This is a genomic window from Clostridium formicaceticum, assembly GCF_001854185.1.
Lineage (GTDB): Bacteria > Bacillota > Clostridia > Peptostreptococcales > Natronincolaceae > Andreesenella > Andreesenella formicacetica.
The window spans coordinates 57672-115342 of the sequence record NZ_CP017603.1; the positions used below are offsets into that span (position 1 = coordinate 57672).

Genomic DNA, 57671 nt, shown 5'->3' on the forward strand with positions numbered 1-57671 from the left:
GTGTCCCTCTTTTTAGGTCAGGTTATAGAGGCGATTGCACTAGGCAGCATTGTGTTTTTTCAAGTGGCACTTGGAGCTATACAAAAATCAAAATCAGAAACCTCTTTAAATGCTTTACAAAATATGCTGATACAAAAAGCAAAAGTCATAAGAGACGGCAAAAATCTAGAAATCGATTCAAAGCAGCTTGTCCCTGGAGATATTATTCTATTGGAGTCTGGTGACAAGGTACCTGCCGATGCAAGAATTATCTCCTGTGAAGATTTAAAAGTCAATGAATCCTCCTTAACAGGAGAATCTATTGGTGTCTCAAAATCTGCTAAAATGTGTCCTCTGCATGCAGAGATGAGCAATAGGCATAATATGCTTTATATGGGTACCAATGTATTAGCTGGTATAGGAAAAGCTGTAGTTGTCTCCACCGGTAAAAATACTGAAATTGGTAAAATAGCCACCCTGCTGGAGGAAATTGCAGAAGAAACAACCCCGCTGGAAAATAAAGCCGAAGGATTCATCAGTACCCTCATTAAGATCTATATTGCAACCTTTTCAGTAATAGGCAGTATTGCCCTCCTGGCTGGTATGAGTTTTGCTCAGGTATTGATGATGGGAGTTACCTTTTTCTTAGGGGCTATTCCAGAAGGTCTCCCTATAACCGTCACCACCTGTATGGTTTTAAGTGTTCGCCGGATGGCTAAGAAAAACGCTGTTGTTCGCCATCTGAAGGCTGTGGAAAACTTAGGAGCAGTAGATGTTGTATGCTGTGATAAAACCGGTACCCTCACCTTAAATGAGATGACAGTCCGTAAAATCTATACAGACGGATGCTTCTATAATGTGTCAGGTGTAGGCTATAGTCCTCTTGGAGAAATAACCCCTTCTGAAGGAGAGTCGATGAAGAAACACGCCCTTGAGGAGCTGCTTAAAGCAGGGGTGCTCTGTAATAATGCTTCTTTAGTACAGGTAGAAAACAAGTGGGAGGTTCAAGGAGATCCTACAGAAGGTGCTCTTATTGCAGCTGCTGGTAAAATAAATCTTGATACCAATGCCTTAAAAACAACCTATATATGCCTTAAGGAGGTTCCCTTTGACAGCCAGCGGCGGTATATGTTATCTATTTTAGAAACAAAGGAAAAGGAAACTTACGCCTATTGCAAAGGGGCATTAGACACTGTTTTAGAAAAATGCAGTTATATTTATGAAAATGGTAAAGAACGCCTGCTTACCAATGCCGATAGAAAAAAAATCCAATTTCATTGCAATACAATGGCAGAGGAAGCTTTAAGAACGCTAGCATTTTCTTATAAGAAATTACAACATCAGCAGGAGGATATTGAAAAAGGATTTGTGTTTTTAGGTTTTGTTGGTATGGAGGACCCACCTAGAGAAGGGGTGAAGGAATCCATAAAAAAATGTTTAAAGGCAGGAATTAAAGTGGTTATGATTACAGGAGACCATATGAAAACCGCCAGTGCCATCGGCAGGCAATTGGGTCTGTTGACGGAGGGACTCGTCGTATGCGGCAGTGATTTGGATAAGATGAATGACAAAGAGCTTGATAATATTATTAGCAAAATTCAGGTTTTTGCCAGAACTACCCCAGAACAAAAATATCGTATTGTAAAAGCACTAAAGCGTCAGGGACATATTGTTGCTATGACGGGAGATGGCGTCAATGACGCTCCTGCTATTAAGGAAGCCCATATAGGTATTGCTATGGGTTTGAAGGGTAGCGATGTGGCAAGAGATGCTGCCTGTATCACCTTGGTAGATGATGATTTCTCTACCATTGTAGCTGCTATTGAGGAGGGTAGAGGTGTTGTCAAGAATATAAAAAGTACAATGAAGTACTTATTTGCTGGAGCTATCGGTGAAATGCTGGCGATCCTTCTATCCTTTATTTCTGGGTCACCAGTGCCCTTCTTGGCAATCCAAATGATATGGATTAATCTCGTTTCCGAAACATTGCTTGGTTCCACACTGGCAGTGGAACCACCTTCCGAAGAAGTAATGTTGGAATCCGCAAACAATAAGCCTCCTGTACTAATTGATAGACCTTTGAAAAATAGTATTATTAGAAGAGGTTTGGCTATAGGGATCAGCACCTTCGCTTTATTTAAAGGCTCTTTATTACTGGGAGCTAGTCTAGCCAAGGCACAGACCTTAGCTTTTACTAACTTTATCTGCTGTCAAATTGTCAACCTTTATGATAGTAGAAGCAATAAATCAGGCCATACCAACCTATATATGCATATCATGACGGGGCTATCGGCAGTATTACTTATAGGCATACTCTACCTGCCATCTTTAAATGCTTTATTCGGTACGGTACCGCTAGATCCCCTGAGCCTATTAGGATTAGCAGGGGGAGTTTTCATTAGCAGAGGTTAAGAATAAAAACAATATACCCATCAAAGAGGAAAATTGCTACATGTCCACCTTGATGGGTATATTCATTAATCGTCCTTATTTAACAATTTTTTTCACAGTTTCAATAAAACAGTCCATTTCTTCATCTGTTCCTATCGTTACTCGTAAAAAATTATCTATTTTAGGCTGCTTGAAGTAACGAACCAAAACCCCCTGCTCTTTTAATTGATGGAATAAATCCTCGGCTGGTATTCTTGGGGGCGAATAAAAATAAAATTAGCTTTTGAATCTATGACATGAAACCCAACTTTTCCTAATGCTTCTGCTACAACTTCTCTCGTCTTCATAATCTTAAGTCTTGTTCCCTGAAAATATTCTTCATCCTTCATTGCTTCTATGGCTCCTGCTAGTGCAATTCGATCTAAAGTATAAGAATTAAATGAATTTTTTATTCTTTCCAAGCCTTCTATTAAGTGCTCTTGGCCAAAAGCAAATCCTACTCTTAGCCCTGCTAAAGAACGTGATTTAGAAAGGGTCTGCACCACTAATAGATTAGGATATTTGTCGATAAGCTTCACTGCTGATTCTCCACCAAAATCAATATAAGCTTCATCTATAATCACAACCTCCTCCATATTGTTCTGTAAAATTTCTTCTATAGAGGCAAGGGATGTATATTTTCCAGTAGGTGCATTGGGATTAGGGAAAATAACACCTCCATTTGATTTGAAAAACTTATCCACAGGTAGCGAAAAGTCATCCTCTACATTCACAAGATCATAATTTATATGAAATACATCGGCATACACAGGATAAAAACTGTAGGTGATATCAGGAAAAAGTATCGACTTATCTGTATCAAAAAAGGTCATAAATGAAAAAGCCAGCACTTCATCAGAACCATTTCCCACAAAAACTTGATTTTGCTTTAAGCCATAATAATCTGCTAGAGTTGCTTTCAGCTTTTCACAGGTTGGATCTGGATATAGTTTCAAGTTTTCATCTGCCGCCTGTTTGATGGCTTCAATCACCCTTGGAGATGGAGGGTAGGGGTTCTCGTTTGTATTTAACTTAATATATTTCTTATCTTTTGGTTGTTCTCCTGGGATATATGGTTTTACTTTTTTAGTAAGCTTACTCCAATATTTGCTCATGCGCAACGCTCCTTTTTATAAATTTTATAAGAATATTCCTTCTATTTTACCACTTTTAACAGAAGAAAAAAATACCTAGAAGTGGGCGTCTTAGCAATATATCGAAGGATAAATTAAACTTCTAGTCACCTGCCTTTCTTCTATTAAATCGATCCGCAAAGTACAAAAAACAATTAATGCTAAAAAAAGGTATTTTAAGAAAAATGTTGAAATATTTATCTAGTTACTTTTGTGCAATCCATCAGTATCGTATAACTTTTGTTTTAGAATTACTTGAGGAGGAATGGCAGAATGAACATTATAAAAAATTCAATCCAATTTTTAAAAGTATCAACAAAAGAAATATTCGTGCTTATTTTATTATTAATGGGATTAGCTTACTTGAGTTTTAAAAATTTTTTGCTATTTCACACCATCTCTGAAATTATTCCTATCACGATCTCAATGATTATTACACTTATCGCTGTAAATACTTACAAGTTTAAAGGTAATAATAGCTTATCTTTCTTAGGAATGGCCTACTTCTTTGTAGGTTCGTTTGACCTTATACATACACTTACCTATAAGGGAATGGGGTTTTCCCTCATTATGACGCCAATGTTCCAACCCAACTATGGGTTATGGCGAGATATATGGAAAGTACATCTCTATTGATTATGGCGTCAGCTTTAAAGAAGAAACTAAACATTCCTATTTTAACGCTTATTTATAGTGCAGTTTCATTGTTTTTATTATTATCCCTTTTTTATTGGAGGTTTTTTCCTGATTGTTTTATCGAAGGCATGGGGCTGACGTTATTTAAAAAAACAAGTGAATATATCATCTGTGCGATTTTATTTATTAGCCTCCAATTTTTAATAAAAAACCGAGACACGCTGCCCGCAAAAGTATTTAATTTTATGTTATTTTCCTTTGTTTTCACGATTGTTTCAGAATTGTCATTTGTATTTTATGTTGATGTGTATGGGTTATCTAATATGATAGGTCATCTGTTTAAATTAATATCCTTTTATTTAGTGTATAAAGCAATTATTGAGACAAATTTAAAAATTCCCTATGATCTTCTTAAAAGTACAAATGAAATATTATATCAAAGAAGAGAAGAACTTAAGCATATAAACCAACAGCTACAAAAAGAAAATGAAAACCGCAGTCATGTTGAGAAAGAATTAATCAAGAAAAATCAACTTCTTGAAGCAATATTAGCAACCAGTAATGAAGGAATCCTTGTCACAGATGCTGACAATACTATCCTCATGTCAAATCGTCACTTTAAGCAAATGTGGGGTATTCCTCAAAACTTCGTGTTTGAAAAGTATGATGATAAGTTTGTCAGTTATATAAAAGAAAAAACACTTGATGCTAATGAATATATCTCAGTAGTGAAGGAATTAGATAACTACTATCATAAAAACATAGACTACATCTATCTGAAAAACAAAAAAATATTAACCTGTCAACATAAACATTTTGCAGTCAATGGTTCTGATGCTGGACAAGTAATCAGCTATAGGGATGTGACTGAGCGAATAAACGCCAAAAGTTTTCAGGAAAAGTTTGAAAAAGAAGAAAGATTATTAAAAGAAGTTCGAGAATATGATAGACTTAAAACTGAGTTTTTTCTCCAATGTCTCCCATGAGCTCAAAACACCTTTAAATATCATTCTAGGAACAGTACAGCTACTAAATACAATTCACCAGGAACAAGAACCGCTGTCCTGCCAACATTATCATTCAGTTGAAAAGTATATCTACATGTTAAAACAAAACTGCTATAGATTATTAAGACTGATTGATAACCTTATTGATATTACACGAATAGATACTGGATTTCTGAAGGTTAATTTAAAAAATCAAAATATCGTTAGTGTTATTGAAGACATTACACTGTCTGTAAGTGAATATATCAAGGACAGAGGCCTCAATCTCATTTTTGATACAGAGATTGAAGAGAAAATACTGGCTTGTGATTCAGATAAAATCGAGAGAATCATGCTAAATTTACTCTCCAATGCTATTAAATTTACAAATCCAAATGGCCTCATTAAAGTTCATCTATATGATGGTGTAGACTATATTAAAATTACAGTTAAAGACAATGGAGTAGGTATTCCAGCGGACATGAAAGAAAAATATTTCGACGTTTTAGACAAGTAGATGCTTTGCTAAGTAGAAAAGCAGAAGGAAGCGGTATAGGCCTATCTCTAGTAAAATCTTTAGTAGAAGCTCATAGAGGAAAAATATGGGTAGAAAGTCAATGGGGTTGTGGTAGTGAATTTTTTATTGAATTACCAGTTAAGCTAGTCCAAGATACAGATGCTAAAGTATTCGATGAATCAACAGTATCTTTTAAAAGTAACATTGAAAAAATTAGCATTGAATTTTCAGATATATATAATAACATATAAAATTCTAAACCCCTCAAGTGACTTACTCGAGGGGTTGCATATTCATCTGTCTACTTAACTATATCTAATTTTTGGAGTTTTTATACATAAATCATTTTCTTTGTCATGCCCCCATCTATCACGATATTTTCTCCAGTGATAAAGTCATTTTCCTCGTTGCTTAGGAATAAACAAGCTCTAGCAATATCCTCAGGCTTACCTACCCTTTTAGATGGATGCTGATTATGGTCTTCTTCACTTAAATCCTCATAGTGATGGTTTTCTATCCACCCAGGGCTGATACAATTGACAGTAATGTTATAGTCAGAAAGGCTTATAGCTAAGGCATGGGTAATAGAAACAATGCCACCCTTTGAAGCACTATAACTTTCAGTATTTTTCTCACTCATCAGGTGTCTGGTGGAGGCTATGTTAATGATTCGACCATATTTTTCTTTGTTTTCTTGTCTGTGTTTTGCAAACTCTCTAGATGTAATAAAGACACTGGTCAAGTTGGTATTCAACACCCTCAAGAAATCTTCCGTTTTTGTTTCTAACAAGTTTCTATTTTGTCCTATCCCCACATTATTCACTACTATATCGATATCCTGAAATTTTTCAAAAACCTTCTTCATAAGCAGTTCAACTTCCTTTACCTCTGCGAAGTTAACCTCATAAAAGTAATCTCCATAATTAGACTTTACGATATCAGCTACAATCACATAGCATCCTTCTGCTTGATAGGCTTTCCCAATGGCTTCTCCAATTCCTTTTGACCCGCCAGTTACTAAAACTTTTTTAACCTTTTTCATATACAAATCCTTCCTTTAATAGGTAAATCACGAATATCTATTCTATTCATTCCTACACCTCCATTTCATACGAACTATAGTATACCAAATTTTAGTTGCTTATTAAAGCTTTTGATACGTTTCTTCCTAATAGAAATAACATAAGAGACCTCCTTTGGGAGGTCTCTTATGTTGAAGGCGTTTACCGAATAATTCTATTATTTCTAAATTCATTCCATACTGTCTCAAACCAACTGTCTTCCTTAGGTAAGGGGGTAACATCTCGCCAGTTACAGGTTACTTCACCATTAGCATAAGCGATCTCCTGAACTTTACTGCTTAGATCACTATTTTCTAATGAAAAGCTCAACTGCTGATCTAAAAAGTCTATCCTCAATTCTCCCTGTTCCTCTGCTATCAAATAAGAGCCTCGGCTTTTTCCATTCTGTTTCATATAATCTTCAATTCCTGAAAGATATACCAATTGTGTAATTAACAGATCACGATTTTGATAAGCGTAAGGTAACTCTTCTATTGATTTCATTTTTGTTTGAGATACTAAAGTCTTCAAAGCTTCTTTAACTTCTTCAATCGCCTCTTCTACATTTTCTTGTGTTCTTATAATGCCACCATATTTTGTCATAAGAGATGCATAGCATTTTCTTATCTCCAGTACATTGCTGCTGTCTCCTATAGTAGATATAAACTGATGACCAATTTCTAATAGCTTTTGAATTTGGTCAGCGGTAAGCTTTATAAATTCTTCTAACAATAACGGTTCTTCTTTACGGCAGGCGGTAATATACTGTGCAGCTCTTAGGCCCCCTACCTGTCCTGCGTTCAACGCACTACCTCCTGGACGATAGACGCCGTGACTGCCATTTACCTCTCCTACAGGAAAAAATCCTTCTACATTACTTTCCCACCATATATTTCCTGATAACCCACCATTGTTATGCTGCGCACATACTGCTATTTCAAGATACTCCTTTTCTAAATCAATACCATGGCTCTTGTAAAGATCAATCGCCGGTTGATTCATATGAGCAAGACGGTCAATAGGCTTTCCAAAAAGTGCTTTAGAATTATATAAGTAAGTATAGCTTTCTTCACCAAGAAGCTTAAAATTCATTTCTCCCTTATCCATGGCACAGGAGGGATTATTCATAAAATCCAGATAGACCCTCCTTCCTTTACTGTTTTTTCATGATACACCAGTAAATCTATGAGGGAAGAACCTTCATTTTCCACCTTGCGTGGATCAAAGGGCCATTGATACCCCTTCAGAAAAATTGCATCCAGCATTTTTCCCGTATTTGAAAAATATTCATCTAAAAATTCCTTTTCGTCACTTCCATCCTGATTGGTAGAGATATATCTTGGTAGTACCTGTTGATAGGTGCCGGATAAATTCCATCTGAATTTTATTGAGGCAATACCAAACTGAGACTCTGTCACATTTTTACCTTTTACCCCAGCTTCATAAGCAATACCGCTGGCTCCTGTTTGACTTTCAGGATAAACAGAGTCTTGATAGATGGCTGCCGGACCTCCAGTTGCATAAACTATATTTCTACAGTTAAACAGTGTATATCGTTTTTCTTCCTCATGTAAATGATGAAGATTCAAAGTTAGTAGACCTGTAACACTATTTTTTTCTTGGTTTGTTAAAATTCCTATGACTTGATAGCCATCAAAAATCTTGATTCTCCTAGAAACAACTTGTTCCTCTAGCTTTTCTGTCATTATTTTCGATGTCAAGGGTCCAACAGAGGTGGCTCGTTGTCCCGGATCATGGTCGGTTTTGTAGCCTATATACTCACCATACTTGTTATGCGGAAAGGGCACACCAATATCTACTAAACGGTAAAAACATTTGGGGGATAATGCAGCCTCTACCAAAGAAACATCCCCATCCATACTTCCTCCATCAAACAAAGTTTTAGCCATATCATATATGGAATCTTTTTTATCACCAGCAAGCGTCAATTTATAATAGGTTTGTTTGTCGGAGCCAGTATTACGGGAAGTGCCCATATTCATGCCTTCAGTTACTAAAACAACATCCTTTTGCCCAAAGGAATGGATACGATCGACAGCATTAAACCCTGCTGCCCCTGATCCTACCACTACTGTATTTACTGAGTAAATTTCTATATTCTTATTCATAAACTGTGTGCTTTGACATAACATAAGCTTCGCCTCCTTTACATTCATGCCAATCATCTTCTATGTGTCTAGTATAGACTTGCTTATATCCTGATTTTACAACATTAACCTCTATTTGGTATCAATACCGCCTTCAATGCTTCCCTAGCGTTCATAGACGCAATAGCTTGATTCGCTTCTTCAAGAGAAAAACGGTGGGAAATAAGCTTTGCAAAATGTTCTTTGTTTTTCATAACAATATCTATGGCCATCTTTGTATGCTTTGTATCGCTAACCCATACACCATGAACCGTAATGTTTTTGCTAACAATATCACGATAAAAATCAATAGATTCTTCTCCAGCGGGTTGTGCATAGCCTGTGGAAAGATAAGTTCCACCAGACCTCAGCAACTTTAATCCCTCTTCTGCCACACCTCTGGTTCCTACTGCCTCAACCACTAAATCCGCACCAATTCCTCGGGTCTTTTCCATAATCATTTGATTTCTTTCTTGAATATTCGTTTCGTGCCGATCTAACACTAAAGTAGCGCCGAAATAAGTGCATAAATCCAACCTTTCTTTAGAGCCTCCGATGACGATAATTTCTGAAGCCCCCATACTTTTAGCAAAAGCAACAGCATAAACCCCGAGGGGGCCCGGTCCTTGAATTACTACTGTATCACCTAAAACACTTGATATCATGTCAAAAGCATGAGCAATGGTAGCCCCTGAACATGAAGCAGATACTAATAACGCTGGATCTACCGTATCTTCAACTTTAAAAATATCTGTATTGCTATTTAAAATGATATATTCAGAATAACAGCCATTTAAATAGGGAAAAACGGCGCTAGACTGATTAATGCCATAAACCTTTCTGTTTTTACATAGAGAAGGATCTTTTAATATCTTGCAGGCAAAACACTGTCCACAGGTAACACCTCTGTTCCAAATCACTAGATCTCCTACCTGTAAGTCTTCACCATAAACCGTTTGCTTTTTTCCTTTAATCTCCTGAATCCTCCCAACACCTTCATGTCCTAGGATAATTGGTAATGGTGTTCTAGGGTCCTCGCCCTTCCACATATGCACATCGGAACCGCAAACGCCAGCGGCTTCAATTTTTATGAGAACCTCTCCTGCTTCTAGAGGTGCAATTTCAAATTCTTCCATTTCTAATGGCTTCATAAATTCTTTTAATACCATTGCTTTACTTTTCATTTATCCACCCACCTTATCAACAATCTATTTTCTAAATCACTTCATTTTTACTATATATCCTAGTGCTTATCTTCCATAAACCATTTCTGGTAAAAATAATGATAATTGCGGTACAAAGGTAATAACTAATAATGCTGCAATCAGTACAAAGATAAAGGGTAGCGCTCCTTTTGTTACCTCCGTCATAGACATGTTGCTGATTCCTGAGGCGACAAATAAGTTTAACCCGAAGGGAGGTGTCAACATTCCTATAGCTAAATTAACAATCATAATAACGCCAAAGTGAACAGGACTTATACCAACTTCCACTAAAACAGGTAAAAATATAGGTACCAAAATTAGTACAGCCGCACTTGGATCCAAAAACATGCCAACAAAAAGTAGCAGAATATTAATAGAAATCAAGATAAGGAATGGCGTTGTGGCAAAACCTAATACATGTTGTGCTACTATTGTTGGAATCCGTTGAAAAGTTAAATACCAGCTAAATATCTTTGCTGTTGATATAACAAACATTACCATTGATGAAATAACCACTGATTTTTTTGCAACAACAAATAATTTCTTGACATCTATCTCCTTATAGATAAACATACTAACAAATATGCTATAGACAATGGCAACTGCGGCAGCTTCTGTTGGGGTGAAAACCCCCAATAAATACCACCTAATACGATGATAGGCATCATGATGCCCCAGATAGCTTCCCTGGTAGCTGTGATAATCTCTTTCCAGGTAGCTTTTTCCCCTGGCTGATGTCCTTGTTTTTTTGCAATAATATAGCTAGTAACAATCAAAACAAGACCTATAAACACACCTGGTAGCGCCCCTGCTAAAAATAGCTTACTAATAGATTCTTCAGAAATAACACCATATACCAACATCGTGATACTAGGAGGAATAATAATGCCCAAAGACCCAGCAGCACACATTAAACCAACAGAAAATTTCGGTTTATACTTGGCTTCATTTAGCGAAGGAATCATAACCCCACCAATAGCAGCCACAGTAGCTGGTCCAGACCCAGATAAAGCAGCAAAGAACATAGAAGATAAAACCCCAGCTATCGGTAAACCACCGGTTGTCCATCCAACCCATTTGTTTACCATATTAATGAGTCTTTTTGAAGTACCTCCTACCAACATTAAATCACCAGCAAAAATGAAAAATGGGATAGCCATTAGGGAAAAGGAATCTACGCCAGCAAACATCTTTTGTGCTGCCACAGTCAAAGAAATATTATCAAGTTGCATGGCAATAATCGTCGTCAAACCTGTGGCAACTGCAATGGGTGCACTGACTGCAAGCAGTAATAAGAAAATAACTACAATAACCATAATACGTTTATCTCCCTTCTTCTGCCGAATGGCTTATAAGTTTTTTTATATTGCCCCATAATTCTTGGATAAATCGAATCATCATCAAAAAAGAACCTACAGGTATCGCTAAATAGGGGTAAAGCAATGGCATCCTTAAGGAAGCACTTACAGCATCAAACTTCAAAGCATTTAAGATCATTCCCCATCCTGCTATTATGATCATTATTGAAAAAACAATAGAAATCACAGAGGATAAGACAGCAAAAACCTTTTTTAACCTCTCAGGCAAGTAAGTAACTACTGCATCCACGGAAACATGCGCTTTTTCCCTTACAGCAATGCTACTACCGATAAAGATAAACCATACAATCAAATATCTAGCGACTTCTTCTGACCAATAAATAGAATAATTGAACTGATAACGAAATAACACCTGCGCAAAAACTAAGAAAGAAGTGAAGATCAGCAAGGAAGAAGCTATATACTCTTCTATGTGATTCAATACATGGTTAAGTTTATTCAAGTGTGTCCCTCCTTATTTAAAATGAAAACGGCCTAACAAGGCCGTTCTTTCCTTATTATAGATGCGCGCTTCTAAAGTTAAATTTTAATATATACGGTCTACCGTTTCGCCTCAAAACTGTGGGCTGCAAATGTAGCCCTTAGTATATTAAAATTTAAGGACGCACATCTATACTAATATCCACGAATATCTTGTAATATTTCTAATAACGCTTCTCCACCTGACGTCTGTTTAAATTCTTCATATACACTTTCAGTAGCTTTAATAAAAGCTTCTTTATTTTCTGGTGTTAGTTCTGTAATCTGTATACCAGATTCCTCTAAAGTTTTCAAATAACCTTGTTCTTCTTCTGCAGCTTTTTCCCACTGCCATCGACTTACTTCATTGGCCACTTCCTCCACCAGCTGCTGCAAATCAACAGGTAAGCTTTCATAGAAATCATTACTAATCACAAGTGCATATCCTAAATAACCATGGTTACTTAAAGTTAAGTAATCCTGAACTTCATAAAATCTTCTTGAGGCAATATTTGATAAAGGATTTTCTTGACCATCTACTGTTTTATTTTGTAAAGCTGTATATAATTCAGCAAAGGGAATTGAAATACCCCCTGCATTTAAGGCTCTAAACTGAGAGATTAATAATGGACTCTGTGAAGCACGCATCTTTAAGCCACTAATATCCTCTGGGGTTTCAATAGGTCTTACTGAGTTGGTAAAGTGTTTAAATCCCCCATCCCAATAGCCTAAACCTCTAAGTCCGGCTGCGATAAGATATTCATTTAACTTTTCTCCCAAGGCACCATTCATTGCCTTATAGGCTATGTCAGTATCTGGGAATATAAAAGGCAAGTCAAAAACTTGAAACTGTGGTACAAAAGGAGCAAGCACTGCTGTAAAAGGAGCATTCATTTGAATTGTTCCCAATTGCATTTGCTCTGTTATTTCTTGATCAGTTCCTAGCTGAGAATCAGGATATACTTCTACTTTGATTTTTCCTCCAGACCTTTCTTCTATTAACTCAGCAAACCTATCAGCAGCCATTCCTTTGGCTGTTGTGGGTCTAACAACATGACCAAACTTAATCACATAACTATCTTGATTATTATTTCCTGCACTGGATTCTGATTTGCTACAACCAGCAAGCAGTGATACCAGCAATACGAAAATCATTGTCCCTATTAGAAACTTATTTCTTTTAAACATTATTTATTTCCCCCTTAGTGTTCTTTTTATGATCAACTACAAAACTTTAACATGATAAATCATCTGTAGTTTTCTAACATACGCTAATTTTCACCTGCGTTTTTTTATAAAATCCAGATATTCCACACAATCGTTTGCATGAACTCCAAACCTTATCTGCTACTTTAAATGGTAGAATTTCTTATGACTAATTCTGATTTAACAACATCGATCTGAGGCTTTTTCTTTCTTTTGCTTTTTTCATTAATAATTTTTATTAATTTTTCTACAGCCAGTTTGCCCATATCATACAGTGGCTGCGCTACGGTTGTGAGCTGGGGATCTAATAGTGCACTGATCTGTATATCATCAAAACCAATGACAGAAATGTCTGTCGGAACCCGTAAGCCAACATCTTTTATAGCTCTAATCGCTTCTATCGCCTTTGAATCATTGGTAGCAAAAACCCCATCAACATCTCTGTGGGTAGAAAAATAGTTCTTTACAACCTCATAACAATTGCCATTAGCCATAGAGCAGTTAAAACAGATTTCCTCTGAAAAATCAATACCGTGATCTTCTAGTGCCTTTTTATATCCTTCATATCGTTCCCTATATAAGCTAAGGCTTAAACGACCATTAATAATGGCTATTTTCTTCAAGCCTCTATCAATAAGGTATTTAACGGCATTATAAGATGCTTCAAAGTTATTTGTTACAACAGCATCAAAAGATTCTTCAATATTTCGAACCATTAATACAACAGGAATATTTTCCTCTCGCAATTGATGAATATGCTGGCAATCCAATGATGCGGTTGCAAAAATAAATCCATCTACCCACCTGTTTTTTAGCATATTAACAGAATTAATTTCATTTTCAATGTTTTCATCGCTGTTGGAAAAGATTACATTGAATCCATTACTTCTAGCAGTGTCCTCCACCCCTCTCGCCAAAGCAGGAAAGATAGGATTTCGAATATCAGGAATAATCAATCCAATAGCGTTAGAGCGTCCCTCCTTCAAACCTTTTGCTAAAAAGTTTGGTTTATAGTTCAGCTGTTTTACTGCATCGAGGACACGTTTTTTGGTATCATCATTCACTGGAATATTTCCACTCAATGCTCTTGAAACCGTACTGGTAGATACACCTGCTATTTTTGCCACATCTTTAATGGTATGCATAACCAACTTTCCTTTCATCATTTTCTTTTATTTCTTCATCATAAAACCAACGAAACTATATATGATCTGCTTCATGGGTTCCTACTAGTGATGGTTTACCATCTCTACCTGCTAAATAAATTTCCTTGTACACCTCTTGATCATATATCACACAACCTGTCCTACCGCCATCCCGCATAATTTCAGTACATTTACTACAGGCAATACAACACTTTTTCTTATCAAATTCGCCTTTTTCAAGGATATCCCTCGGAAAATCAGGATACGCGAAGGCTTGTCTTCCAAAACCAACAAGTTTGAAGTAACCATTTTTAATGCCACCAGCTGCTACATGAGGACCAAGATTTCTCAACCAGCTAAAACCCGTTCCAATAATCATCATTTCATGAACCTGCTGTTGAATAAGTTTTGCCAGTTCCATGAGCCTATGAATACCTTCTAGAGGATGCTCTTTAGGTACATAAGACCCTAGATCATAAGCTCTACCGATATGTGGATTATAGTAAGGATTACCTGCTGAAACATTTAAAATCTCTACACCTCTTTTAGACAACGCTTTGACTAGCTGAATAGGTTCTTCTAAATCATATTGATCTGGAGAATTTTTATCAACGCCCCAGCCGTAGGGATAGGGAATAGCATCAAATATATTTAGCCTAACAGTAATATCAATAGAATCTCCCATTCTATTTCTTATTTTATCAATGATATTTAGTAAAAATCTAGTCCTATTTTCAAAAGAGCCACCATACTGCCCCTCTCTCGTATGAGCAGAAAGCAATTCAGAACATAAATATCTGTGACAACACTTAATATCTACCGCATCAAATCCTGCTTTTTTTGCCAATTCTGCCGCCTCTACAAAAGCATCTTCTAATGCCATTAACTCTTCATCAGTAATAATATGATACTGCTGAATATCCTTTTTATCTAAATAAGGATTATTTACTGCAATAATAGGGGCTGGAGCATTAACCGGTCTACTATACCGCCCTGAGTGGGTCAATTGAAGGACCGTATAGGGTTTATACTTATCTCCATTTACTTTTTTACCTTCTTCAAGAGATACATCTAACAGTCTTTTAAAAACTGCTACGTTCTCCTTATTTATGTACAAATGTCTTGGATTTGCCCTGCCTTCTGGAACTACTGCAGTTGCTTCAAACCATAAGAGTCCAGCACCACCCCTAGCAAATCTTTGATACCTGCGAAAAGTTAATTCTCCAGGGCTGCCATCTAGCTCACCGTCACAACCCTCCATAGGATGCACGATCATCCTATTTTGAAGTTCTCTTTTACTAAGTTGACAACTCGTTTTGAGAATATCTAATTCTTCGGAAATCGGCACATCTAATTTCATTTCATCAATCTTCTCAACTAATTCTTCTAATTTCTTAAAGCGGTACTTTTCGTGTGAATACATATGAGACCTCCTTGTGCAGTAACTATTTTTAAATACTATCTTATGCAAACGATTGTGCATTTGGGTTAAAAGATGCAAACGATTGTGTAATATAGTTAAAAGAATGCAAACGATTGTGTGCATCAACTATGTCACTGGAAACGTTTGTACCTAGATTATACTATAGGCATAGCATTGATGCAATATTTTTTTTCTATTATTTCTATTTTATTTACCATAAGTGTTAAAAAACATAGAAGGAAACTTAATTCAAGAGGAGTTTTTACTCCCCTTAAATGCAGCCGAATTTACTCCTCTTCCAAAAACGCTACAATATCTTTTGCCTTTGGAGGACATCCTCCAACACTTCTAGCAAATTTGCTGGTACATAAACCGATGCCGATTCCTTCAGAAGCTTGACCTCTATATCCTTGGCCGATGTAAATTTTTTCCCCTAACACATCTAGTTTTCCTTTATCCTTTAACCGTTGTAGGGCATGAATCAAAGTGCCATAACAAGCAGAGCAAGCATCTTGGTCGATGATATATTTTGCAAGTCTAGCTACTTCGGAGGATGCTTTCATGGTGTTAATATTTTTATTGTCGATATCATATTCAGTAACAACAGCATCCCTTAAGTTTGTGCTTCCTATACCTAACTCAGCAGAAATAGGTATATATGGGATATCTTCTATGTTATAACCCATTAGCTCTGCTATATAGCTATCTATCAATACAGGATCTCTTCCAACAATGATACGATCCATTTCTACCGGTGTGCCACCCTCTTCAAAGTTTAAATCTCCCATCATGCCATCTACAATCACTACATCTTGCTTAAGTGCTTTATTCAAATAGGCGATGGGCTTATGCAATCCCAAGGTATGGTATCTTCTCTTCTCATCGTCAGGAATACATCCCTTCATATTTTTCAGCGCACAGGTCATCTTTGTTTGACAGTGACCCTTTAAAACTGGAAGGTTAATGAAAACATCTACATCATATACAGATGCACACACCTTTAAGTCTAGGTCCTTTATCTTTACGGTCTTCGTTGCATCCTTTTTTAAATCTAGAAGAGGTACTTGGTATTTTTTTGAGATTTCTTCGTAACCACATACCTTAAATGCCTTGGTTGTACTATCACCAATCCAGGAACTCTCCATAATCGTAAGATTTTTAAATCCCTGCTGTTGCAAGTACACGATAACACCCTCTACCATTTCTGGGGATGTGGTGGCGCCGCTGGAGGCCTTTTTTGATACAACCAAATTAGGCTTTAAAGCAATGGTTGCCTCCTTCTTCCATCCACTTCCTAAGTTGATATTTTCTAACAGTCTTTTTACCATCTCTTTTGGATTTTTTCCATAAATAACAGCGATTTCATTGTTATGCATTTTATTCCCCTCCATCACTTTTTCGTTGCCATTACAGAAAAGCTTTTTACCTAATGATCATATTCTCTAGTTCATTTAACCAAATTTCATAGGAAGCATCGCTGGGCATTCTCCAATCACCTCTAGGAGACAAACAAATAGAACCTACTTTGGGCCCATCGGGAAGGCAACTTCGTTTAAATTGTTGGGTAAAAAACCTTTTATAGAAAATCTTTAACCAATGCAAAATTTCTTCTTCCCTCCATTTCCCCCTGAAGGCAATGGTGGCTAAAAGAAAGATTTTTGAAGGACTAAACCCATGGCGTAGCATATTAAAGAGGAAAAAATCATGTAGATCATAGGAACCAATAATTTCTTCTGTTTTCTGTTCTATCTTTCCTTCCTTATCCGGCGGCAATAGTTCAGGACTTACGGGGGTATTAGAAATATCATTTAATATCTTGGCCATCAATGTATCTCCTGCTGTATCGGCATACCATTGTACTAAATATCGTACTAATGTTTTGGGAATACTGACATTGACACCGTACATACTCATATGATCTCCATTATAGGTGCACCATCCTAGCGCCAGCTCCGATAAGTCGCCTGTCCCCACCACTAAACCACTTTCTTTGTTAGCAATATCCATCAGAATTTGTGTCCGTTCCCTGGCCTGCACGTTTTCATAGGTGACATCCTTCACTGACATATCATGTCCAATATCATTGAAGTGTTGAATACAGGCATCCTCTATGGCTATTTCCTTCACAGTAATTCCTAATTCCTTCATTAGCAACAATGCATTATTGTAGGTTCTTCCTGTTGTTCCAAATCCAGGCATCGTAATACCGATGATATTTTTTCTTGAAATCTTCAAGCGATCAAAGGCTTCTACACATACCAATAGCGCTAAGGTAGAATCTAACCCCCCTGAAATTCCAACCACCACCGTATCAATCCCTGTTTTTAATAACCTTTCTGCCAAGCCTATAGATTGTATGGTGAAGATTTCTTTGCATTTTTCTGTTCTCTTCTCCTTAGAGGCAGGAACAAAAGGAGCGGGATCTATTTCTCTCTTTATATCCCCTATCTCTATATCTGTAAAGGTAAAGGATATTTTTTCATAGGAAACCCCTTCTGTGAATTTTCCCATGAAACTATTATTTTTGCGTCTATCATTCATAAGTTTTTCAATATCAATATCGTAGAATATAAAGGTGGCTTCCTCAGCAAACCTTGTCTCTTCTAAAATTCTTCCATTTTCTGCAATCATTCCATGTCCACTGAAAACAACATCTGTTGTAGACTCACTTTGTCCGGCGGATACATATAAATAACTTGCTATGCATCTGGCAGATTGCTGTTTCACTAACGCCTGTCTATATTCATGCTTACCTACGATTTCATTACTTGCAGATGGATTTAAGATCAAGTTGGCGCCGTACATAGCATGTCTGCTACTGGGGGGAATCGGCGTCCATAGATCCTCGCAAATCTCTGCTGCAATACATAGTTCCGAAGTAGTATCTTGAAAGAGTAGATTTTCCCCAAAGGCTACCCTCTGTCCACATAAGTCAATCCACTCACTTATTCTATCTTTTGAAGAAGCAAACCATCTTTTTTCGTAGTACTCATTATAATTTGGGACAAAGGTTTTAGGAACAACCCCTAAAATCTCCCCTCTATGAAACAAGACGCCACAATTAAACAACTGATTATCAGCTTTGATAGGCATACCTACTGCAATCAGCATATCTAATGTCTTCGTGCCTTGAAGGAGTGTTTCCAATGCATCTTCACAGCTTTTTAGTAATACCCTCTGGTGAAATAAATCTCCACAGGTGTATCCTGAAATACTTAGCTCTGGAAATACCAAAACCTTGACTTTATGTTTTGATGAAGCCATCGCAGCAATTCTTTGAATCTCTTTTCCGTTGAAGATTGGATTTCCTACCTTTAACGATGGTACTGCTACCCCCGCCCTTAAAAATCCATATATATTCTTATAAGCCATAACTTCCATTCCTCCCCACTACGCTATATAAAAAACTTTTCCTTTTTTATAGTTTATCATTTTCTTTCCGTTTGTAAAAATAAAATAAGATTTAATTAGGGGAGTTTTTACTTCTCTTGCATTGTAGACGAATTTACTTCGAGGATATAGTTCTTTACATTCTTTTCCTCTTATGTTAAATTATAGATAACAGAAACGGTTGCATTCGCAACTAATTATTTAAGGAGGGACAAAATGGATCCTTTAATGAAATATATCAGCCGCACCTCTCGGTGTGCCGCCCTTTACCGCAGCGATGTATTAGAAGCCTATGGCCTGAATGGTTACCAACATTCCTACATTTTAAACATTTGTCAACATCCAGGAATTTCTCAAGACCAGCTGGCAAGGATAATTTATGTGAATAAAAGCAATGTGACAAGGCAATTGGCACTGTTGGAGGACAACGGATTTATCACTCGTACTCCGTGTGAAAATGATCGACGTCAAAGACAGGTATACCCTACTGAAAAAGCGATGCAGGTGTATCCAAAGGTACGGGAGGCTCTATATCAACTAAATGCTTATTTGTTGGAGGATTTTTCAGAAGAAGAGAAAGAACTACTGATGATTATGATGAAAAAAGTCATGCATAAGGCCGCTAAGTTGGTGGAAAAAAACCTAGAAGGATCTAGTGAAAAGCGATGAAAAAGCTTATTCCTTATTTAAAACCCTACATAGCCAGCATCTCGCTGGGATTATTCATCAAATTTATGGGAACCATAACCGACTTGCTTTTGCCTTGGATTTTGGCCCACATGATTGACCATATTGTTCCACAGAGCAGCATTCGTCTTATTTTACTTTGGGGTCTAATGATGGTATTTTGCTCTATCTTTGCAATTAGCGCCAACATTACTGCCAATCATATGGCCTCCAGAGTAGCCCGTGATACCACCAAGCAAATTCGGCATGACTTATTTAAAAAAATTTCTTATCTTTCATGCAGCCAAGTAGATGACTTTACCATGCCCTCGCTGATTTCTAGATTGACTTCAGATACTTATCATGTCCACAACATGATTGGAATGATGCAGCGTATGGGGGTTCGCGCACCTATTTTAATTTTAGGTGGCATTTTGGTTACCTTAACCTTAGACTTTTATTTAACCTTAGTGCTTCTAGCAGTTTTGCCTTTTATTATTATCTTGGTTTATTTTATTTCTAAGAAAAGCATTCCTTTGTACGATAAACTACAGCAATCAGTAGATAAAATGGTACGTACCCTCCGAGAAAACATTACAGGCATCCGTGTTATTAAGGCATTATCGAAAACCGACTATGAGAAAAATCGTTTTTCAAAAATAAATACAGAAGTTGTAGAGGATGAAAAAAAGGCCGCGATGACGATGGCTATTACCAGCCCTATGATGAATTTATTTTTAAATTTGGGCCTGACAGTTGTCATCTTAGTAGGTGCTTACCGTGTCAACAATGGACTGACACAACCGGGTAAAATCATCGCTTTTTTAACCTACTTTACAATTATTTTACACGCAATGCTGTCAATCAGCAGAATCTTTGTGATTTTTTCTAAAGGAAATGCTTCTTTTCAAAGAATTAATGAGGTGCTGCAGGCCTCTGAAGATTTAGTACTTCAAGAAAAGGATACGATAGACAGCCCCTATCATATTTCTTTTGATCATGTTTCTTTTTCCTATTACAACCAGCAGGAAAACCTGACAGACATTAGCTTTCATTTAAGGCAAGGTGAAACCCTTGGCATTATTGGTACAACCGGCAGTGGAAAATCCACCATCATTAAACTATTGATGCGTTTTTATGATGTTGATAAAGGTATTATTCGTATCCACGGTAGAAATATCAACAGTATCCCACAGGAGGAGCTTCATACAAAGTTTGGTGTGGTTTTTCAAAATGATGTGCTGTTTGCCGACACCATTGCAGAAAATATTGATTTTGGTAGAGGGCTGGCCCTAGAAGAAATTGCAGCTTCCTCTTGTTTTGCACAAGCTGAGGAATTTATCACTTCTCTTTCTGACGGATATACACATTTATTGACTGCAAAAGGTTCTAACCTAAGCGGAGGACAAAAACAACGCCTCTTGATCTCTAGAGCTTTGGCAGGCAATCCAGAAATTTTGATTTTAGATGATTCCTCCAGTGCTTTAGATTATCGGACGGATGCAAAACTTAGAAAGTCCCTTTATGAAAATTTTCAAAGTACAACCACCATTATTGTGGCGCAACGGGTAAGTTCTATTATGCATGCCCACCGAATTTTAGTACTGGAAGATGGTAAAGTTCTTGGATACGGCAACCACGAAGAACTTCTCAAAAGTTGTAAAAGCTATCAAGAAATGAATCAATGGCAAATGGGGGATGGTAGGCATGATTAAGGAAAAAATAGTTCAAATCAAGGGCAGTCTTGTTTTCCGCTTATGGAGATATCTTTATCAATATAAATGGACCCTGTTTCTTGCTCTGTTTTTAACGATTACCAGTAATTTACTTGCCTTAGTAGGACCCATGCTGTCTGGTTATGCTATTAATGCCATTGAGCTCGGCAAAGGAGCTGTGGTTTTTGAAAGGGTATTTTTCTTTTGCGGGCTGATGATTTTGTTTTATATTCTATCGTCTGGCTTTTCTTACTTTCTATCTATTTTAATGATTGATTTAAGTCAAAAAGTCACCTTTAAAATGCGTAAAGATGTTTTTGAAAAACTTGCAGATTTGCCAGTAAGTTATTTTGATCGTCATCAAACTGGAGATATTATCAGTCGTATCACCTATGATATTGATACGATTAATGCCTCTCTTTCCAATGACTTAGTGCAAATTTCCACCAGTACGATCACCGTCATAGGTTCTCTTTTGATGATGATCCTTATTTCTCCTGCCATGGTACTTATTTTTGGCATCACCATTCCTATATCCCTTTGCTTCACTAAGTATATGGCCAATAGAGTAAGACCTTTATTCAGAAGGCGCTCTGCCAAGCTTGGTGAATTAAATGGATTTGTTGAGGAAATGATTTCTGGACAAAAAACAATCAAGGCTTATCATCGCGAAAAAGTCATGCTCCAGCGCTTTGATGAAAAAAACCAAGAGGCGGTGGATGCCTACTATGCTGCAGAATATTATGGCAGTATGATGGGACCTTCCATCAACTTTATCAATAATTTATCTTTATCACTTGTTAGTGTCTTTGGAGCACTTCTATACCTATTTGGACAACTTACCTTAGGCAGTGTCTCCTCCTTTGTGCTTTACTCAAGAAAATTTTCTGGGCCTATCAACGAAATGGCAAACATCCTCAACGAGTTGCAATCAGCTTCTGCCGCTGCTGAAAGGGTATTTCGCTTAATGGATGAAGCCCCGGAATCCAATGCTCTAGGGGAGACCCAGGCCTTTACAAACCTTCAAGGTGATGTCGCCATAAAAAATGTTGATTTCGGTTATCATGAAGATAAAATCATCCTTCATCATCTTAATTTAAAGGCAGACAAGGGAAACCTTATTGCCATTGTAGGGCCAACCGGTGCAGGGAAAACTACCATCATTAATCTATTAATGCGTTTTTATGACCCCCATCAAGGGAGCATTACATTAGATGGTGTTGATATCAAGAAAATCACCAGAAAAAATCTTCGTTTATCCTATGCTATGGTTTTGCAGGATGCCTGGTTGTTCCATGGCACCATTTATGAAAACATTGCCTATGGTAAGGAGAATACTTCTTTGGAGGAAGTGATTGTAGCAGCAAAGGCGGCAAAAATTCACAGCTACATCACCCAGCTTCCCAAAGGGTATGATACAGTTTTGAATGAAGAGGGCATAAATATTTCACAAGGACAAAAACAGTTGATGACCATTGCCAGAGCCATGCTTTTAGATGCTAAGATGCTAATTTTGGACGAAGCTACCTCCAATGTAGATACAAGGACTGAGCTTCAAATCCGAGAAGCTATGAGCAATCTAATGAAGGAAAAGACTTGTTTTGTCATTGCTCATCGGCTTTCCACCATTCAAAACGCAGATACAATCTTGGTGCTTAGGGACGGAAATATCGTAGAACAAGGGGACCATCTAAGTCTGTTAAAGAAAAAAGGCCTTTACGCAGATTTGTATTATTCTCAATTTGAAAGTTGTTAAACTATATCCCATCTCAGCATCCAAACAGCTTCAGCTAAATAGGTCTTGTCATTTACAAAGCCTAAAGTATTGTAATAACTTTATTCCACCCAGCTCACTACATACCCCAGGTTTTCTATTCCAGCAGGATCTACCTGGGGATTTTCTATTATCCAGTTTCCCTTGACCCCTAGCTCCTGTAAAACCATTTCAAAATGGCACATAGCAATTCCCATATCAATCCGCTGAATATTAAAGCCCAGCTTTTCTCCGTATCCTTGATCTCTCTTTAAATAAAAATGGTATACTTTTTCTTTTTTCACGATTCTCCATGGCTGCTTATTTGAAGCAGAAGGGGCTAGTCTTATAGCTTCTAGTGCTGCTAAGTATTCCTTTGCCCCTTTTTCTTTCAACGGTTTATTGAAACTTTCATCAAAAAAGAGTTGATGCCATGATTTTCTTTTATTAGCGCCTACAGCAAAACGCATAAATGACTCCACTACGCTTTTTTTATCTTCTGGATAGCCTATAGGCGTAACAATAGGTAGTTTTTCATTGTCTTTTAATGCAACCATCTTGACAAACTGGTTTCTTTTGAAAGTTCCTCCCAACCAACAAGTTCCAAGATTTATAGAAGCTGCATATAGGATAAATTTTTCCAAGACATAGCCTAACGCCTCAAGATCCTTTTCACCATTTTCTACAATTGCTGCAATATAATCTTGAGCCCCTTTTATTACGCCATAAGTACCGATTTTTCCACCATTTTTCTCCAAAATCTCGAAACAATCAATCAATTCCAGTCTTACCTTAGGGCCAAAAGGTCCCTTAAGGGCTGCAGCATATTCTCTTATTTCCTCCTTTATTTCCTCCGACAACTTCTCAGGCCGATAGGTCCTTACTGAATACCTGCTTTTAATCACTTCCATGATAGGTTTTTTGAAGTGTTGTTTCATCACTACACCAACTTTCTAAAGAATATTTTTATTTTTTCATAAGCTTCTCCCATTCCTCCGCCTTAAAACCCACCAAAACAAAATTTTCTCCAATAGCCAATGGACGTTTTACCAGTATACCATTGGTGGATAGTATAAGCATTTCATTTTTCTTCCTCCTCAATTATTTATTCTATTGTAATTTTAAAAGATTTTTTATAGATTTTTTTCCTTGGACAATAATAATTACAGATGCTAAGTTTTACAAGCAATCATAAATTTCGTATAATAAAAATATCAATATTAAACATTAGGAGGTCTCTATGGAAAAAATAGTGTTTCTCAATTCAGCAAAAGTAGACTTTGATCATCAGCTTAACTTTTCTTCCCTACAAGAACTTGGCACTTTTACCAAATACGATGCCAGCAGTGATGAAGAAATTTTAGAAAGAGTGCAAAATCAAAGTGTGATTATCACCAAAGAATTGCCCCTCGGTAAAGATTTAATTGAACAATTTCCACCTTCTGTTAAGCTTATTTGCGAAGCTGGCACTGGCTATAATAATATTGATATTATTGCCGCAGCGAATAAAAATATCACCGTCTGCAATATACCAGGCTACAGTACTGAAGCTGTTGCGCAACTAGCAATCACCTTCATGCTGAATTTTGCTTCCTCTATGGTGCTGCAACAAAACATGATTAAACAAAGCAATTTTACTAATTTTACAAAGCACCTTCAGGTCCCTCATTTTGAGTTGCAAAACAAAACCCTTGGGGTGATTGGTACAGGTGCTATTGGCAGACAGGTAATCAAGGTGGCTAGTGCCTTGGGCATGAACGTTCTAGCATATAATCGCACACCTAAGAACTATGAAGAACCAAATATAAAATCTGCTTCTCTTGAAGAAGTATTGAAGGGTAGCGATTTTGTCTCAATCCATTGCCCACTTACTCCTGATACAAAACATCTTATTGATAAAGATAAATTAAAACTTATGAAGCCTACAGCTTTTATTATCAATACAGCTAGAGGCCCTATTATTAAGGAAACTGATTTGATAGAGACCCTCCAAAACAACGTCCTTGCGGGGGCTGCTCTAGACGTACAAGATCCTGAACCTCCAGCACTAGACAATCCATTGTTCGCCATGGACAACGTAATGCTTACACCCCACATAGGTTGGAAATGCTTTGAGTCTCGTGAAAGACTGATTCAGCTTGTGTCTGATAATATTGCCGCCTTTATTAAGGGAAAACCAATAAATGTTGTAGGTTAAGGCTGTTTTTCTTATATACATATAGCATCATGAAAAATTTTTTCAAACTGCCCTCCTAAACATAGTGAAGAATCTTGATCAAGATTCTCACTATGTTGGGAGCCATATCAAGCTAAGGGATAGAAAGGTCATCTATCCCTTTTTTCTTTTTTTACTAATCGATTTTGATGCCAAAACCCTTTTTAAATATATATACTGCAATGAAGAAAAATCCTATACAAAAAACACTGGCTGCCAACAACTGTAGGAGTAGATTCCCTTCATAAACACCTATATACGTATATCGGGTAATATTTACAAGTGGGTAGATAGGGTTAATATATCTAATTTTTGATAACATACCAGGTAATTTTGTAATTTCAAAGAATACGCCTCCTATATAGGTCAGTGGTGTGATAACAATAGCCAATACAAAATTCATTTTTTCAAAACTATCCAGTATAAGCCCCGAAATCAATCCTATTGATGCAAAAATAAAGGAGGTTACCGCAAGGGAAACAAAGAATAATAAAGGATGCTCTATTCTGTAGCCAACAAAAAAAATAGTGGCAAAATAGGTTAAGGAACCTACCAATAAACCTCTAAAGGTGCCCCCAAGAACAAATGCCAAAGATTTTTCAATATCAGAAATTGGGTAACTATTTAAATCCTGTACTGTATTCTGAAACTTCTGCACAACGATAGAGAAGGAAGGATTTTGAAAAGAAGCAAGAATTGCCCCCATGGTGGTTAGTCCTGGAACGAGAAAGTAAAGATAATTTACCCCTTCAATCCCCACTTCCCTCGTTTGCAGCATTCCTCCAAATATACCCAGATACAATATATTTGAAAGCAGCGGCGCAAGAATCGTCTGAACAGAAACCTTCATAAATCTATGAATTTCTCTTTTTAACAAAGTCATAAAACCAGTTTTGTTATAAAATATTGATGTTTTACTCATAAAATCCTCCTAACCTCTGATTAACTGTAAATAGATGTCTTCTAGCTTTTGTTTTTCTATATTCAGGTCTACAAATTTCATGTTGTTTTGTGTGATCCTTTCTAATACCTTAGCCAAGTCATCTTTATCTATCTTGAAGGAAACTTTCCTTTTCTCCTTTACTTTGGGATGATATTCCCTCAAAAACACAAAGTCAGCTACATCTAAATCCCAATCAAAAAGAAGTTCAACTTTTATTTCCTTAGAAAAATCCTTCAACAACTTATCCTTCGGCGCATCTGCAATAATAGCACCCTCGTTTATTACAACCACCCTTTTACATAATTTTTCTGCTTCTTCTATATAATGGGTGGTCAGTATCAAAGTCATCCCAGTGTTGTGTAGTTTTTTTAAAAATTCATACATAGTATGGCGTAGTTCTATATCTACACCAGCGGTGGGTTCATCCAATATAAGGATTTTGGGTTTATGCACGAGGGCTTTTGCTATTAAAAGTCTTCTCTTCATACCACCCGACAGCGCTCTACCATAAGCCTTTTTTTTATCTTTCAATGCTAAAGCCTCCAACAGTTCATCAATATATTCCTTGTTGTTTTTAAAGCCGAAATAACCCGACTGCTTTGTTAAAATCTCCTCTACTGTAAAGGCAGGATCATAAGCTATTTCTTGGGGAACAATACCGATGATTTTTTTCGTTTCTAATTCCTGTTTGTCTAAATCATATCCCCCTATCTGTATCTCACCATAGGTTTTTTTCACATTTCCTGCCAGTATATTAATTAAAGTAGTTTTTCCTGCGCCATTCTGACCCAATAGTGCTGTGAATTCCCCTTGCGTTATATTGAGATTGACATTCTTCAAAGCTTCTTTTTGGTTTTTTACATAGGTTTTTGATAAGTTTTTTATTTTTAACATTGCTGTCTCCCTTCTATATGATTATATATATCTAAAATTTCTCTTCTTTTAAGACTATACCACTCTTATCAGTAGCTTAAACCCCAAATTAAACTGCTTCCCCCTATTCTTCCTTATCATAGTCAATCACTCAACCCGGTATATAGCTTTCATAATTTTCTTCTTGGCATGCAATACCTGGTTTGCATTAAATTAATGAATTTCTTTTTTGTTTCTTCGTTATATTTTGTCATGCAAAAATGCTCCTCCAAATGTTAGTTTTTATGTCTAACATTTGAAGGACACTTCAAATTTCATGTCCTTTTTTCTGAGATATAACTATCATGCTGTAACTATACGTAGTCACTTAATGAGATAGAAAGCCCCTTCTATGACCATAAAAGAAAATGTGTCAACAAAAGGGGTTTTAAATAATCCTTATGCTAGGTATATAAACCAACGCTATTAACAATTTAAAGAAATCTATAAAAGCTACCTGTGCTAATATATACTTATTTTATTAAAGGGATAAAATCTAAAAATAACTTTTCCTAGTACATTTTCAACAGGCACTGATCCAATTTCTCTACTGTCAATACTTATGTTTCTATTATCTCCCATAACAAAAACATGATTTTCTGGTACCTTTATTGTTTCAAAAGCCTTCATCATATCCTCTTTAATATAATCTTCCTCTAGAGCTATGCCATTACGATATACTGTCCCTTCTTTAAATTCTAATAAATCTCCAGCTTCCCCGATGACTCTTTTTATCCAAAATTGTCTATCATTCGTATCATTCATAGCCCTTCTTATTAAAGGATTGTCTATAACCTTATCCTTTAAAGTCCTCTGTCTATTTACTCTACTATCGATGATAACAATATCGCCATATTCAGGTTCGTTACCTAGTATATATGCACTTTTAAATATCATTACATAATCTCCAGCCTTGTTAACATCAAAAGAGCTCTTTCCCTCCAATGTTGGTTCCATAGAGGCTTCACATACTATTGACGGTTGAAGAATAAATGCACTAAGGAATATAGATGCTACTAGGGAAAAAAGAAGAATTTTTCCCCATTCCAAAATTTCTTTTATTATTCTTTCACTTTTCATTTAATCCACTCTCTTTCTTAATTTATCGTATCTCTAAATTTAAAAGATACTGTTCTTTGTATTCTTCCATAATTTTTCCAATATGTTTATTATATCAATTTACAAAATATGCTACAATAATGAAAATATTAAAAGAAACGCCTTTCATCCTAAGAATAAAAGAAAAAGGATCGTTTTTAAACAGCTAAAGGGAGGTTTTGTTTTCCATCAGTACTCTTTAATTTTACCCAAACGTCCCCTCGGTCATAATTTATAAAATAGACTCGTTCCTCTTATTCTTTTTTATCATACTCAATCACCAATCCCGGCACATAACCTTTACTCATTTTGTGCTGTTTTTTTCGGTTTTCTTTGCTTTCAAATAGAATATTCATGTCATAATCCTCAGGATATAGTGCCTCCGCCTCTACATACAAAGAAAGCCTTTTCCTATTGACCTTGATCTTTTTTCCTTGATATAAAACGCCTACTTCCCCAACAGAATTTTCTTCTTGGCATACGATGCCTGTTTTTCCCAAAAAGCTTATTAAAACACAATCTCCTATATGAAAACTTCTCTTTTTTTCGGACTTTTCCTGCTTGTTTTCTTTTTTATTCAAGGTTTCTACCCTCTTCTTTTCCTTACTAACAAAAACATTTGTTTTTTGCCCTTCTGCCATTTCCTCTACCAGTTTCATAGAATAAAGCTTCTTTTCTCCATAGGTTATTTCGTGGGCCCTCTCAATGATGGATCTATCTAAGCCCAGTCTTAAAGCAATCAAAAAGGCATTACTCTCTCCGGATTTTCCTATCTTCAATTTATAGAGAGGCTTTAAAGACAAGATATCAAAACCCATGGCACCATTTTCAAAACCTTCTTTTTTTGCAGCAAACTCCTTTATCCCATTATAATGGGTGGTGGCTAAGATTGTAGCTTTTTTTTCCATAAGATTCTCTAAAATAGAAGTAGCTAGACCCATACCTTCTCCAGGATCTGTTCCTGCTCCTAGTTCGTCTACTATAACCAATGTATTATTCGTAGCTTGTGTTAATATTTCCTTGATGTTTTCTATATGGGAGGAAAAAGTGCTAAGGGATTGCTCTATACTTTGACCATCTCCTATATCCACTAAGACATCATCAAATATTGCAAACTCGCTATTTTCCTTTACAGGAACATGTAAGCCTGATTGCACCATCAAGGTTAGAAGTCCTACTGTTTTTAATACAACAGTTTTCCCGCCGGTGTTGGGTCCTGTAATCACCAAAGCTTTATAAGCCTCCCCAATAACAAAGTCTAAAGCTACAGCAGTTTTACCGATTAAAGGATGCTTGCCTTCAACAATCTTAATGTAACTTTTATTATTGAGTTTTACAGGTACTCCTTCAATAGCTCTGCTATACTTAGCTTTGGCAAAAACAAAATCGTATTGTACCATCACTTCGATATTAACGGCAATTTCTCTTTGATAGGTTTCTATCAAAAGGGTTAAATCAGATAATATTTTGTAAATCTCTTTCTCCTCCTGTATTTTAAGCAAAGAAAGTTCTCCACAATGTTTTCTGATACTTTCTGGTTCAATAAAAACAGTTGAACCCGTGGCAGAAGAATCCAATACAGTTCCCTTCACCTTGCTTTTATATTGGGCTTGGACAGGTATGACATACCTTCCATCTCTTGTACTGATTAAATTTTCCTGTAAATATTTTTTGATTTCTGAAGACTTTAAAATATTCTCTAACTTTGTTTTTATCTTCTCATCTATTATTTTAATATTTTTTCTTATTTTAGCAAGTGTTGAGGTAGCCTTATCACTTACCTTACCATGTTGTATAGATTTTTCAATTTCGGTAGTGAGTTGTGGTAATTCCGAAATAGAAAGTGCATAGCTACTTAAGCAGGGGGCGGTCTCCATTCTTCCCTTCATATATTGTTTCATTCGATTTCCTTCTATCAATAAATCATATATGGTAATAATATCTTCTATTGAAAGAGCCGAGACCTTGCCCAGCTTCTCCATCACTCTTTCTATGCCTGTGAGGGCATGGAGAGGTGCACTGGAGCCTCCTGATAATAGTTGTACTCCTTCCGTTGTTTCCTTTATCCAGTTTTCAATCACCGTTTTATCTGTAATAGGTTCCAGTGCTTCTATCCTTTTTTCTCCTAAGTGAGAAAGGGTATATTCCTTTAATATATCCTTAATTAAATCAAATTCCAAATAAATCATAGCTTTTTTATTCATTGTACTTTTCTCCTCTCATCTTTTTTAAACAAAAAAGGCGATAATGAACAACCATTCATTATCGCCTTTTAAACCAATAGATAAAAATATTTCAAAAACAAAAATAAGCTGTACAAAACCACAGCTTAGATATCTTGAACTATTTATCATCAAGCATAGAAAGTGAATAAGATATTTACTGGTGTTCTTACCAATCAATCACCTAAAAAAATTCAACACAAACAAAGGGATTAGATCCCCTAAAAATCTTTTTTCTAGGCAAATATTTACTTGATTAGTTAAGAACTACCTCTAACATCCACACACTTCCAATTCTTGAATTTTCACTTACATTTTACACGAAATAGTTTCTTCTGTCAACCTTCACGCAAGAAAAGGGTTAAGTTTTTTCCAAAAATTTATAATGGTCGATTCCTCCGTTGTATAAAACAAGTGCTTCCTAAACAAATTTAAAGGACGTGAAAATTCACGTCCTTTTTTGTAGCAAAGCAACTACTTTGATCCTATTCTATCACAATGACCGCACCGTTTTCTACATTTATCCAGTTATGGAGGAATTCTGCATGGCTGGTAAAGTTCCGTACACACATGTTGGAACGGGGAAATGTACCGATGGTATGAAGGTATTCTATTAACCCGGGATCAATTTTCTCTCCATCCTCCTTCTCATAGGCTACTGGAACACCATGGATATAGGCTCCTCCTGTAAATCGTACGGCAAAAGGGGCATAGCCTGCAATATCCTGTGTACCACTTTCTAAATACTCAAAGCGATCTCTTTTTTCAATCACCTTGTAACTACCAAGAGTGGTTTCAAAGGAAAAATCTCCTGGAATTCCAGTGGTAGACAAGGTATATGATACAAGATGAAGTTCATCTTCACCAAGCTCAAAGGAAGCCTGGTTCTGCTGATCTCTGTCTACCACAACTACGTGCTCCAGCCGGCTTAGCGTGACATCTGGATCAATATATTGTTTGGGTATATAGTAGTCTCCACCAAAAGTTGGAACATCAATATGGTAAAATTCCTCCGTCTCTTCTATGATGCGTACCAACATTCCGTCTGGTATATACCTAAATTCACTATTTGTATCTGCCTGCTGGTAGGCAGGAGCACTGTGGTAAACTCTATAGCCATACGCATCTACTGCAGCATCTCCCTTTTGAGGAGGTGCACCATTTTGATTTTTATAGTTACTGACAAAGTGCAAATCTCCTTGGGCCACCTGCTGTCTTAACTGGTTGATGGCCTCTTCCATTCTATCAAAGCGAAAGTTTCTAGGAACACCTGTTGTTGCATGAAGATATCCTTCACCGACGCCATTATCATCTTCAAATCCCACCCTATACCAAATGCTTGAATCCTCTAAGGCTTCACCTTCAACCCTTTGAAGGAGGGATAATTTCTCTAAGCTCTCTACTTGGGCAACAACGGTGGCATCTGGTGCTGGATTTTCTAAAATTTCTGCACCTTCCTCTGCCGTTACAAGGAAATAATCAAAAGAAATATCATATTGAAAATACTGAATTGCATCATTGATGGTTTCAGGTAAGGTGGTGCTATATTCTTGCAACACAGTGTTCATCTTTTTAGATCCAATCTCTTGCAATACCTCTGTTTTCTGCTGTTGATTAAGGTAGGATATCCTGTTTTCTTCCTCCTCTTGAGTGTTTTCAGTGATCCTTAGATCATCTTCAAGATTGAAGCCGTTTATATTTTCTTCCACTGCTTCCCCTTGAGGCTTGGCTAATCTATCTTCCTTAGGGACATCCTCTGCAGGTGTGGATTGCTGTCTTGGCGCAGGTGTCTCGTCGGGAGGCAGATTTCTGCGATATGCACAACTGGACAGTACAATCATCATGATAACGAATAGTGCTAGTGTAATTTTCTTATACATATGCATCCCCAATCTTATGTTTTACTATTTGCTTGAATCTATCTTTCCCAAATAATTCTTCTATTATGTGTCCTATTAAAACAAAAATGCCAAAGGAATAGGTGTTGTCAATAACTCCATCCCCTCGACACTTACGTATATATCAAGTATATCAAAGAATTATACCCACTCCCAATCGGTAAGCCATTTATTATAAGTAATAGACCACAATCGTTTTTGCAGCCTTCCATCAACAACTCGATATCGCCACTCTGTTTCTTCCGCATTTATCACCACATTGGTATCTTTAGTGTAAATCATTGTCTCTGCTGCATACACAACATATTTAGGGCTAAAGACTCCACTCAGACATATTAAGAGCAGCCCAACTGTAGAGCAATGAACCACAAAATTTCTTAATTTCATAAATCCTCTCCTTTCTCGGCAAACCGTTTATTTAACCGACAATAATGAAAATGGTTCTTCGTTTATTTGGTTTATATTACATCTATATTGACCATCTGTATATAAGGAGTAAGTGCCATCTCCATTAAGTATAAGAAATGAATTCTCCGGAGTAATGATAAAGGTCTCCTCATATCCTGCTTCAACCGTCGGAAAGTATCTTGGCTGTATCACAAACCTATACGAAGCAAAATGAGACAACAGAATCAAACCACAAAGCAAAAATATAGGGAATATGCGTTGCTTTTTCTTTCCGTCATATTCCAACACCAAGCGAAATCTTTGCTGGATTTTTTTTGTTTTACTTGTGCTGATTAATGCGGTGCTATTGACAGGTATAGTATGCTGGAAATTCTTTTTACCTGTTGATTTCATAACCTTTAGAATGCTTTCCAAATACCTAATACGATCTTTCTCGTCCATTTGAGACGTAATGCTTAAGTCGCATTGAATTTCCAGTACATGATTTAACTCGTGCTTTAAAAGATGAACGAAAGGATTCCACCAAAATACCGAACTAATCAAATACATAGATAACTTGATCCATGTGTCTTTATGTAAAAAATGAGTCCATTCATGCAGCAGGATATTTTTCAGTTCACCATCTGAAAACTGTATATCCGGCAGATAAATCGTAGGTTTAAAAAATCCTGTAATCATAGGGATACTGATTTCTTTGGATTGTATGATTTTAACCTTCATGTTTTTCTGGCTTTTCGCGATAATCTCATCCATACACAAAATAATTCGCATATCCCGTGTTCCGTCAACAACGCCGACAGAATTGTTCAATTGAATTAATTGGCATATATATTTTTGCAAATTATAAATGCTTCCTACCACCCAAACAACAAGCAGCACATCATAGATACGTATTACAACAACACCATCGAAAGCTGTAAATAGTGACATAGTAAGAAAATTAATAACAGCAGGCAAAATAATTTCAGAGGGTAAAACAACTGTCGCTGGAAGTTCAACGGAACAAAGCAAACGGAAAATGCTTGTAACTGTTAGAAGTGCCAAAGGTGCAATGCTGAAATGGATGAGAAAACTGTTGCGGCGCCTCATGAAGGCAATCATTGCAATATATATGTTGCACCAGAATATTGAAGTAATGAATGAAAAAATTGTGATGCTCATTTCTTCTCCCGCTTCCGTGCCTGTAATATAGCCTCCAATTTTTCCAATGTCTCGTTATCAATCTCATCATCTTGAATAAGCGTAGATACAAGACAGGCAATGGCAGAAGATTTAGATTTAAGATAATTTGCACTTTGCTTAAACTGCATTATGTGATATTTCTCTTGAGTAATCATCGGAGAAAACGTACGTCCATAATTTTTACCAGTCTTTATATAGCCGTCTACCTTAATTGCACCTTTTTCCAGTAAGCTGTTTAATAAAATATGAATAGAGCTGTCTTTCCAAGAACGTTCCGGAGAAAGTTCAATAATTTCAGAACGAGACAAAGCCCTGCCTTGTGTCCACATAAGCTCCATAATTTGCTGTTCATTTTTTGTTAACGAAAATGATGCTTTATCCATTAAATCACCTCAATATATTATATTTAATAAGGTTATATTAAGTATTACTATATTATATGTAATATTATAAGAACTTTTTTTTATAATGTCAATGAAAATCCAATTATACAAGATAGGTTTTAAGCTATATTTGTCAAGGGATTCCTGCTTAAACAATAAAACCAAGCAATTGATTTCGGTATTGTTCGTTAGTATATAGCTTTAAACCTTTTATTTGTATAAACTAAAATTCTCATTTTGTATTGACATATATAATTATGTTAAATATAATACAGTTATATTTAACATAATTATATTAATTTTCAAATAATGGACTTAGTAATGAAGGACAAGCATTAAAAGTGTGTCATGCGCAATAATTTACATACAAAAGAAAAAAGAAATATAAATGTGCACAATGACCCCTGATTAAGGAGTGTTTCTTATGTACATTTATATTCCTCTAGAAACACTACAGCTACTATTATTTTCAAAGGAACTGTTATCAATACCTAACTACAAATATTTTGTTTACTTTGTTTGCTTGTGGTAATACAAATCAAGGCAAATAACACCACTGGAGTATATTAGGCTTCATTGGCTCTTTTTTCACTAACCACTTCCCTTTGTTTTCCACTGATTTTCAGACTATTATTGGATAAATCTAAGGGTTTTCAGTGGGCAAACGATATCGATGACATAGCTACTCCAATGAACTTTTGGCATAATGCCCATGCTGCACTATTTCAGTTCTGTAATTAGGCTCTTAAGTATCCGGCCAGAACAGTAGCAGATACATACTTTAGCAATAAGTCATTCATCCAACCTTATATTAGATAGAACCACTCCTATAAAATATTCAAATAGTAGTTGACTTCAAACACAAGTTTATCGAGGGGATATCCCTTGGACATTAGAACTTAGTTTTAAAAAGCTTCGTATCTACCTGAGTACATTTTCCTTAGAAAAACTTGTTTTCTCCAAAACCGCATTAGATCAAGAAGTAGAGAAAAATATATCAGTAAAAGATGCTATACTTACTATTGCTTCATAACAGTAGTAAAGTTAAATTCTTAAGGCTTTAATTTGTGCAAAACTATAGTAAATTATAGAATCATTATTCCAAACAAGGGGGTTTTTATTATGCGAAAGATAATATCGTTTTTTACAGCTTTAGTTTTACTGCTGAGTTGTTTTACAATTATTCAACCAATTGCGGTAAAGGCAGAAGGTAAATCTACGTTGCCTTTTACAATAGCTGTTGAAAATTTAGTTGCAAACAATGTTGTAGATATTAAATTTTCAAGTGATGAAAAAGTACAATTGTACATTCATGAAGAAAACACTACTAAAAAAGAATCAATTTATTCATCAGTAGTAGAAAATAGCGTGTCTATAGAAGGAATTTTATTAAATCAAAAGTATAGCATTGATGTTGAAACAGTTTCAAAAGAATTATATACCGGTTATTTTATTTTATACAATAAGGCTGAAAGTGAAGTCATTGGGTTAATACTTGATATAAATAAAGTTGAAAGAAACATAAATTTTGAAGATGACACAGACTATACCCGAAGGATACAAGACACTGTTACAAGTGTTGTATATGAAAGGGAAAAAAATGATAATTTAAACACAGCTAATAAGTTATTTGAAGAGGTTATTTATGGAAAAATTAGTGCTTCTAATGATGTAGATTATTTTAAGACGATGTTTTATGAAAAAGGGGATGTTGTATTTTTATTAGACAATATACCTGATGGTAAAGACTTTGACTTGTATGTTTATGACAGTAATAAAAAACAAATTGCTTCATCCTGTAGTACAAATAACTTTGAAACCATCACGATTAAAGATGTAAAGCTAAATGATTGGTATTATATAAAAGTTGCCGGATACAATAAATCCTTTGATAACGATAACTATTATAGACTTACAGTCAGCCATATCCCTAAAAAAATTGTCAACTATGGTCATACTTTTGAAACAGCAAGAATCCTCACCACACAAAATGACGTGGAGGGTGAAATATTATTTGATGGAGATAGTAACTATTTCAAATTTACACCGGCGGAAGACGCATATTATGTAATCTATACAACTGGAACTACAGATACATATGGTTATTTATACAATAAAGATAGATATCTAATTGCCAGCAATGATGACAAACCCGATGATCCTTATGGAAACTTTGAAATAAAAGAGAAGCTAAAATCAAAGGAACAATATTTTATACAGGTTAAGCATTACAGCATTGGTACGAGAAGATTTACCCTAAAGGTTGAAAAAGAAAGCAATAAAGAAGAAACCTACAACAATATTGATAACCCCATCGTAGTTGAAATGAATACAGAGTATCCAGGAATCATCCCAACTGAAGATTCTCAAAACTGGTTTTCATTTACCCCAGAAGCTACAGGTAGTTATAGCATCACTTCAAAAGGAAGTGCAGATACATACGGCATACTCTATGATGATACAAAAACAAATATTATGATGGAAAATAGTGATGGTCTTAATACCAAAGCATTTGAACTTGCCAATACCCTTCTTGAAGGCAAAACCTATTATATTAAGGTTACTGCCGAAAATTTTGATTTACAAAATAATCAATATAACTTGTTCATTGAAAAGCTAAACAACCCTGATGATGAGAACTTTCAAGAACAATGGGGATTGCTGAATTACTTGAATGGAGTAGATATTAATATTCTTCCTGCATGGCAATACAGCAAAGGAAATGGCTTTAAAATAGGTATTGCAGATACCGGTACAGATGATAATCATATAGATTTGAAAAAGAATATTGATTTAACGCTGGCTTATAATTTTATTCATAATATGAAAGATGTTTTTCCTGCTAATGAGAACCTCTCTGCTTCATCAGCAAGAGCAGGCCACGGAACGCACGTTGCAGGAATTATAGGAGCTGAGGCAAATAATGGACAAGGCATAGCAGGAATTGCACCAGAATCCACCCCTATACCTTTAAAAGTTCTGGGAAGTAGAATACCAGAGTATCCGGTTTATAACGGTGCAATAGCATCTTTTGTCAATTCAATTCAGTATGCGAAAGATAATGATATTAGGATAATGAATTGCAGCTTTGGGGGTTATGCCCCAGCTGTTTCAGAACAAGAGGCAATGCTAAAAGCAGAAGAAATATTATTTGTAATAGCTGCTGGAAATGACGGAAACGATTTAAGTATCAATCCTGAATACCCTGCTTGTTATTATCATGACAATTCTATCGTTGTAGCAGCTGTTAACGCTAATGGAGAACTAGCCATATTTTCAAATTATGGTGGACCAACGGACATCGCTGCACCAGGAGAAAAAATATTGAGTACCTATCCTCAAAACAATTATACCTACAAGAATGGTACATCAATGGCAGCGCCAGTAGTATCAGCTGTTGCAGGATTAGTCTGGTCAGATGATTTAGGCTTAACACCCATAGAGATTAAGGAAAGATTAACTGCTGATAGTAACGTAACAAAATTGGACAGCTTGAAGAATAAGGTATTAAGCGACGGAGTTGTTAATGCTTTCAAAGCGATAGTTTCAAATAAAACCGAAACAAGTGCAAGAAGTATAAAAGGGATTGATAGAAATATATTTGGTCGGGATATTAAAGCAAAAATAAAATACTACAAAGACAATACAAAAAATCATGAAAAAACAGATAAAATCATAGTGAAATTTGCTGATGGAGTAGAGCTTGTAGATTTTATCAACAATATAAATCAAAAAAATATATTTAAAAAAATGAAACAAGTCGAACATCTTGAATTAATTAACGCTTATGTATTTGAATTTTCCACTGTTGAAGAAGCAGATAAAGCAGTAGATGTATTTAACGCTTATGGAGAAGTTGTTTATGCTGAACCAAATTATTTGAGAAGTCAAAATTAGAGTAAATTTGATTCTGGGTTTAGAATTCAATCTATATTTGTTATAGATTGAATTCTAAATAATACAAATGAAAGGGTGATTCTATGATTGATGTGGGTCCACCAATTTAGATAGGCTTTTGCGCCGCCTAATACTTGGTAAGCATTAGGATGTGCAAAAGCCAATAGGAGGATTTATAGAGACAAATATTTCGACTAGTTTTAGAATTAAGTAATTGTAACACATCGGAGTTTTCGAGGAAACCAACCAAATAAGAGGAGGAATTAAAATGAAAAAAATAACATTAATTCTATCATTACTTCTAGTTTTATTTTCAATAAGTTTTATATTTGCAAGTGCCAATCAAAAACCTATTGAAGGAGTAGTGATTGAAACAAACGAAGATGATGCTGATGTTAGCATGGAAGAAGTAGTAATTGAAACAAACGAAGATGATTCTGATGATAGAGAACCAAGGGATAGTTATCTAGCAATTAGGGATGAATCCATTGGTTCTAGTGGCAGGCGTTGGGATCAACCTGAAGGATATAATTCTTATCGTATACATGTAACAAACAATAGAAATGAGGAATTAACAGTTACTGTATCCTATGATAATGGTAATAAACGTTGGAGTTTTGAAGTACCAGCAAACGATAGTAGGACAAGAACTGTAAATAATGCGTGGAGCGGTAGACATAATGTAAGTTTTACAACAAGTAGTGGAGCATTATCAGGTACTATAAGTGTTAGAGTATCAGATGAAAACCTTTAATGAATTTATTAATAGTTAACTATTAATAAATAAAAAGCAGGGTAGAAATTTTCAAAAAAATACTACCTTGCTTTTATAACTCATTGATCTTTATTAAATCAAGCAAGGAACAAGTATGTTGAATGAATCAGCCTCAAATTCATTATAGCAAATACATTAAACAAACTAAAATATACTGTTCTTTCTAATGAGGACAGTATATTTTAGAGAGGAATAAAACTATGAAAAAAAGAAGTTTAGCAATAATTGGTTCCCTTTTTATTGTATTAATAAATGCATTTGTTTTTTTATGCATTTAAAACAAAACGCAATATATTTCAAAAGAATATTCACATACTATAGTTTTGCGCTTTTTAAATAATTACCAGAAATTGACGTAATAATTTGCAAAATAAAAGAGGAATATATGTACAAAATAACCCCGGCAAAGGAGTGATTCTTGTGTACATTTATATTCCTCAAGAAATACTACAGTTGTTATTATTCCCAGACAGCTTTATGGTCCACGGGGCATTACTGGTAGCTTATGACACTAGCCTGATTGCTAAGAATTCCGAGAAAATACTAGGTATCCAAAAGTGGAATAATCATAGCGGAAATGCAGACGAAGGTGAATATATTGTTGGGCACCACTGGGGTATATTGGGTTTAGTTGGCTCTTTTCTCACCAAAAGGTTCCTATGCTTCCCACTGATCTTTCGGTTGATATCCGGTAAGTCTAACCCCTGTCAATGGATCTGCGATGCTGACGGAATGGCAAGACCAATGAACTTTTGGGATAATGCCCATGCTGCATTGTTTCAGTTTACAGATTATATTAAGGTTACTGCGAAAAATTTTGATTTAGAAAATAATCAATATAACTTGTTCATTGAAAAGCTAAACAACCCTGATGATGAGAACTTTCAAGAACAATGGGGATTGCTGAATTACTTAAATGGATTAGACATTAATATTCTTCCAGCATGGCAATACAGCAAAGGAAATGGCTTTAAAATAGGTATTGCAGATACCGGTACAGATGATAATCATATAGACTTGAAAAAGAATATTGATTTAACGCTGGCTTATAATTTTATTCATAATATGAAAGATGTTTTTCCTGCTAATGAGAACCTCTCTGCTTCATCAGCAAGAGCAGGCCACGGAACGCACGTTGCAGGAATTATAGGAGCTGAGGCAAATAATGGACAAGGCATAGCAGGAATTGCACCAGAATCCACCCCTATACCTTTAAAAGTTCTGGGAAGTAGAATACCAGAGTATCCGGTTTATAACGGTGCAATAGCATCTTTTGTCAATTCAATTCAGTATGCGAAAGATAATGATATTAGGATAATGAATTGCAGCTTTGGGGGTTATGCCCCAGCTGTTTCAGAACAAGAGGCAATGCTAAAAGCAGAAGAAATATTATTTGTAATAGCTGCTGGAAATGACGGAAACGATTTAAGTATCAATCCTGAATACCCTGCTTGTTATTATCATGACAATTCTATCGTTGTAGCAGCTGTTAACGCTAATGGAGAACTAGCCATATTTTCAAATTATGGTGGACCAACGGACATCGCTGCACCAGGAGAAAAAATATTGAGTACCTATCCTCAAAACAATTATACCTACAAGAATGGTACATCAATGGCAGCGCCAGTAGTATCAGCTGTTGCAGGATTAGTCTGGTCAGATGATTTAGGCTTAACACCCATAGAGATTAAGGAAAGATTAACTGCTGATAGTAACGTAACAAAATTGGACAGCTTGAAGAATAAGGTATTAAGCGACGGAGTTGTTAATGCTTTCAAAGTGATAGTTTCAAATAAAACCGAAACAAGTGCAAGAAGTATAAAAGGGATTGATAGAAATATATTTGGTCGGGATATTAAAGCAAAAATAAAATACTACAAAGACAATACAAAAAATCATGAAAAAACAGATAAAATCATAGTGAAATTTGCTGATGGAGTAGAGCTTGTAGACTTTATCAACAATATAAATCAAAAAAATATATTTAAAAAAATAAAACAAGTCCAACATCTTGAATTAATTAACGCTTATGTATTTGAATTTTCCAGTGTTGAAGAAGCAGATAAAGCAGTAGATGTATTTAACGCTTATGTAGAGGTTGTTTATGCTGAACCAAATTATTTGAGAAGTCAAAATTAGAGTAAATTTGATTCTGGGTTTAGAATTCAATCTATATTTGTTATAGATTGAATTCTAAATAATACAAATGAAAGGGTGATTCTATGATTGATGTGGGTCCACCAATTTAGATAGGCTTTTGCGCCGTCTAATACTTGGTAAGCATTAGGATGTGCAAAAACCAATAGGAAGATTTACTGATCAAGTTGGAGATTTTTATTAACAAGGAGAATAGTTATGAAAAAAAAGTATCCCTTAGCTTTGTCTATATGTATAGTTGCTCTTGTAATAGGTGCTGGTAGTTTCTTTTTTTTGAATAGAAATATGAATGTGCAAACAGATGAAAATATAAAGGAAATAACATCTCAAAAAGAAGAATCAAAGATTATTAATAATGAGATGTTGCGAATCATTATGGCATTTAAGTCAGACAATAATAGTATTCCGACTTTTGTCGTGAATTTTGATAACCTACAGCAAACGATTGACATTTTGGATGTTTCTGGAGACCTGAGTTACGCAGCAGAGAATATACAATCTCAAAAAAATTTACAAGAAATTATTGGAAAATCAGCGACAGATTCCGTTGCTTATTTAGAGTTGGATTTAAGTGGGTTAGATATGTTTATCGATAAAATAGAAGGTATACCTTTTGAAATGGAAGAGGCCTTACTTTATACAGACCCGTATAGTGGGACAGTTATTGATATACCACAAAATACTATCTTAAATGGTAGTCAATTTGTAGAGATGTTATTTATCAGAATTAAAGATAGGCCTATTTTAAAGACAACTCTAGTGCATAATCTTATGTCTAAAATAACTGGAGATCAACAAGAAAACAGAGACTTATTCTTTAAAGATTATGCAGTTATCAAATTTGGAGAATTGGATCTGATAAAATATTCGTTTGAAAATTGCAAAGCTTTCAAGTAACACCACAAACAACGGTTACAAAACAAGTAGTAGTCCCCTTAGGGGGGACTACTATAATAGATAGAGACATAAACAGAGTAGGAAATTTGTTTCAAGACAGATTTAAAAGTGAACCAATAGAAAAAAAGAGAATCAAATAGTGCCTAAACTTTTTCGTTACCACAAACGCCCACTTCGTTCCAATTGTATAAAAATATGGAAATTATCTGATATAATGAATGAAAGGGTGATTCTATGATTAATGTGGGTTCACTAATTTAGATAGGCTTTTATGCCGCCTTATGTTTGGTTAGTATTAGGATGTGCGAAAGCCAATGGGAAGATTTACTGATCAAGTTGGAGATTTTTATTAGGGCGTGTCTGAAAACTAAATAACTCTATACTATTTGCTCAAAATAAAAATAGCTGATATATACACAAAGGCAAGGAAAGAATCGGCAAGTTTGTCATATCGGGTTGCAACCCTGCGAAAATGCTTGATTTTGTTAAAGAAATATTCCACTAAATGACGCTCTTTATAAACCCACCAATCACATTTCCATGGATCACGGGTGTTAGCTTTAGGCGGAATCGTATACGTTGCTTCTTTTGAGCTTATGTAATCTCTGATGTCTTTTGTTCCATAAGCTTTATCTGCCAAGATATTGCTGTCACTTATATCTACATGAGAAAGCACATCAACAGCCAGCGTACTATCATGAAGATTACCTGCTGATAATTGAAAATGAATTGGGTTACCTAAGCCGTCAACGATAGCATGTATCTTTGTCGTATGACCACCACGACTTAAGCCTATATGCTGATTCATTTCATGGTTTATTGCCCTTTTTTAGCACCTGCACTATGCTGGTGAGCTTTGACGGAAGTGGAATCAATACTTAAGTTTTCATAATCTGGTTCTGAATTTAAGTGGTGAAAAATCTTTAGTAAAGCACCGTCATCACGCCATTTACAAAAACGGCTATATACGGTTTTCCAAGGGCCAAAACGTTCTGGTAAATCCCGCCGTGCAGCTCCACTTCTAGCGATCCATAGGATTGCATTAAAAATGACTCTGTGTCAAGTGCAACTGGTGCAGTGCAAAAAACATTTACAGTAGCGGCTGGAAAATCAGGTGAAGTAAGAATGCAGGCTTCTGATTTTGGCACTCGTTATGTTAACATAACATCAAAAAATGGTTATCCTTTAAAAGGTAGTTTAGCGGTTAGAGTAGCTACTACCTCATCTGGACTCGGTTAACTTTTTAAATAATGGCCCTGTACAAGGAAAATGTTGTTTTAGGCAAATTGTTTATTTAAAATAGTGTGCTTTATTTTAATAATTATGTAAATTTCTGTTACAATTGAGATATAAGTATGGACGCATAAATGAAAAATGCGAAGCAGCAAAGATTATTTTAATATGTGTAGAAATAGTCCAATATGAAGGGAGGATGTCAATGTTAATATCAACTTTACTGAGTTTGGGAAGTCTGCTACTTGGACTTATTGCATGGATTGTTCCGTTTTTAGCTATGAAACACCCTAGAAAGGATGCAGTGAAAAATTGCTCTTTCATTATTGTTAGTTTTAGTGCTTGTGTAGCATCACTGTGTTTACAACTGTTCGAAATTAATCATAGAGTACAAATTCAAGATTGGTCGGCACTCATGGACACAATAGGTACTTTAATATGGGTTGCTGTAATACTTGCTGTAATAACATTGATACTTAATATAATATATAATGGTGTTATTTATATGCAATGAAAAAGAAGCAAAAATTTCATAACCTGCTGTATAAAATTCTTAAAATACGAAAATTTTAAATCAAGATTTATGTCACATCATCATTTTAGACGACACAAATAAGCCTTTAGCAAATAACGAAAGGTTATCGATAAACATTTAATCTAATTGCATCAAGGATTTTATGCCTCCAAATAAAGGCTGTTTCAAGGCTAATCCCAACAATCCCAGCTGTTTTTCTAAGGGAATATCCTTCTACAAAGCAATTGGCATATTCTTCCCACTTTGATAAAGCCTTTTTACTATACGCAAAAGGGGTGAGAGTTGTATCAGAAAAGGTCTTGGTACACTCTTTACAACGATATCTTTGCTTTTCCTTAACCTTGCCATGCTTAATTACCTCTAAAGATTTACAATGAGGGCATTTTATATCATCTTCTGGTTCACCACCTTTTATTGCAAGAAGTGAGTTGCTACTAGTGGAATCAACCCCCATTAATGTTTATAAATGCTTTAGTAAAACCCTACGCTCTTTTTTAGTTAGTCTGCTAAACAATTTTTTAGTTTGGTTAAAAATTGATGTAGACATACCATATCACCTCAAGTTTAGTTTATATCAATAGTATGTCCACATCAACAACATTTATTCTGTACAGAGCCTAAATAATCTATAACCCACAATCCACATGCTAATTTATGCCAATAGAAGTGCCAAATCAACAGGGTTGTTGACAGAACAGGAATATTTATGGCGGTAAATATTTTGACTAGTTTTAGGATTAAGTAATTGCAACGCATAGGAGTTTTAAGGAAACTAATGAAATGAGAGGAGGAATGAAAATGAAAAAAATAACAGTAACGTTATCATTACTTCTAGTTTTATCTTCAATAAGTTTTCTATTTGCATGTGCTAATCAAAAACCTATTGAAGGAGTAGTGATTGAAACAAACGAAGATGATGCTGATGTTAGTATAGAAGAGGTAGCAATTGAAACAAGAGAAGATGATTCTGATGATAGAGTACCAAGGGATAGTTATCTAGCAATTAGTGATGAATCCATTGGTTCCAGTGGCAGGCGTTGGGATCAACCTGAAGGATATAATGCTTATCGTATACATGTAACAAACAATAGAAATGAGAAATTAACAGTTACTGTATCCTATGATAATGGTAATAAACGTTGGAGTTTTGAAGTACCAGCAAACGATAGTAGGACAAGAACTGTAAATAATGCGTGGAGCGGTAGACATAATGTAAGTTTTACAACAAGTAGTGGAGCATTATCAGGTACTATAAGTGTTAGAGTATCAGATGAAAACCTTTAATGAATTTATTAATAGTTAACTATTAATAAATAAAAAGCAGGGTAGAAATTTTCCCCAAAATACTACCTTGCTTTTATAACTCATTGATCTTTATTAAATCAAGCAAGGAACAAGTATGTTGAATGAATCAGCCTCAAATTCATTATAGCAAATACATTAAACAAACTAAAATATACTGTTCTTTCTAATGAGGACAGTATATTTTAGAGAGGAATAAAACTATGAAAAAAAGAAGTTTAGCAATAATTGGTTCCCTTTTTATTGTATTAATAAATGCATTTGTTTTTTTATGCATTTAAAACAAAACGCAATATATTTCAAAAGAATATTCACATACTATAGTTTTGCGCTTTTTAAATAATTACCAGAAATTGACGTAATAATTTGCAAAATAAAAGAGGAATATATGTACAAAATAACCCCGGCAAAGGAGTGATTCTTGTGTACATTTATATTCCTCAAGAAATACTACAGTTGTTATTATTCCCAGACAGCTTTATGGTCCACGGGGCATTACTGGTAGCTTATGACACTAGCCTGATTGCTAAGAATTCCGAGAAAATACTAGGTATCTAAAAGTGGAATAATCATAGCGGAAATGCAGACAAAGGTGAATATATTGTTGGGCACCACTGGGGTATATTGGGTTTAGTTGGCTCTTTTCTCACCAAAAGGTTCCTATGCTTCCCACTGATCTTTCGGTTGATATCCGGTAAGTCTAACCCCTGTCAATGGATGTGCGATGCTGACGGAATGGCAAGACCAATGAACTTTTGGGATAATGCCCATGCTGCATTGTTTCAGTTTACAGATTGGGCTTGTAAATATACTGTCAGGGTAGTAGCAGATGCATATTTTAGTAATAAGTCGTTTATACAACCCCTATTGGATAGAAAGAACCCTATTCATGTGATTACAAAATTAAAAAGCAATGCAGTTGGGTATTTAGACCCCGAAACACCTGAAATCAAGAAACGAGGCAGACCAAGAAAAAAGGGAGAAAAAGTAAAGATACTTGGTCTTATTAAAACCGAACCGATTCAATCGGTATCTGTATGTCTGTATGGCGAAGCCAAAACCATTGAGGTTGTAGTAAAAGACTTATGGTTATTAGATCTTGACCGTAAAGTACGAGTTGTAGTTACTAAGATCGGTAGCAATGTAGCTGCACTGATTAGTACAGATATAATGCTGAGCCCATCTCAAATCATTGAAATCTACGGTGCACGGTTTTCCATCGAAATAGCGATCAAGGATATGAAGCAACATCTAGGGCTAGGAGATTACCAGCATCAATCTTTATTACCTACATTCAGATTCGTACACCTTGTAGCTGTAGCCTATAGTATCGGAAAGATAACACTGTTAAAACATTCTAATAACAGCTGGCTTTATGCATATGAAAATCAAGGGGACACCCCTTGGACATCAGAACTAAGCTTCAAAAGACTTCGTATCTGCCTTAAAAGATTTTCTCTGGAAAAACTTGTTTTCTCCAAAACCGCATTAGATCAAGAAGTAGAGAAAAATACATCCGTAAAAGATGCTATACTTTCTATTGCTTCATAACAGTAGTAAAGTTAAATTCTTAAGGCTTTAATTTGTGCAAAACTATAGTAAGTAAGTTTAAAGAAAAAAATTATACAGTATCAAAAAAGCTAAATTCCTTCTACAAAGATGCTATACTTACTATTGCTTCATAACAGCTATAGCTATAAGGTTAATTTTATAAAGGCTTTATTTCTGCAAAACTATTAGTAAGCATGGTTTTTGCTCATGACAATGTTGAAGTAAATCAGTCAAATACTTCAACCTATGCTATGGAAGGGGACTTATATATGATTAAGAAAATATACAACGGGTTGATCCTTTTTTTCTTTATTGCTATTTTGATTTTTTACGGAAGTGGTCTGGCGATACGGGAATATAACAAAATTACCAATGAATTTTTTAATGCCACCATATACTTAAACACGACGGTTAGTCAGGAAAACACCATTAGAGAGCTGAAAGCAATAGCAGATGAATATGATTTGACTGTTGCTAAATTCATTCCAGAGAATAACAGCGGGATAGATATATTCGTCTACTCCCACAAAAATAAATATATACATGACTTTTTATTCTCCAATAGGTTTATCAAAGACTTGAATTATGATCAAACTATCACATATTCCAATGATTTAACAGAAATAAATGCAGAGATGATTCAAACCTTTTTCAATAAAGGGATTTTTATCAGACCTTTAGATCACCTGAAAAATATAGGTGTAGAGGGAAAATATGCATTAAATGTTGATGACGCCTCTAATTTAGAAAATTTACTCAATGAAATTAATAATAGATACGGAAATAGCTTGACAATGTACTATAATCAAAGGCTGCAAAACACCTTTACTGGAGATGTAAACAGCCTCAAATATAATTATGGTATGATTTTAATTGTAATGCTTTTTATTACTCTGCTTACATCTTTTTTATATGATATCAAAGGCCGAAAAAAAGAAATTGCCGTTAAAAGACTTTTAGGATACGGTACAGAAGTCGTTTTTTATGATATTTTTATAAAACAGGCTGTAAAACCCATGGTGTTTTCTGTATTATTATCGCAATTGATAGTTATTCCTTTTTTTGTGCTTAATAAAAACATAAAAAGTTTGGATATCCTAAAGTATTTTTTGAAGGGTTCTCTAAAATTCTCAATTCCCTTTGCTGCAGTTTTCATGACTGCCTTTGCCCTTTTTTTGCTTATTAACATTGCAAGCAAATCAGAGAAAATACATATAGTGTCTTATATAAAGGGCAAGAAACCTTCTAAGAATACTTTAAGTGTTTTCGTAAAAATGGGCTCCACCTTAATCATCATAGTTGCTTTTGGCATATCAGCCGTTTCCTGGAATTTTATTTCTGAAAAAAAGGAAGCTGTTCATCGATGGGAAGAGACAAAAAATTATGCTACTTTAAATATTTATGTACCTGACCACATCTTTCATAATAAGAAAAGAGCAGCTGAGTTTGAACAAACCCATAAGATAATTTGGAACTATCTCAATGAAAAAAACGGCCTCTTGTTTTATAAGACGACTAATCAGATTAATGAAAATTCTTTCTTCATCAATAATCAGGAGGTGGATGTGCCCTTCGTGTATATAAATGAAAATTATCTCATCGAAAATCCGATTTTAGATGCAACGGGAAACAGGATAAGCTCCGTAGATAACAGGGATAATAATGCAATCACCGTCCTTGTTCCTATGCGCTATAAATTCCATGAAGAGGAATTAAGGCAAACAATACATAAAAAGCATGTTTACGACAAATATATTTCTGAGGATATTATTAGGGAACGGATTACTGGTGAGAAAAACACCACAGATCTTTCAAAAGAAAATTTAAACAACCCCAGCATAATGGAAAAATTTATATACATAAAAGACAATCAATCATTATTCACTTATACTGCTGGAGGAGATTTTATTACCGATGGTATCTTAGCTATCGTGACTGGAGAAAACATGGGATTAAACGTATATACTCCATCTTTTACCAGCATGAATGTAAAGTATGATGATATTAATGAGTTAAATAGAGAAATAAGCGTGCTCTTCAACGATTTAGGCTATGGAGAAGTAGAGACAGATTTTGCCTCTGTATATCAGCAAAATGCTGAAGATGTTCAATATTTCAAAAATCTGATGGGCTTCAGTCTGATTGTATTTGTATTGAGTCTTATATTTTTGGTTCTCTCTTTGCTTTTTTATCTGGAAATATATTTTCAAAATAATAAAAAAAGGATTGCGATTAAGAATTTCCTAGGATTCAATTTCTTTTCAAGAAACAAAAAGGTTTTTATCGGCTTATTTCTTCAGGATGCAATGATTATTTTAATAAGCTTAGCAATTAGTTTTTTTATAAGCAATAAAGTCGTAGGAATTCAAATTCTTAAACCTATTTTAGCAAGCTGTTTACTAGCGCTGTTGTTTGATACACTTTGTTCTGCTTTAGTTTTAAAGGGACGAGAAAGTAAATTTATGGTAGAAACATTAAAGGGGGAATAACATGAAAATTGTTGAAACAATAAATCTCAATAAAAATTTCGGTAACAATAATATACTTAATGACTTTAATTTGTGTATTAATGAGCAAGAAATTATTACCATAACAGGCAAAAGCGGGTGTGGAAAAAGTACTTTATTGAATATAATTGGTTTGTTGGACGAATGCACATCCGGTTCCTTATTCATCAATGGGAAGCAAATCTCAAAGATAACTTCCAAGGAAGCTGTATTATTACGAAGGTACCATATAGGGTATATTTTTCAAAATTATGCACTTATTGATAGGGATACCGTTGAGGAAAATTTAAAGCTTGCTCTACGATATAGCTCTGAAAAAGATAATAAAGGCATAATCCAGCAAGCTCTAGCCAAAGTTGGTCTTGAAAATTATGAAAAGAAGAAAATTTATGAACTTTCCGGTGGAGAACAGCAAAGAGTAGCCATAGCGAGGGTTTTTATTAAACCATGCAGTGTCATTTTAGCTGATGAACCGACTGGATCTTTAGATTCAGCTAATAAGCTTTTGGTACTGAACTTATTGGAACAGCTGAGACAAGAAGGTAAGGCCGTTATTATCGTTACGCACGATTTGGATATCGCAGAAAGATTCGACCGGAATATCCAACTGGAATCGGCATCGGCTATGTAAATAATTTTGTGTATTCTCTTATTTCGCTAATGTTGCTTTAATTTATCCTTAATTTAATTTCTATAACAGCTTTTTTATGTAATATATGCAATAAAATCCAGCTTGAGATTAGACATTATAAAAGGGTACTTGGATTTAAATAAAAAAATTCCATGTACCCTTTTCATATTAAAATTAGCGGCAAAAATGAAATTAATCCTTCATAATCCTTCCCTCTACTTCAGGATTTACACAATTTGGAGGTAATTTACCATCAAGAGCAGCAAAAATATTTCTTGCAGACCCCTCCCCCATGACTACTCTTGTATCTAAGGTGGATGTACCAACATGGGGCGCTAAAACAACATTATCAAGATCAGCTAACCCCGGCTCCAGCAAAGGTTCCCGCTCAAAAACATCAAGTCCTGCCCCTGCAATTTCTCTATCCCTCAATGCCAGTACCAAAGCTTTTTCATCAACAATAGGCCCTCGAGCTGTATTAACCAGTATTGCTGAATTTTTCATAAGTTTTAACTCATTGGTGCTAATCAGATGATGGGTAGAAGGAAGGAATGGTACATGAATCGATATAAAATCTGCTTCCTTTAGGAGTGTTTCCTGATCAACGTATTTGCCACCCGTTACTTTTTCAAAATCAGGCTTTGCCTTACTTCCAGTATAAATAATGTTCATATTGAAGCCTTTGGCACGCTGAGCCATGGCGGTACCAATACGCCCCGCCCCAATGATTCCAATTGTTTTACCACTTACTTGCGTTCCCATTAGATTTGTAGGACCCCAGTCACTTCCTCCAGCCCTTACATATCTATCACACTCAACAATTCGTCTAGCTGTGGCCAGCAGCAATGCCCAGGCCAAGTCTGCTGTAGCATCAGTAACTACACCAGGATTATTGGTGACATAAATACCATGTTTCGTGGCAGCCTCTACATCTATATTGTCATAGCCTACTCCATAGCCAGCCAGTATCTTACAATGAGACTTAATTGCTGCACAAATCTCTTCATCAATCTTAGTACCTGCTACCAATAAAGCATCATAGCCTTTAACTTTATGTAATAACTCTTCTTTCGATAAATCTCTGGGCTCACAGTTCATCTCCACATCGCACCGTTGCTTCAATAAGTTTAATGCCTCCATTGGCAAAAGTCGTGTCACATATACCTTTGGTTTTGTCATTTTTATCACCTCTGCTATTTTTCTATAACAATCCTTAGACCTATCATCATTTTTTTAATATACCCTATTTGCTCCAGTTGTTTACTATTTTTTTTGCATGTTTCATAATTGTTACATTCTCGAATTGTTTCATTGTAAATCTCCTCGATTTTTTAATAAATATACTATTACAATTATGCTACAAGATCAAGTAAATTCAGTGACTTTCACAAAACTTATTCGTAAAATAAATGCTTATTTTAAAATGCAGTTAATGGAACGTAATATTTAATATACCGATTTCCTTCTTTGTCTATAAACTGTCCTTTTTTATCCTTTACCATAACTGTAGCCCGTTTATTTATTCTATAAATAATACCGTCGACTTTTTTTCCTTGAAAAGTAAAAGACACTTGATCCCCTATTTTAAGTCCTAACTTCTTGTTTGCTATCTGTCTATAAGTTGGTAGCTGATGATAACTTTCAGTATGTCCAAACAGATTATTAGAGATAGTTTTGAATCGTTCTCCTTTGCAGCTTGATTTTTTGAAATAAATATATTCTATAGCATGGCAAATTTCATGTTCAAAAACAAGTTGTAAGGCTTCAAGGCTGTTTTTGGTGTCTATACCACAAACTGTTTTCTTTCCTTCTAAAAGATCATACTGTAAAAAGAAATCTACCCCAATACGAATCTCAATTTTCTCTCCTTCTGATTTCATCTTATTTATGTTTTTAGAATAAAGAATAAGTCCTGCACTTTTCGTCATACGTTTAGATAATGAAAAAGAAAATGTACCCTTAAAATCCTTTTTAAGCCTATTTTCTAAAAACACTTGATTATAAAGACTGAACAATAGTTCTAAGTCTGTTTCTGATATCTCCTTAATATTGCCGTTGTTTATGTTAGGTGATGCTTCTATCAGTGATTTATATACAATATCACGTTTTTTCTTGATTATTTTTCCCTCCAGCTTGTACTGTATAAATGGAATCATGCTGTAACCTCCGGTTATTCCTCTAATTACGAAGAAGCATTATAAATTGTTAATGAATAAAAGAGTCTGATGCTTTTAAAAAAATCAAGACAATAGAATAAGCTAAAGGGAGGTCTATAAACCTCCCCTCTTAACCTACGATTGATTGGTTAAAACTATCAACAGCTGCTGCTATATTTTCCTGTTCCTTTGTAAGGTTTTGTAAAACACCATACTGTTCTTGCGTCGCCACCACATTTTTTTCTAAATTTGATGAAATTTCATTTACTAAGTTCTGGATATCTACTATGATCGTTTCAATTTCCTTGCTGGACTTGGCAGTTGTACCTGCTAGTTTACCGATCTCCTGTGCAACAATCTGGAAGCCTTTTCCTGCATTACCTAATCTAGATGCTTCAATGGCTGCATTAATTCCTAATATATTAGCTTGCTTAGAAATCGTCTTTAGTAAATGAATGATCTGACTGGTATTCATCATTCTAGCTTTTACTTCCTTCATAGTCTCATGAATCGTTGTAGCATTTGCAACATGTTCATCTGACGTAGCTGCTAACTCTTCAAGTCCCGCAGTTGAACTTTGTAAGCTTAGATTTATATCTGATGCCATTACGCTAAGCTGACTCATAAAAAACTCTCTTTTATATTCTAACTTAATTACATGACTTGTAATTAATGCAATAGGTTTTACCACTTCTGGATCACCGGAAATACCAATAGCTGCTAAGTTACCATCTCCAAAATCAATCCCTATATTATAACCAGGCTTTGCACCCTGCATGGTTTTAGCCATTTCCTCTGTTATAGCTATTTCTGCTACTTCACCCGCTAGAATTTTTTTGGCACCATCATGAATATTGCCAATTCTCTCTTTTTGTGTTGAAGCGATGATCACTCCGCCTTCACCAAAAATATTGGCATTCTGCTGTGTTACTTCATTAATTAACTCTACTAGTTGTTGTGCAAAGTTGACATCAAGTTTAAACATCTGTAATTGCTCCCTTCAGCTTTTGTAACAAGGTCTTTAATTTTATTATATACCAGTTACTAAGCAAAGTCGACACGCAGTTTAAACACCTTAGATTGCTTCCTGTATTTATCAACTAGCACTAAATATTTCCCGATTTTTAGCGTTGCTCCTCAAGAGATCTCTTTAAGCTTTTCTTATATCCTTTTTATACCACCTTCACCAAATCTCCTTTTTTTATTTTACCACCCCGTATCACTTTGCAGAATAACCCTTCGCTTGGCAAAAGACTTACACCAAAGGTTCTGCTAACAATACTGGGATGATCCTCTTTACCAATCTGGGTAACTTCTAAAACAACACTTGTACCCAATTTAAACCTGCTGCCAACCGATAAACTTGAAAAGTCTATCCCCTCTATTAAAATATTCTCTGCAAAATCACCTGGACCAGCATTTAGCTCATGTGCCTTATTTGTCTCTTGCACGCGGGTCCAGTTGAGACAAGTAATTTGACGCCCCCATTCTCCTGCATGCCCATCTTTTTCTATCCCATAGTTTTCTATAACATCAGCATCAACCACTTCTTTTTTTAGCTGTCCTCGCTCTGGGCTAATAGAAATAGCATATATCCTTCCTTCAGTCATCACGATACTCCCCTCTATTGAAAGTTTTTTAAAGCAATAAAATTGGGATTATTGATCCAGTCCTTATTTTACCTAAGTTAGAATATCATCTTATTGTAACTGGTTAAATGCAACAAAAATATCTTCATGAGTATCTACTAAAAACCAAAACTCCATCTTTAAGTTTTCTGTAGTGCACTCCTCTTGAAATTTTCTTAACCATCTGTTTGCTAAGCACTCTCGCATCATTGGATTCCTGCCGAATCTTCCTGCGATCATATAAAAGCTTAGATATTCCCATGGTAATTTTTTTATTTTAGATTTTCTCCTTAGTGTCCACATTCACTATGGTGTTGATGTTCATGACACACAGAGGCTGTGGATTTAAGATTACCTCGTAAATACTCTTCTGCTGCAACTTGCGCATTTCCTGCAGCTCCTGTAATTACTTCTATACCTTTTTCATTAAAAATATCAATTGCACCTCCCCCCATGCCACCAGAAATAATAACATTTACACCCATATCATTCAAAAAATTCGGCAAGAATCCCGGCTTATGTCCAGGGTTAGGTATAGATTTACTGCTAACAATTTGATTGCCTTCCACATCAAAAATATAAAAACCCTCACAATGACCAAAATGCTCTGCAACCATACCATTTTCACTAGCTACTGCAATTTTCATTTTTTTCCCTCCATTTTCCATAACTAAATACTTTGCAATATTATCAAGCCAATTCCCATCAAAAAATTCTATCTTACCTTTGTCACAGGCTGCTGAGACTTTAGGGTCGATTGGCAACTTTGCAAGAACATCGATATTATGCTTTTCTGCGATTTCCTCAATATGACTCTCTCCAAATATTTTGTATTCCTTATTGCAATCTGTACACTTAAAATAAGACATATTTTCTATTAATCCTATAATGGGTATATTCATCATTTCTGCCATTTTAACCGCCTTGGACACGATCATTGAAACCAATTCCTGTGGAGATGTTACAATGACAATGCCGTCTACTGCTATGGATTGAAATACTGTAAGGGGTACATCCCCTGTACCAGGGGGCATATCAATAAACAGAAAATCAACATCGCTCCATATAACATCTGTCCAAAATTGTTTTACTGTGTTAGCGATAATTGGCCCCCTCCAAACCACAGGATCTGTGTCATTGTCCAAAAGTAGATTAATGGACATGATATCAATACCTGTCTTACTTTTCATAGGAAATAGACCTAATTCATTTCCTACTGCTTTTCCCTTAACACCAAATGCTTTAGGTATCGATGGTCCTGTTATATCAGCATCAAGAATAGCTGTTTTATACCCTCTTCGATTCATGGTTACTGCAAGCATAGAAGTGACCAATGATTTTCCTACCCCGCCTTTGCCACTGACAACGCCAACAACTTTTTTGATATTACTTAGCTCATGGGGTTTAGCGGAAAAACTGGAAAAATCACGGTCATGACTGTATGTATTACAATTTTGATTACAATTTTCGCTCATTTTACTGACTCCTTTATGTTTATTTATAGTATATTTAAGGTTTTCTCAAAGATAGCTTTTATTGCTTGACCCGCTATGCAATCAATATCAACAAGACTTTTACCATTGTTAATAGCTTTTACAGCATTTGGGTCAAAGGGAATTCTTCCTACAAAAGGTAAACCTATTTTTTTGCAATATGCCTCTATTTTTTCTGTGTTTTCAATATTGGTATTATATTTATTGATACAAACAACAGTTTTTATTTGAAATTTTTCTGCTGTTTTAATAATACGTTTCATATCGCTGATGCCGGATATAGAAGGCTCCGCTACGATTAAAACCATATCGACACCGCTCAAGGATGCTATCACTGGACATCCTATACCGGGCGATCCATCTATGATTGCCACTACGTTATTTTCAGATGCGGATTTCATCTGTCTTTTTACCTCAGTGACCAGCATTCCAGATGTACCACTTCCCATTTTAAGCTGAGCAGTGGAAAACACTGTTTCATCTACATAAAGCATTAACTCTCCTGCTTTTGCAGGTTTAAGAGATATCGCTGCCGCTGGACAAATTGTTTCGCAGACACCGCAGCCTTCACAAGCATAATTATCTACGTTGTATGTATCCTTTACATGGATTGCATCAAAACGGCAATTTTGCCTACACAGATCACATTGAACACATAATTTCCCATCTATTTCTGCTTTAGGTAGTCCATAATAGTCTGTTGATCTCGGTTTTGTTAAGTGCTTCATAACGAGATGCAAATTAGGTGCATCCACATCACAATCTGCATAGGCTTTGGCATTTGATAACTTTATAAAGGCACTGGCAACTGTTGTTTTTCCTGTACCTCCTTTGCCACTAAGGATGAGTAACTGTTTCATCTTCCACCTCCCTAGTTATTCTTTGAAGCAGGTAAAAAAACAGATCCCTGTACTTTTGACTTTCTCTAATTGCAATTAAACCATCAGCATTTACTCTGCCAAGTTGCCTATCAAAGGGAAGTCTGCCTATGATTTTAATACTATTTTCTATACAGAATTTTTCTGCTGGATTTTCCTCCTCCAAACATTTGTTAAGTATCACACCATGGGGTTTATTGAACAACTTGACTAGCTCATAAACCATATTTAGATTATGGACACCGAATAAAGTAGGTTCTGCCACTAAGATACAATAATCTACCTCCTTTATACTTTCCATAACAATACAAGCACTTCCAGGTGGGCAATCAATAAAAGTAAATTGTTTATCTGAACTTGCACAAGTCAGCAGTTTCTTAATGATTGGAACCCCTGAAGCTTCACCTGTATTCAATATTCCTGTTATTACCCCTACATTTTCTGAAACACCACTTTGAATTTCTCCAATAACTTTTTCTTTTTCCGACAGCGCCTTTGCAGGACAAAACAGCACACATCCTCCGCAGGAATGGCAAACTTCGTCAAAGATGATTAGCTTATCTTTAATATAAGCTAACGCATTAAATTTGCAAAATTCAACACATATACGGCACCCTTTACAAAGTTTTTCATCTACAGAAGGAGTCCTGATAGCAATGGCTTCAGACTGAACAGCCTTCGGTTTAAAAAAGAGATGACCGTTTGGCTCTTCAACATCACAATCTATGTAAATAGATTCCTTTGCTGACGCAGCTAGGTTTACAGATACTAGGGTTTTGCCTGTGCCACCTTTGCCACTTAGCACAGCGATTTTCATGCTATTTCCCTCCATGATTATGTAATCCAGCGTGAATTTCTTCCAATAAAGATAGCTTTCCATCTATGAAAGCATTGATATTCTCCATAATAGAGGTGTTAATTGTTTTGTATATTTTGATGTCATCTGCTTTAATGACCTCTGCAGCATTCTCTCCACATCGTGGCGTAAGTAAGGCGCTTATCTTACTATCCACAATCGTCTGTGCAGCCTTAATCCCAGCTCCACCTTGACTGGCAGCGGCACTATTATCTAAATAAATACTTTCTTTCGATTCAGTATCGTAAATAAGAAAGTAAGGTGCACGTCCAAATGATTGGCATATACTGTTTTTCATAGACTTATCATCTACTGGCATTGCTATTTTCATTAAGACTCCTCCTTATAACTATTTTTATCATTATTCCTTATTTTTTTTACCATTTCTTACAAAGTCTTTGTCACACCTATGTTTGGAGTGTCCACCAACACCACAGGACTTTTCAAAACCATTGCAAAGCCTATAGTCTCCACCCTCAATTTTTAACATTTTTCCATTAACCAATGACGTTGCAAGTTTTTTCCTTGCTTCATTGTAAATACCTTGAACAGTTGTACGTGAAATGTTCATTCTGTTGGCACACTCCTCCTGCGTAAGTCCTTCCAAGTCAATTAGCCGTATCGTTTCATACGCATCAACGGTCATAGTAATAAAATGTTCTTCTTTCATTAGGGGTTTAAGTG

General features: G+C 35.5%; 48 protein-coding genes and 5 pseudogenes (2 of these 53 cut by a window edge). 19 read left to right on the forward strand and 34 right to left on the reverse strand.

What is annotated here, in order from left to right; translation table 11 throughout:
* On the forward strand, positions 1-2391 hold the 3' portion of the coding sequence (locus tag BJL90_RS00245; RefSeq protein WP_070963263.1) for a cation-translocating P-type ATPase. Its footprint begins 501 nt before the window's first position; the window shows 2391 of its 2892 coding nt (coding positions 502-2892); its start codon lies beyond the left edge, outside the window; the stop codon is at positions 2389-2391.
* 75 nt (positions 2392-2466) lie between these two features.
* On the opposite strand, the gene BJL90_RS23300 is transcribed toward BJL90_RS00245, so the two are convergent.
* Positions 2467-2577, reverse strand: a complete 111-nt coding sequence (locus BJL90_RS23300) for a hypothetical protein (protein WP_472234989.1) — start codon at positions 2575-2577, stop codon at positions 2467-2469.
* Positions 2578-2591: 14 nt separating this feature from the next.
* Entirely contained in the window at positions 2592-3524 is a 933-nt protein-coding gene (locus BJL90_RS00250) for a pyridoxal phosphate-dependent aminotransferase (RefSeq protein WP_472234991.1), read from the reverse strand.
* Between the two features lie 444 nt (positions 3525-3968).
* Between BJL90_RS00250 and BJL90_RS22635 the strand changes: the two are divergent.
* The 3 genes and pseudogenes from BJL90_RS22635 to BJL90_RS00265 all read left to right on the forward strand — a co-directional run.
* Positions 3969-4519 (forward strand): annotated as a pseudogene (locus BJL90_RS22635) (MASE3 domain-containing protein); the annotation flags it as partial.
* Positions 4502-5164: a PAS-domain containing protein gene (locus BJL90_RS22990; protein ID WP_257786406.1), complete on the forward strand. Its 663-nt coding sequence runs from the start codon at positions 4502-4504 to the stop codon at positions 5162-5164. The pseudogene BJL90_RS22635 and the gene BJL90_RS22990, both read left to right, overlap by 18 nt.
* Positions 5121-5932 (forward strand): annotated as a pseudogene (locus BJL90_RS00265) (sensor histidine kinase). Before BJL90_RS22990 ends, BJL90_RS00265 begins: the two are co-directional and overlap by 44 nt.
* 80 nt (positions 5933-6012) lie before the next feature.
* Here the strand turns inward: BJL90_RS00265 and BJL90_RS00275 are convergent.
* From BJL90_RS00275 to BJL90_RS00320, 11 genes and pseudogenes are all read right to left on the reverse strand, one after another.
* Positions 6013-6723 carry an SDR family NAD(P)-dependent oxidoreductase gene (locus BJL90_RS00275; protein WP_070963273.1) on the reverse strand — a complete coding sequence of 237 codons (711 nt, stop codon included), beginning with the start codon at positions 6721-6723 and terminating at the stop codon, positions 6013-6015.
* Positions 6724-6904: 181 nt separating this feature from the next.
* A complete protein-coding gene (locus tag BJL90_RS23170; RefSeq protein ID WP_335617813.1) occupies positions 6905-7849 on the reverse strand; it encodes an FAD-binding protein in 945 nt (314 codons plus the stop codon).
* Positions 7850-7866: 17 nt separating this feature from the next.
* Positions 7867-8895, reverse strand: a complete 1029-nt coding sequence (locus tag BJL90_RS23175) for an FAD-binding protein (protein ID WP_335617814.1) — start codon at positions 8893-8895, stop codon at positions 7867-7869.
* 80 nt (positions 8896-8975) lie between these two features.
* Positions 8976-10073, reverse strand: coding sequence for a zinc-binding dehydrogenase (locus BJL90_RS00285; protein WP_070963274.1), 1098 nt, complete (start codon positions 10071-10073; stop codon positions 8976-8978).
* A 66-nt stretch (positions 10074-10139) separates the two neighbouring features.
* A pseudogene (locus tag BJL90_RS23230) lies at positions 10140-11410 on the reverse strand (TRAP transporter large permease).
* 7 nt (positions 11411-11417) lie between these two features.
* Complete coding sequence (locus BJL90_RS00295; protein ID WP_070963276.1) at positions 11418-11915, reverse strand: TRAP transporter small permease; 498 nt, start codon at positions 11913-11915, stop codon at positions 11418-11420.
* A gap of 173 nt (positions 11916-12088) precedes the next feature.
* Positions 12089-13120 (reverse strand): TRAP transporter substrate-binding protein, encoded by a 1032-nt coding sequence (locus BJL90_RS00300; protein ID WP_070963278.1) that lies wholly within the window; start codon positions 13118-13120, stop codon positions 12089-12091.
* A 164-nt stretch (positions 13121-13284) separates the two neighbouring features.
* Entirely contained in the window at positions 13285-14304 is a 1020-nt protein-coding gene (locus BJL90_RS00305) for a LacI family DNA-binding transcriptional regulator (RefSeq protein WP_205684265.1), read from the reverse strand.
* 34 nt (positions 14305-14338) lie between these two features.
* Entirely contained in the window at positions 14339-15706 is a 1368-nt protein-coding gene (locus tag BJL90_RS00310; protein ID WP_070963283.1) for an oxidoreductase, read from the reverse strand.
* A 287-nt stretch (positions 15707-15993) separates the two neighbouring features.
* Positions 15994-17082 (reverse strand): DUF362 domain-containing protein, encoded by a 1089-nt coding sequence (locus tag BJL90_RS00315; RefSeq protein ID WP_070963285.1) that lies wholly within the window; start codon positions 17080-17082, stop codon positions 15994-15996.
* A 46-nt stretch (positions 17083-17128) separates the two neighbouring features.
* Complete coding sequence (locus BJL90_RS00320) at positions 17129-19078, reverse strand: NAD(+) synthase (protein WP_070963286.1); 1950 nt, start codon at positions 19076-19078, stop codon at positions 17129-17131.
* Positions 19079-19312: 234 nt separating this feature from the next.
* Here BJL90_RS00320 and BJL90_RS00325 point away from each other — a divergent pair, with 234 nt between their 5' ends.
* From BJL90_RS00325 to BJL90_RS00335, 3 genes are read left to right on the forward strand one after another with little or no spacing between them, the layout of a single operon-like run.
* Positions 19313-19765, forward strand: a complete 453-nt coding sequence (locus BJL90_RS00325; RefSeq protein WP_070963288.1) for a MarR family winged helix-turn-helix transcriptional regulator — start codon at positions 19313-19315, stop codon at positions 19763-19765.
* The gene (locus BJL90_RS00330; protein WP_070963290.1) at positions 19762-21477 is read left to right on the forward strand and encodes an ABC transporter ATP-binding protein; all 1716 of its coding nucleotides are present in this window, start codon (positions 19762-19764) and stop codon (positions 21475-21477) included. Before BJL90_RS00325 ends, BJL90_RS00330 begins: the two co-directional genes overlap by 4 nt.
* Complete coding sequence (locus BJL90_RS00335) at positions 21470-23233, forward strand: ABC transporter ATP-binding protein (RefSeq protein WP_070963292.1); 1764 nt, start codon at positions 21470-21472, stop codon at positions 23231-23233. The genes BJL90_RS00330 and BJL90_RS00335 overlap by 8 nt, the downstream gene beginning before the upstream one ends.
* A gap of 80 nt (positions 23234-23313) precedes the next feature.
* Here BJL90_RS00335 and BJL90_RS00340 read toward each other — a convergent pair whose 3' ends face one another.
* On the reverse strand, positions 23314-24168 hold the full coding sequence (locus tag BJL90_RS00340; RefSeq protein ID WP_070963294.1) for a nitroreductase family protein: 855 nt from the start codon (positions 24166-24168) through the stop codon (positions 23314-23316).
* 302 nt (positions 24169-24470) lie between these two features.
* On the opposite strand from BJL90_RS00340, the gene BJL90_RS00345 reads away from it, so the two are divergent.
* Positions 24471-25427, forward strand: coding sequence for an NAD(P)-dependent oxidoreductase (locus BJL90_RS00345; RefSeq protein ID WP_070963296.1), 957 nt, complete (start codon positions 24471-24473; stop codon positions 25425-25427).
* 154 nt (positions 25428-25581) lie between these two features.
* On the opposite strand, the gene BJL90_RS00350 is transcribed toward BJL90_RS00345, so the two are convergent.
* The 8 genes from BJL90_RS00350 to BJL90_RS00385 all read right to left on the reverse strand — a co-directional run bounded on the left by BJL90_RS00350 (position 25582) and on the right by BJL90_RS00385 (position 34491).
* The gene (locus BJL90_RS00350) at positions 25582-26367 is read right to left on the reverse strand and encodes an ABC transporter permease (protein ID WP_070963298.1); all 786 of its coding nucleotides are present in this window, start codon (positions 26365-26367) and stop codon (positions 25582-25584) included.
* A gap of 9 nt (positions 26368-26376) precedes the next feature.
* On the reverse strand, positions 26377-27282 hold the full coding sequence (locus tag BJL90_RS00355) for an ABC transporter ATP-binding protein (protein ID WP_070963299.1): 906 nt from the start codon (positions 27280-27282) through the stop codon (positions 26377-26379).
* A gap of 480 nt (positions 27283-27762) precedes the next feature.
* A complete protein-coding gene (gene lepB / locus BJL90_RS00360) occupies positions 27763-28380 on the reverse strand; it encodes a signal peptidase I (protein ID WP_070963300.1) in 618 nt (205 codons plus the stop codon).
* Positions 28381-28652: 272 nt separating this feature from the next.
* Positions 28653-30602 carry an endonuclease MutS2 gene (locus BJL90_RS00365; RefSeq protein WP_070963302.1) on the reverse strand — a complete coding sequence of 650 codons (1950 nt, stop codon included), beginning with the start codon at positions 30600-30602 and terminating at the stop codon, positions 28653-28655.
* A 503-nt stretch (positions 30603-31105) separates the two neighbouring features.
* Positions 31106-32500 (reverse strand): L,D-transpeptidase, encoded by a 1395-nt coding sequence (locus tag BJL90_RS00370; RefSeq protein WP_070963303.1) that lies wholly within the window; start codon positions 32498-32500, stop codon positions 31106-31108.
* 159 nt (positions 32501-32659) lie between these two features.
* Positions 32660-32818, reverse strand: a complete 159-nt coding sequence (locus tag BJL90_RS21705) for a hypothetical protein (RefSeq protein WP_156778670.1) — start codon at positions 32816-32818, stop codon at positions 32660-32662.
* 114 nt (positions 32819-32932) lie between these two features.
* The gene (locus BJL90_RS00380; RefSeq protein WP_070963307.1) at positions 32933-34087 is read right to left on the reverse strand and encodes a M56 family metallopeptidase; all 1155 of its coding nucleotides are present in this window, start codon (positions 34085-34087) and stop codon (positions 32933-32935) included.
* Positions 34084-34491, reverse strand: a complete 408-nt coding sequence (locus BJL90_RS00385; RefSeq protein ID WP_070963309.1) for a BlaI/MecI/CopY family transcriptional regulator — start codon at positions 34489-34491, stop codon at positions 34084-34086. Before BJL90_RS00385 ends, BJL90_RS00380 begins: the two co-directional genes overlap by 4 nt.
* A gap of 1122 nt (positions 34492-35613) precedes the next feature.
* Between BJL90_RS00385 and BJL90_RS00390 the strand changes: the two genes are divergently transcribed.
* The 4 genes from BJL90_RS00390 to BJL90_RS00405 all read left to right on the forward strand — a co-directional run bounded on the left by BJL90_RS00390 (position 35614) and on the right by BJL90_RS00405 (position 42217).
* Positions 35614-38388, forward strand: coding sequence for a S8 family peptidase (locus tag BJL90_RS00390; RefSeq protein ID WP_070963310.1), 2775 nt, complete (start codon positions 35614-35616; stop codon positions 38386-38388).
* 268 nt (positions 38389-38656) lie between these two features.
* A complete protein-coding gene (locus BJL90_RS00395) occupies positions 38657-39142 on the forward strand; it encodes a hypothetical protein (protein ID WP_070963312.1) in 486 nt (161 codons plus the stop codon).
* A 441-nt stretch (positions 39143-39583) separates the two neighbouring features.
* Positions 39584-41302: a S8 family serine peptidase gene (locus BJL90_RS22260; protein WP_070963314.1), complete on the forward strand. Its 1719-nt coding sequence runs from the start codon at positions 39584-39586 to the stop codon at positions 41300-41302.
* A gap of 216 nt (positions 41303-41518) precedes the next feature.
* On the forward strand, positions 41519-42217 hold the full coding sequence (locus BJL90_RS00405; RefSeq protein ID WP_070963316.1) for a hypothetical protein: 699 nt from the start codon (positions 41519-41521) through the stop codon (positions 42215-42217).
* Between the two features lie 382 nt (positions 42218-42599).
* Here BJL90_RS00405 and BJL90_RS22655 read toward each other — a convergent pair.
* Positions 42600-43276: pseudogene (locus BJL90_RS22655) on the reverse strand (IS5 family transposase); the annotation flags it as partial.
* Here BJL90_RS22655 and BJL90_RS00415 point away from each other — a divergent pair.
* Entirely contained in the window at positions 43274-43456 is a 183-nt protein-coding gene (locus BJL90_RS00415; protein ID WP_070963320.1) for a hypothetical protein, read from the forward strand. The pseudogene BJL90_RS22655 and the gene BJL90_RS00415 sit on opposite strands and share 3 nt — an antisense overlap.
* A gap of 199 nt (positions 43457-43655) precedes the next feature.
* Complete coding sequence (locus BJL90_RS00420) at positions 43656-43964, forward strand: hypothetical protein (RefSeq protein WP_070963322.1); 309 nt, start codon at positions 43656-43658, stop codon at positions 43962-43964.
* 124 nt (positions 43965-44088) lie between these two features.
* Here BJL90_RS00420 and BJL90_RS00425 read toward each other — a convergent pair whose 3' ends face one another.
* Complete coding sequence (locus BJL90_RS00425; protein WP_070963324.1) at positions 44089-44439, reverse strand: IS1/IS1595 family N-terminal zinc-binding domain-containing protein; 351 nt, start codon at positions 44437-44439, stop codon at positions 44089-44091.
* 344 nt (positions 44440-44783) lie between these two features.
* Between BJL90_RS00425 and BJL90_RS00430 the strand changes: the two genes are divergently transcribed.
* The 5 genes and pseudogenes from BJL90_RS00430 (at position 44784) to BJL90_RS00445 (ending at position 49976) form a co-directional block, all read left to right on the forward strand.
* On the forward strand, positions 44784-45269 hold the full coding sequence (locus BJL90_RS00430; protein ID WP_070963326.1) for a hypothetical protein: 486 nt from the start codon (positions 44784-44786) through the stop codon (positions 45267-45269).
* A 441-nt stretch (positions 45270-45710) separates the two neighbouring features.
* A complete protein-coding gene (locus tag BJL90_RS22995) occupies positions 45711-45845 on the forward strand; it encodes a hypothetical protein (protein ID WP_257786394.1) in 135 nt (44 codons plus the stop codon).
* A gap of 15 nt (positions 45846-45860) precedes the next feature.
* Positions 45861-46838: pseudogene (locus tag BJL90_RS00435) on the forward strand (IS701 family transposase); the annotation flags it as partial.
* A 269-nt stretch (positions 46839-47107) separates the two neighbouring features.
* On the forward strand, positions 47108-49327 hold the full coding sequence (locus BJL90_RS00440) for a DUF1430 domain-containing protein (RefSeq protein ID WP_070963330.1): 2220 nt from the start codon (positions 47108-47110) through the stop codon (positions 49325-49327).
* A gap of 1 nt (position 49328) precedes the next feature.
* Positions 49329-49976: an ABC transporter ATP-binding protein gene (locus BJL90_RS00445; protein WP_070963332.1), complete on the forward strand. Its 648-nt coding sequence runs from the start codon at positions 49329-49331 to the stop codon at positions 49974-49976.
* A gap of 192 nt (positions 49977-50168) precedes the next feature.
* On the opposite strand, the gene BJL90_RS00450 is transcribed toward BJL90_RS00445, so the two are convergent.
* The 10 genes from BJL90_RS00450 to BJL90_RS00490 form a co-directional block, all read right to left on the reverse strand.
* Entirely contained in the window at positions 50169-51155 is a 987-nt protein-coding gene (locus BJL90_RS00450; RefSeq protein ID WP_070963334.1) for a 2-hydroxyacid dehydrogenase, read from the reverse strand.
* 239 nt (positions 51156-51394) lie between these two features.
* Entirely contained in the window at positions 51395-52132 is a 738-nt protein-coding gene (locus tag BJL90_RS00455) for a SprT-like domain-containing protein (protein ID WP_070963335.1), read from the reverse strand.
* Between the two features lie 130 nt (positions 52133-52262).
* Positions 52263-53117, reverse strand: a complete 855-nt coding sequence (locus tag BJL90_RS00460) for a sugar diacid recognition domain-containing protein (RefSeq protein WP_070963337.1) — start codon at positions 53115-53117, stop codon at positions 52263-52265.
* A 187-nt stretch (positions 53118-53304) separates the two neighbouring features.
* Entirely contained in the window at positions 53305-53742 is a 438-nt protein-coding gene (locus BJL90_RS00465) for an MOSC domain-containing protein (protein WP_070963339.1), read from the reverse strand.
* A gap of 90 nt (positions 53743-53832) precedes the next feature.
* A complete protein-coding gene (locus tag BJL90_RS21720; RefSeq protein ID WP_156778674.1) occupies positions 53833-54063 on the reverse strand; it encodes a hypothetical protein in 231 nt (76 codons plus the stop codon).
* Positions 54051-55235, reverse strand: a complete 1185-nt coding sequence (locus tag BJL90_RS00470) for an iron-sulfur cluster carrier protein MrpORP (protein WP_070963340.1) — start codon at positions 55233-55235, stop codon at positions 54051-54053. The genes BJL90_RS21720 and BJL90_RS00470 overlap by 13 nt, the downstream gene beginning before the upstream one ends.
* A gap of 23 nt (positions 55236-55258) precedes the next feature.
* Positions 55259-56113: an ATP-binding protein gene (locus BJL90_RS00475; protein ID WP_070963342.1), complete on the reverse strand. Its 855-nt coding sequence runs from the start codon at positions 56111-56113 to the stop codon at positions 55259-55261.
* A complete protein-coding gene (locus BJL90_RS00480) occupies positions 56091-56948 on the reverse strand; it encodes a 4Fe-4S binding protein (protein ID WP_070963344.1) in 858 nt (285 codons plus the stop codon). Before BJL90_RS00480 ends, BJL90_RS00475 begins: the two co-directional genes overlap by 23 nt.
* A gap of 1 nt (position 56949) precedes the next feature.
* On the reverse strand, positions 56950-57318 hold the full coding sequence (locus BJL90_RS00485) for a NifB/NifX family molybdenum-iron cluster-binding protein (RefSeq protein WP_070963346.1): 369 nt from the start codon (positions 57316-57318) through the stop codon (positions 56950-56952).
* Positions 57319-57348: 30 nt separating this feature from the next.
* Positions 57349-57671, reverse strand: partial view of a DUF134 domain-containing protein gene (locus tag BJL90_RS00490; RefSeq protein ID WP_070963348.1) — the 3' portion only. The gene runs 61 nt beyond the window's last position; the window shows 323 of its 384 coding nt (coding positions 62-384); its start codon lies beyond the right edge, outside the window; the stop codon is at positions 57349-57351.

Coding starts and splice junctions, on each gene's coding strand:
- BJL90_RS23175 (WP_335617814.1), bottom strand. CDS start 8,895: ATGTTATGTCAAAGCACACAGTTTATGAATAAGAATATAGAAATTTAC.
- BJL90_RS00390 (WP_070963310.1), top strand. CDS start 35,614: ATGCGAAAGATAATATCGTTTTTTACAGCTTTAGTTTTACTGCTGAGT.
- BJL90_RS22990 (WP_257786406.1), top strand. CDS start 4,502: ATGATAGGTCATCTGTTTAAATTAATATCCTTTTATTTAGTGTATAAA.
- BJL90_RS00325 (WP_070963288.1), top strand. CDS start 19,313: ATGGATCCTTTAATGAAATATATCAGCCGCACCTCTCGGTGTGCCGCC.
- BJL90_RS00405 (WP_070963316.1), top strand. CDS start 41,519: ATGAAAAAAAAGTATCCCTTAGCTTTGTCTATATGTATAGTTGCTCTT.
- BJL90_RS00445 (WP_070963332.1), top strand. CDS start 49,329: ATGAAAATTGTTGAAACAATAAATCTCAATAAAAATTTCGGTAACAAT.
- BJL90_RS00305 (WP_205684265.1), bottom strand. CDS start 14,304: ATGATGAAAGGAAAGTTGGTTATGCATACCATTAAAGATGTGGCAAAA.
- BJL90_RS00425 (WP_070963324.1), bottom strand. CDS start 44,439: ATGGGGGTTGATTCCACTAGTAGCAACTCACTTCTTGCAATAAAAGGT.
- BJL90_RS00480 (WP_070963344.1), bottom strand. CDS start 56,948: ATGAAAATCGCTGTGCTAAGTGGCAAAGGTGGCACAGGCAAAACCCTA.
- BJL90_RS00470 (WP_070963340.1), bottom strand. CDS start 55,235: ATGAGCGAAAATTGTAATCAAAATTGTAATACATACAGTCATGACCGT.
- BJL90_RS00430 (WP_070963326.1), top strand. CDS start 44,784: ATGAAAAAAATAACAGTAACGTTATCATTACTTCTAGTTTTATCTTCA.
- BJL90_RS00395 (WP_070963312.1), top strand. CDS start 38,657: ATGAAAAAAATAACATTAATTCTATCATTACTTCTAGTTTTATTTTCA.
- BJL90_RS00335 (WP_070963292.1), top strand. CDS start 21,470: ATGATTAAGGAAAAAATAGTTCAAATCAAGGGCAGTCTTGTTTTCCGC.
- BJL90_RS00455 (WP_070963335.1), bottom strand. CDS start 52,132: ATGATTCCATTTATACAGTACAAGCTGGAGGGAAAAATAATCAAGAAA.
- BJL90_RS00460 (WP_070963337.1), bottom strand. CDS start 53,117: ATGTTTAAACTTGATGTCAACTTTGCACAACAACTAGTAGAGTTAATT.
- BJL90_RS00350 (WP_070963298.1), bottom strand. CDS start 26,367: ATGAGTAAAACATCAATATTTTATAACAAAACTGGTTTTATGACTTTG.
- BJL90_RS00450 (WP_070963334.1), bottom strand. CDS start 51,155: ATGACAAAACCAAAGGTATATGTGACACGACTTTTGCCAATGGAGGCA.
- BJL90_RS00340 (WP_070963294.1), bottom strand. CDS start 24,168: ATGAAACAACACTTCAAAAAACCTATCATGGAAGTGATTAAAAGCAGG.
- BJL90_RS00250 (WP_472234991.1), bottom strand. CDS start 3,524: ATGAGCAAATATTGGAGTAAGCTTACTAAAAAAGTAAAACCATATATC.
- BJL90_RS21720 (WP_156778674.1), bottom strand. CDS start 54,063: ATGTGGACACTAAGGAGAAAATCTAAAATAAAAAAATTACCATGGGAA.
- lepB (WP_070963300.1), bottom strand. CDS start 28,380: ATGAAAAGTGAAAGAATAATAAAAGAAATTTTGGAATGGGGAAAAATT.
- BJL90_RS00285 (WP_070963274.1), bottom strand. CDS start 10,073: ATGAAAAGTAAAGCAATGGTATTAAAAGAATTTATGAAGCCATTAGAA.
- BJL90_RS00465 (WP_070963339.1), bottom strand. CDS start 53,742: ATGACTGAAGGAAGGATATATGCTATTTCTATTAGCCCAGAGCGAGGA.
- BJL90_RS00310 (WP_070963283.1), bottom strand. CDS start 15,706: ATGTATTCACACGAAAAGTACCGCTTTAAGAAATTAGAAGAATTAGTT.
- BJL90_RS00440 (WP_070963330.1), top strand. CDS start 47,108: ATGATTAAGAAAATATACAACGGGTTGATCCTTTTTTTCTTTATTGCT.
- BJL90_RS00385 (WP_070963309.1), bottom strand. CDS start 34,491: ATGGATAAAGCATCATTTTCGTTAACAAAAAATGAACAGCAAATTATG.
- BJL90_RS00370 (WP_070963303.1), bottom strand. CDS start 32,500: ATGTATAAGAAAATTACACTAGCACTATTCGTTATCATGATGATTGTA.
- BJL90_RS00345 (WP_070963296.1), top strand. CDS start 24,471: ATGGAAAAAATAGTGTTTCTCAATTCAGCAAAAGTAGACTTTGATCAT.
- BJL90_RS00320 (WP_070963286.1), bottom strand. CDS start 19,078: ATGGCTTATAAGAATATATATGGATTTTTAAGGGCGGGGGTAGCAGTA.
- BJL90_RS00275 (WP_070963273.1), bottom strand. CDS start 6,723: ATGAAAAAGGTTAAAAAAGTTTTAGTAACTGGCGGGTCAAAAGGAATT.
- BJL90_RS00355 (WP_070963299.1), bottom strand. CDS start 27,282: ATGTTAAAAATAAAAAACTTATCAAAAACCTATGTAAAAAACCAAAAA.
- BJL90_RS00365 (WP_070963302.1), bottom strand. CDS start 30,602: ATGAATAAAAAAGCTATGATTTATTTGGAATTTGATTTAATTAAGGAT.
- BJL90_RS00300 (WP_070963278.1), bottom strand. CDS start 13,120: ATGTTTAAAAGAAATAAGTTTCTAATAGGGACAATGATTTTCGTATTG.
- BJL90_RS00315 (WP_070963285.1), bottom strand. CDS start 17,082: ATGCATAACAATGAAATCGCTGTTATTTATGGAAAAAATCCAAAAGAG.
- BJL90_RS00420 (WP_070963322.1), top strand. CDS start 43,656: ATGTTAATATCAACTTTACTGAGTTTGGGAAGTCTGCTACTTGGACTT.
- BJL90_RS00475 (WP_070963342.1), bottom strand. CDS start 56,113: ATGAAACAGTTACTCATCCTTAGTGGCAAAGGAGGTACAGGAAAAACA.
- BJL90_RS23170 (WP_335617813.1), bottom strand. CDS start 7,849: ATGGATAAGGGAGAAATGAATTTTAAGCTTCTTGGTGAAGAAAGCTAT.
- BJL90_RS00330 (WP_070963290.1), top strand. CDS start 19,762: ATGAAAAAGCTTATTCCTTATTTAAAACCCTACATAGCCAGCATCTCG.
- BJL90_RS00380 (WP_070963307.1), bottom strand. CDS start 34,087: ATGAGCATCACAATTTTTTCATTCATTACTTCAATATTCTGGTGCAAC.
- BJL90_RS00485 (WP_070963346.1), bottom strand. CDS start 57,318: ATGAAAATAGCAATGCCAGTAGATGATAAGTCTATGAAAAACAGTATA.